Origin of the sequence: Burkholderia sp. LFS061 (assembly GCF_047978125.1) — a bacterium.
Classification (GTDB): Bacteria; Pseudomonadota; Gammaproteobacteria; order Burkholderiales; family Burkholderiaceae; genus Burkholderia; species Burkholderia pyrrocinia_C.
Map to the genome: position 1 here is coordinate 1 of NZ_JBFPFS010000035.1, position 56401 is coordinate 56401.

At 67.1% G+C, this 56401-nt stretch carries 47 protein-coding genes and 1 pseudogene; 25 read left to right on the forward strand and 23 right to left on the reverse strand.

What is annotated here, in order from left to right; genetic code table 11:
- Positions 1-95: 95 nt before the first annotated feature.
- Both ACNQQL_RS25815 and ACNQQL_RS25820 read right to left on the reverse strand, forming a co-directional pair.
- Complete coding sequence (locus ACNQQL_RS25815; protein WP_416392717.1) at positions 96-536, reverse strand: glutathione S-transferase family protein; 441 nt, start codon at positions 534-536, stop codon at positions 96-98.
- Between the two features lie 160 nt (positions 537-696).
- Entirely contained in the window at positions 697-1449 is a 753-nt protein-coding gene (locus tag ACNQQL_RS25820) for an SDR family oxidoreductase (protein ID WP_347066647.1), read from the reverse strand.
- A gap of 143 nt (positions 1450-1592) precedes the next feature.
- Between ACNQQL_RS25820 and ACNQQL_RS25825 the strand changes: the two genes are divergently transcribed.
- Positions 1593-2480, forward strand: coding sequence for a LysR family transcriptional regulator (locus tag ACNQQL_RS25825; protein WP_347066731.1), 888 nt, complete (start codon positions 1593-1595; stop codon positions 2478-2480).
- A gap of 19 nt (positions 2481-2499) precedes the next feature.
- Here ACNQQL_RS25825 and ACNQQL_RS25830 read toward each other — a convergent pair whose 3' ends face one another.
- Positions 2500-2853 (reverse strand): hypothetical protein, encoded by a 354-nt coding sequence (locus ACNQQL_RS25830; protein ID WP_347066649.1) that lies wholly within the window; start codon positions 2851-2853, stop codon positions 2500-2502.
- A gap of 176 nt (positions 2854-3029) precedes the next feature.
- Between ACNQQL_RS25830 and ACNQQL_RS25835 the strand changes: the two genes are divergently transcribed.
- From ACNQQL_RS25835 to ACNQQL_RS25845, 3 genes are all read left to right on the forward strand, one after another.
- Positions 3030-4220: a M20 aminoacylase family protein gene (locus ACNQQL_RS25835; protein WP_347066651.1), complete on the forward strand. Its 1191-nt coding sequence runs from the start codon at positions 3030-3032 to the stop codon at positions 4218-4220.
- Between the two features lie 54 nt (positions 4221-4274).
- On the forward strand, positions 4275-5597 hold the full coding sequence (locus ACNQQL_RS25840) for an MFS transporter (protein WP_347066733.1): 1323 nt from the start codon (positions 4275-4277) through the stop codon (positions 5595-5597).
- A gap of 207 nt (positions 5598-5804) precedes the next feature.
- Positions 5805-6920: a succinylglutamate desuccinylase/aspartoacylase family protein gene (locus ACNQQL_RS25845; protein WP_347066653.1), complete on the forward strand. Its 1116-nt coding sequence runs from the start codon at positions 5805-5807 to the stop codon at positions 6918-6920.
- A 220-nt stretch (positions 6921-7140) separates the two neighbouring features.
- Here the strand turns inward: ACNQQL_RS25845 and ACNQQL_RS25850 are convergent, their stop codons facing one another.
- Positions 7141-7926, reverse strand: a complete 786-nt coding sequence (locus tag ACNQQL_RS25850) for an IclR family transcriptional regulator (protein WP_204422004.1) — start codon at positions 7924-7926, stop codon at positions 7141-7143.
- A 353-nt stretch (positions 7927-8279) separates the two neighbouring features.
- Here ACNQQL_RS25850 and pcaF point away from each other — a divergent pair, with 353 nt between their 5' ends.
- Positions 8280-9482: a 3-oxoadipyl-CoA thiolase gene (gene pcaF, locus ACNQQL_RS25855; protein WP_204422003.1), complete on the forward strand. Its 1203-nt coding sequence runs from the start codon at positions 8280-8282 to the stop codon at positions 9480-9482.
- 92 nt (positions 9483-9574) lie between these two features.
- Here pcaF and ACNQQL_RS25860 read toward each other — a convergent pair whose 3' ends face one another.
- From ACNQQL_RS25860 to ACNQQL_RS25870, 3 genes and pseudogenes are all read right to left on the reverse strand, one after another.
- On the reverse strand, positions 9575-10102 hold the full coding sequence (locus ACNQQL_RS25860) for a DUF523 domain-containing protein (RefSeq protein WP_347066655.1): 528 nt from the start codon (positions 10100-10102) through the stop codon (positions 9575-9577).
- 74 nt (positions 10103-10176) lie between these two features.
- A complete protein-coding gene (locus ACNQQL_RS25865; RefSeq protein WP_072445223.1) occupies positions 10177-10737 on the reverse strand; it encodes a GNAT family N-acetyltransferase in 561 nt (186 codons plus the stop codon).
- A gap of 14 nt (positions 10738-10751) precedes the next feature.
- Positions 10752-11099 (reverse strand): annotated as a pseudogene (locus ACNQQL_RS25870) (SAM-dependent methyltransferase); the annotation flags it as partial.
- Between the two features lie 312 nt (positions 11100-11411).
- On the opposite strand from ACNQQL_RS25870, the gene ACNQQL_RS25875 reads away from it, so the two are divergent.
- Complete coding sequence (locus tag ACNQQL_RS25875; RefSeq protein WP_072467057.1) at positions 11412-12956, forward strand: PAS domain-containing methyl-accepting chemotaxis protein; 1545 nt, start codon at positions 11412-11414, stop codon at positions 12954-12956.
- 413 nt (positions 12957-13369) lie between these two features.
- Positions 13370-14914, forward strand: a complete 1545-nt coding sequence (locus ACNQQL_RS25880) for a methyl-accepting chemotaxis protein (RefSeq protein ID WP_347066658.1) — start codon at positions 13370-13372, stop codon at positions 14912-14914.
- Between the two features lie 115 nt (positions 14915-15029).
- Here ACNQQL_RS25880 and gabD read toward each other — a convergent pair whose 3' ends face one another.
- Both gabD and ACNQQL_RS25890 read right to left on the reverse strand, forming a co-directional pair.
- Positions 15030-16499, reverse strand: coding sequence for an NADP-dependent succinate-semialdehyde dehydrogenase (gabD, locus tag ACNQQL_RS25885; RefSeq protein ID WP_347066660.1), 1470 nt, complete (start codon positions 16497-16499; stop codon positions 15030-15032).
- Between the two features lie 85 nt (positions 16500-16584).
- The gene (locus tag ACNQQL_RS25890; RefSeq protein ID WP_105391109.1) at positions 16585-17868 is read right to left on the reverse strand and encodes a 4-aminobutyrate--2-oxoglutarate transaminase; all 1284 of its coding nucleotides are present in this window, start codon (positions 17866-17868) and stop codon (positions 16585-16587) included.
- Positions 17869-17994: 126 nt separating this feature from the next.
- On the opposite strand from ACNQQL_RS25890, the gene ACNQQL_RS25895 reads away from it, so the two are divergent.
- A complete protein-coding gene (locus ACNQQL_RS25895) occupies positions 17995-19503 on the forward strand; it encodes a PLP-dependent aminotransferase family protein (RefSeq protein ID WP_072444541.1) in 1509 nt (502 codons plus the stop codon).
- 117 nt (positions 19504-19620) lie between these two features.
- Here ACNQQL_RS25895 and ACNQQL_RS25900 read toward each other — a convergent pair whose 3' ends face one another.
- Positions 19621-20457, reverse strand: coding sequence for a DMT family transporter (locus tag ACNQQL_RS25900; protein ID WP_175960094.1), 837 nt, complete (start codon positions 20455-20457; stop codon positions 19621-19623).
- Positions 20458-20562: 105 nt separating this feature from the next.
- Between ACNQQL_RS25900 and selD the strand changes: the two genes are divergently transcribed.
- The 3 genes from selD to ACNQQL_RS25915 all read left to right on the forward strand — a co-directional run bounded on the left by selD (position 20563) and on the right by ACNQQL_RS25915 (position 23657).
- Positions 20563-21627 (forward strand): selenide, water dikinase SelD, encoded by a 1065-nt coding sequence (selD, locus tag ACNQQL_RS25905; RefSeq protein WP_083534240.1) that lies wholly within the window; start codon positions 20563-20565, stop codon positions 21625-21627.
- A gap of 70 nt (positions 21628-21697) precedes the next feature.
- Positions 21698-22288, forward strand: a complete 591-nt coding sequence (locus ACNQQL_RS25910; protein ID WP_347066665.1) for a LysE family translocator — start codon at positions 21698-21700, stop codon at positions 22286-22288.
- A gap of 289 nt (positions 22289-22577) precedes the next feature.
- Positions 22578-23657 (forward strand): purine-nucleoside phosphorylase, encoded by a 1080-nt coding sequence (locus ACNQQL_RS25915; protein ID WP_034181744.1) that lies wholly within the window; start codon positions 22578-22580, stop codon positions 23655-23657.
- 218 nt (positions 23658-23875) lie between these two features.
- Here the strand turns inward: ACNQQL_RS25915 and ACNQQL_RS25920 are convergent, their stop codons facing one another.
- On the reverse strand, positions 23876-24169 hold the full coding sequence (locus ACNQQL_RS25920) for a DUF4148 domain-containing protein (protein WP_072444545.1): 294 nt from the start codon (positions 24167-24169) through the stop codon (positions 23876-23878).
- 364 nt (positions 24170-24533) lie between these two features.
- Positions 24534-25538: a putative multidrug efflux transcriptional regulator CeoR gene (ceoR, locus tag ACNQQL_RS25925; RefSeq protein ID WP_072444546.1), complete on the reverse strand. Its 1005-nt coding sequence runs from the start codon at positions 25536-25538 to the stop codon at positions 24534-24536.
- 174 nt (positions 25539-25712) lie between these two features.
- Here ceoR and ACNQQL_RS25930 point away from each other — a divergent pair, with 174 nt between their 5' ends.
- Genes ACNQQL_RS25930 through opcM form a run of 4 tightly spaced genes read left to right on the forward strand, consistent with a single transcriptional unit; the run spans position 25713 to position 32630 of the window.
- Complete coding sequence (locus tag ACNQQL_RS25930; RefSeq protein ID WP_027781544.1) at positions 25713-26573, forward strand: alpha/beta hydrolase; 861 nt, start codon at positions 25713-25715, stop codon at positions 26571-26573.
- Positions 26574-26605: 32 nt separating this feature from the next.
- Complete coding sequence (gene ceoA / locus ACNQQL_RS25935; RefSeq protein WP_347066669.1) at positions 26606-27823, forward strand: multidrug efflux RND transporter periplasmic adaptor subunit CeoA; 1218 nt, start codon at positions 26606-26608, stop codon at positions 27821-27823.
- A gap of 45 nt (positions 27824-27868) precedes the next feature.
- Entirely contained in the window at positions 27869-31084 is a 3216-nt protein-coding gene (gene ceoB, locus ACNQQL_RS25940) for a multidrug efflux RND transporter permease subunit CeoB (RefSeq protein WP_347066671.1), read from the forward strand.
- 10 nt (positions 31085-31094) lie between these two features.
- Positions 31095-32630 carry a multidrug efflux transporter outer membrane subunit OpcM gene (opcM, locus tag ACNQQL_RS25945; protein ID WP_347066673.1) on the forward strand — a complete coding sequence of 512 codons (1536 nt, stop codon included), beginning with the start codon at positions 31095-31097 and terminating at the stop codon, positions 32628-32630.
- Between the two features lie 253 nt (positions 32631-32883).
- Here the strand turns inward: opcM and ACNQQL_RS25950 are convergent, their stop codons facing one another.
- Positions 32884-33774, reverse strand: a complete 891-nt coding sequence (locus tag ACNQQL_RS25950; RefSeq protein ID WP_347066675.1) for a LysR family transcriptional regulator — start codon at positions 33772-33774, stop codon at positions 32884-32886.
- Positions 33775-33872: 98 nt separating this feature from the next.
- Between ACNQQL_RS25950 and ACNQQL_RS25955 the strand changes: the two genes are divergently transcribed.
- Positions 33873-34313, forward strand: coding sequence for a PACE efflux transporter (locus ACNQQL_RS25955; RefSeq protein WP_347066677.1), 441 nt, complete (start codon positions 33873-33875; stop codon positions 34311-34313).
- A gap of 86 nt (positions 34314-34399) precedes the next feature.
- Here ACNQQL_RS25955 and ACNQQL_RS25960 read toward each other — a convergent pair whose 3' ends face one another.
- From ACNQQL_RS25960 to ACNQQL_RS25980, 5 genes are all read right to left on the reverse strand, one after another.
- Positions 34400-35251, reverse strand: coding sequence for an alpha/beta fold hydrolase (locus tag ACNQQL_RS25960; protein ID WP_204421981.1), 852 nt, complete (start codon positions 35249-35251; stop codon positions 34400-34402).
- Positions 35252-35498: 247 nt separating this feature from the next.
- Positions 35499-35840, reverse strand: a complete 342-nt coding sequence (locus ACNQQL_RS25965; protein ID WP_347066680.1) for a DUF3579 domain-containing protein — start codon at positions 35838-35840, stop codon at positions 35499-35501.
- A 25-nt stretch (positions 35841-35865) separates the two neighbouring features.
- On the reverse strand, positions 35866-37227 hold the full coding sequence (locus tag ACNQQL_RS25970) for a sigma-54 dependent transcriptional regulator (protein ID WP_347066682.1): 1362 nt from the start codon (positions 37225-37227) through the stop codon (positions 35866-35868).
- Complete coding sequence (locus ACNQQL_RS25975) at positions 37217-39100, reverse strand: sensor histidine kinase (RefSeq protein WP_347066684.1); 1884 nt, start codon at positions 39098-39100, stop codon at positions 37217-37219. Before ACNQQL_RS25975 ends, ACNQQL_RS25970 begins: the two co-directional genes overlap by 11 nt.
- 131 nt (positions 39101-39231) lie before the next feature.
- Entirely contained in the window at positions 39232-40596 is a 1365-nt protein-coding gene (locus ACNQQL_RS25980; RefSeq protein WP_347066686.1) for a 2-hydroxycarboxylate transporter family protein, read from the reverse strand.
- A gap of 432 nt (positions 40597-41028) precedes the next feature.
- Between ACNQQL_RS25980 and ACNQQL_RS25985 the strand changes: the two genes are divergently transcribed.
- The 6 genes from ACNQQL_RS25985 to ACNQQL_RS26010 are packed head-to-tail and all read left to right on the forward strand — an operon-like array spanning position 41029 to position 47264.
- The gene (locus ACNQQL_RS25985) at positions 41029-41880 is read left to right on the forward strand and encodes a MetQ/NlpA family ABC transporter substrate-binding protein (RefSeq protein ID WP_175960113.1); all 852 of its coding nucleotides are present in this window, start codon (positions 41029-41031) and stop codon (positions 41878-41880) included.
- Between the two features lie 11 nt (positions 41881-41891).
- On the forward strand, positions 41892-43304 hold the full coding sequence (locus ACNQQL_RS25990) for an LLM class flavin-dependent oxidoreductase (protein ID WP_347066688.1): 1413 nt from the start codon (positions 41892-41894) through the stop codon (positions 43302-43304).
- 18 nt (positions 43305-43322) lie between these two features.
- Positions 43323-44501, forward strand: a complete 1179-nt coding sequence (locus ACNQQL_RS25995) for a methionine ABC transporter ATP-binding protein (protein ID WP_347066690.1) — start codon at positions 43323-43325, stop codon at positions 44499-44501.
- The gene (locus tag ACNQQL_RS26000) at positions 44494-45150 is read left to right on the forward strand and encodes a methionine ABC transporter permease (protein ID WP_027781522.1); all 657 of its coding nucleotides are present in this window, start codon (positions 44494-44496) and stop codon (positions 45148-45150) included. The genes ACNQQL_RS25995 and ACNQQL_RS26000 overlap by 8 nt, the downstream gene beginning before the upstream one ends.
- Before the next feature lie 54 nt (positions 45151-45204).
- Positions 45205-46056, forward strand: coding sequence for a hypothetical protein (locus ACNQQL_RS26005; RefSeq protein ID WP_347066693.1), 852 nt, complete (start codon positions 45205-45207; stop codon positions 46054-46056).
- Positions 46053-47264, forward strand: coding sequence for an acyl-CoA dehydrogenase family protein (locus ACNQQL_RS26010; RefSeq protein ID WP_347066695.1), 1212 nt, complete (start codon positions 46053-46055; stop codon positions 47262-47264). The genes ACNQQL_RS26005 and ACNQQL_RS26010 overlap by 4 nt, the downstream gene beginning before the upstream one ends.
- Positions 47265-47375: 111 nt before the next feature.
- On the opposite strand, the gene ACNQQL_RS26015 is transcribed toward ACNQQL_RS26010, so the two are convergent.
- The gene (locus ACNQQL_RS26015; protein WP_347066734.1) at positions 47376-49103 is read right to left on the reverse strand and encodes a YadA family autotransporter adhesin; all 1728 of its coding nucleotides are present in this window, start codon (positions 49101-49103) and stop codon (positions 47376-47378) included.
- 420 nt (positions 49104-49523) lie between these two features.
- Positions 49524-50369, reverse strand: a complete 846-nt coding sequence (locus tag ACNQQL_RS26020) for a helix-turn-helix transcriptional regulator (RefSeq protein WP_347066697.1) — start codon at positions 50367-50369, stop codon at positions 49524-49526.
- 203 nt (positions 50370-50572) lie between these two features.
- Here ACNQQL_RS26020 and ACNQQL_RS26025 point away from each other — a divergent pair, with 203 nt between their 5' ends.
- Together ACNQQL_RS26025 and ACNQQL_RS26030 are read left to right on the forward strand one after the other, a co-directional pair.
- Positions 50573-51526, forward strand: coding sequence for a DUF2167 domain-containing protein (locus tag ACNQQL_RS26025; protein WP_347066736.1), 954 nt, complete (start codon positions 50573-50575; stop codon positions 51524-51526).
- The gene (locus ACNQQL_RS26030; protein WP_072444600.1) at positions 51523-52248 is read left to right on the forward strand and encodes a site-2 protease family protein; all 726 of its coding nucleotides are present in this window, start codon (positions 51523-51525) and stop codon (positions 52246-52248) included. Before ACNQQL_RS26025 ends, ACNQQL_RS26030 begins: the two co-directional genes overlap by 4 nt.
- Before the next feature lie 74 nt (positions 52249-52322).
- Here the strand turns inward: ACNQQL_RS26030 and ACNQQL_RS26035 are convergent, their stop codons facing one another.
- Positions 52323-53699, reverse strand: coding sequence for an MFS transporter (locus ACNQQL_RS26035; RefSeq protein ID WP_347066699.1), 1377 nt, complete (start codon positions 53697-53699; stop codon positions 52323-52325).
- 252 nt (positions 53700-53951) lie between these two features.
- On the opposite strand from ACNQQL_RS26035, the gene ACNQQL_RS26040 reads away from it, so the two are divergent.
- Positions 53952-55529 (forward strand): aldehyde dehydrogenase (NADP(+)), encoded by a 1578-nt coding sequence (locus ACNQQL_RS26040; protein ID WP_347066701.1) that lies wholly within the window; start codon positions 53952-53954, stop codon positions 55527-55529.
- Positions 55530-55662: 133 nt separating this feature from the next.
- On the opposite strand, the gene ACNQQL_RS26045 is transcribed toward ACNQQL_RS26040, so the two are convergent.
- Positions 55663-56034: a type II toxin-antitoxin system VapC family toxin gene (locus ACNQQL_RS26045; protein WP_175917054.1), complete on the reverse strand. Its 372-nt coding sequence runs from the start codon at positions 56032-56034 to the stop codon at positions 55663-55665.
- The gene (locus ACNQQL_RS26050) at positions 56031-56228 is read right to left on the reverse strand and encodes a type II toxin-antitoxin system VapB family antitoxin (RefSeq protein ID WP_072444647.1); all 198 of its coding nucleotides are present in this window, start codon (positions 56226-56228) and stop codon (positions 56031-56033) included. Before ACNQQL_RS26050 ends, ACNQQL_RS26045 begins: the two co-directional genes overlap by 4 nt.
- Positions 56229-56401: the final 173 nt, after the last annotated feature.

Genomic DNA, 56401 nt, shown 5'->3' on the forward strand with positions numbered 1-56401 from the left:
AGCGGTCCAGCTTCGACGATCCGTCGCCAACTCAGCAGCCAATCGCATACGAAATCCTTTTGCGCAGCGACCTCGTGATCAAGACGAGGCGTTTTTCAACAGCCTGCTAGGACGTTTTCGAGTTGGACCAGCCGTTCTTTGAACGACGTGGCTTTTACTTCGGCGCTGGCATGGTCCTTGGCGTTCAAGTACCCCCACGCCTCGCCCAGGGTCGCTGAGCCAAATTCAATCCAGGCTCGATGCTTGGCGCGTGCCAATGGATTGGCCGGGTAGAGATGTGGGCCGGGTTGCGTTTCGTCCAGATATTCGCAAATCGCCATACTTTCAAACAAGATCTCTTCTTCGCCGTCGGGCTGCTGGATTTGGAGCAAAGGGACCTTGGCAGTCGGTGACAGTGCCAAAAACCAAGCCGGCTTGGCGTTGAGATCCACGTTGATACGCTCGAACGCAACTTGCTTTTCAAGCAAAACGATGGCGGCCCGCTGGACGAACGGGCACAGAGGGTGACTGATCAGAGTAAGCGAGGGCATTGTCATGTAAGGCTCGAATGGTCTGTATGCAGCGGCAGTGCACCAGGATGTTTTCCGTGTCTCTGCTCTTTTTGCTTCGCGGGAGGGGAAAGCGTGATGCCGAACGCAGCACCTGCCACTCGTGCGCGAACAGAAGACGCTTTCCCCGGGCTCCGGCGTTGCTCGATCAGCGATTGAGCATGCGACCGCCATCCACGACGATTTCCGATCCGACCGTCCAACGGGACTCGTCGGAGGCCAGGTACAGCACGGCTTTGGCCACCTCCTCCGGAGTACCGAAGCGGCCGAGTGGGATGGTGGCGGCAATATCCCTGTTGACTTGTTCGCGGTAGGCGTCGGGGATGCCGAGCTTGTCGTACAGCGGCGTGTCGACCGGGCCGGGGCTGACCGCATTGACGCGGACGCCGCGTCCAAGCAGTTCCGCCGAAAGCGTCTTCGACATATTCAGCACCGCAGCCTTGGTGGCCGCATAAACGGAGGAGCGCTCTGCGCCAACATGCGCACTGACGGACGTGTTGAGCACGACCGACGCCGGGCGAGCGAACACCGGCAGCAACGCCTGGAGCAAGAAGTACGGTCCCTTGACATTGACATCGAACGAGCGATCGAACATCTCTTCCGTCCATTCCTCGATCGGCAACCAGACGGATACACCAGCATTGAGAAAGGCAACGTCTAATTGGCCATAGTGATCCTTGATGGCTCGTGCCAGTTCCTTTTGGGCAGCGACGCTGGCCGAGTCGGCCCGTAGAACCGGAACCTCGGGTCCAAGTTCGGCTTGCGCCTTGGCGATCGAATCGGGATTGACTCCCGTGACGACGACGCGGGCGCCCTCGGCCAAAAACTGCTTCGCGGTTTCCAGACCGATGCCGCTGGTGCCGCCGGTGATAAGGGTGCGTTTACCTTGCAAGCGCGACATTGACTTCTCCTGTAAGTAACAACCAACCGTGGTCGACAGGGAGAAATGTGCACCTATGCCGATGTGGCGATAAGATGTCTGCTTTGAATATATTTCATGCTTCTGTTGCATGAATTGGGGGCCGCGTGGACCGATTTCTCTTGATGACGTGCTTCGCACGGGCCGTCGAGACGGGGAGTTTTTCTGCTGCAGGGCGAGATTTGGGATTGGGCCAACCCAACGTCAGCCGCTATGTAGCCGCGCTGGAGGACCATCTCCAAACGCGGCTGCTGCACCGATCCACACGAAAGCTTGCCCTGACGCCCGAGGGTGAACGCTACTATGCAGATATCCGCCGGATTCTTGACGCGGTGGACGAATCTGAATCGTCTTTCAGGAACAGTGTCGATCCATCGGGACTCTTGCGCGTGGCCTGTCCCACGGCGTTAGCGCATGCATATGTGTTGCCTCAGGTCCCGGTCTTTCTGGAGCGGTATCCCAGATTGACGCTGGATCTTCAGATTAGCGATCGCTACGTGAACCTTGTAGACGAGGGAGTCGAGCTCGCGATTCGCATTGGACATCTGGAGGACAGTGCGCTACGCGCCAGGCGCATAGGAATGTACGAGCGTGTGGTCGTGGCCAGCAAGGACTATCTGGCGAAACGCGGAGTTCCGGACACACCTGATGACCTGCGCGAACATGATTGCGTGGTCTACACTTTGCTGTCGTCCGGTGCGACATGGCGCTTTCGTGACGCCGATATTCCGGTCTCTGGGAGATTGCGGGTCAACTCACCCGAGGCCGTTCGAGCAGCGGTCACAGCAGGGTTAGGGGTCGGGCATGGGCCGGAATGGCTGTTCGAGGAAGGGTTAAAAAGCGGTCGTTTGCAGTTAATTCTGACCGGGTACTTTGCTCCAGCCGTCCCTGTTCAGATTGTCTATGTTGCAAACAGGTTGCTTCCAACACGGGCCATAGTGTTTATTGAATTCATTTCCGACGTATTTTCAAGGATTTCGGCTTTCAACAAAATCGCATTTCCGAAGCCTTAGGGGATTGATTGCGGCCAATCTAGGAGCATCCAGCAGAACCGAAGCCCGCGAAGCTGCGTCCAGCATCTGGCTCACCGCTCAGGATTTCTTCGGCCAACAGGCCAGACATGCCGACGAGCATTTTCCAGTTCGCAGGTAGCTCGGGAACCGCAAACCCATGTTTCAACGCCACCTTGTGCATCTCCTCGGGGCAGGTGCGGGGACGGAACTGGCCGAGCCACGCGCACTCCTCGGAATTGCCACTCTCGTTTTTCCACACGACTGCGTCGCCAGCGCCGCCGAAGCGCTCGTAGAGCAACTTGTGGCCCGCTTCGTGGTATGCGGTGTTTCGGAGTTCTCTGGCAGCTATCTGCTCTTCCGTGTAATCGATCATCTAATCGAAGACTACACATACACGATCGCCCCCGTACTAACCCTGATTAATAAATCTTATCGCGGTGAAAAATTCCGTATCTTATTGAACCGATATCGGCTCGATATAGTGGCTCGCTTTCCCGCACGCACCGTCCGCGTGCGGCTGACACGCTGACAATCAGCAGGAGCCGCTTGATGACCACCGACGTCCGCTTCACCGAAATCGAGGATCTGATGCCCGCCGCCGGCGGGTTGCGCGAGATCCGTCACCACATCCATCACCATCCCGAACTTGCGTACGAAGAGCACGACACGGCCGCGCTCGTCGCGGACAAGCTCGAGCAATGGGGCTGGCAGGTGACGCGCGGGGTCGGCAAGACGGGCGTCGTCGGCACGCTGCACGTGGGCGAGGGCACGCGCAGCATCGGCATTCGCGCCGACATGGATGCGCTGCCGATCGTCGAGGCGACCGGCCTGCCGTATGCAAGCGGCACGCACGGCAAGATGCACGCGTGCGGCCACGACGGCCACACGACGATGCTGCTCGGCGCCGCGCAGCATCTCGCGAAGACACGCAATTTCTCCGGCACCGTGCACCTGTATTTCCAGCCGGCCGAAGAGCATGGCGTCGACAGCGGCGCGAAGAAGATGATCGACGACGGCCTGTTCGAGCGCTTCCCGTGCGATGCCGTGTTCGGCATGCACAACCATCCGGGCGCGGCGCCCGGCGTCTTCCTCACGCGGCGCGGCCCGTTCATGTCGGCCGGCGACAAGGCGATCATCACGATCGAGGGCGTCGGCGGCCACGCGGCGCGGCCGCACCTGACGGTCGACCCGGTCGTCGTCGCGGCGAGCATCGTGATGGCATTGCAGACGATCGTCGCGCGCAACGTCGACCCCGCACAGCCGGCGGTCGTCACGGTCGGCTCGATGCACGCGGGCACCGCGAACAACGTGATCCCGAACGGCGCGCGCCTCGAACTCAGCGTGCGCTCGTTCAGCCCCGACGTGCGGGCGCTGCTCAAGCGCCGCATCGTCGAACTGGCCGAAACGCAGGCCGCGAGCTACGGCGCGACCGCGAACGTCGAGTACATCGAAGGCTACCCGGTCGTCGTCAATACGGATGCCGAAACGGATTTCGCCGCGCAGGTCGCGCGCGAACTGGTCGGCGACGCGCACGTGGTCGAGCAGACCGACCTGCTGATGGGCAGCGAGGATTTCGCGTTCATGCTGCAGCAGCGGCCGGGCTCGTTCGTGCGGCTCGGCAATGGCGAAGGCGAGGACGGCTGCATGGTGCACAACCCGAAATACGACTTCAACGACCGCAACCTGCCGATCGGCGCGGCGTTCTGGACGCGTCTCGTGGAGCGTTACCTGGGGCAGTGATCGCGGTGGCGCGCGGCCGGCGCTTCCGGCCGTATTGAGAAGGAGACCGGAATGATGCAGAAAGACAATCTCGCACTGCACCCCGCACCGGCGGTGGCCGTCGAAGCCGGCGCACCCGCCGTCACGCGGCGCGGCGCGATCGCGGCGGCCGTGATCGGCAACTGGCTGGAATTCTTCGATTTCACCGTGTACGGCTTTTTCGCGGTGCTGATCGGCAAGCTGTTCTTCCCGTCGAGCGATCCGACCACGTCGCTGCTGCTGTCGGTCGCGACGTTCGCAGCCGGTTTCTTCACGCGGCCGCTGGGCAGCGTCGTGCTCGGCGTCTACGCGGACCGCAAGGGGCGCAAGGCCGCGCTGAACCTGACGATCATGCTGATGGCGCTCGGCACGGGCCTGATCGCGATCGCGCCGACGTATGCGCAGGCGGGCATGGCCGCGCCGCTGCTCGTCGTGTTCGCGCGGCTGATGCAGGGCTTCTCGCAGGGCGGCGAATTCGGCGCGGCGACCACCACGCTGCTCGAACAGGGCGGCACGTCGCGCCGCGCATTCCGCGCAAGCTGGCAGCTCGCGACGCAGGGCGGCGCCGCGCTGATGGGCTCGGGCTTCGCGGCGCTGCTGTCGAACACGATGACGAAGGAGGCGCTCGAAAGCTGGGGCTGGCGGCTGCCGTTTCTCGTCGGCGTGCTGATCGCGCCGGTCGGCATGTATTTGCGCCGCCGGCTCGCGGACGATGCGCCCGGCGACAGCCATCATGCGATCGAGCGCGGCGTGCTGCGCGAGCTGTTCTCGAAGCACACGCGCACGGTGCTGCTGCTGATGCTCACGGTGATGGGCGGCACGGTGTCGACCTACATCCTGACCTTCTACATGCCGACCTACGCGATCCATACGCTCGGCCTGCCGATGAAGCTGTCGATGTTCGTGGGCGTCGCGTCGGGCTGCGTGATGCTGGTCACGTGCCCGCTGTTCGGCTGGCTGTCGGACAGGATCGGCAGCCGGCGCCTGCCGATCTTCGTCGGCCGCGGCGTGCTGGTCGTACTGCTGTTCCCGGCGTTCTGGCTGATGAACCATCATCCGACGCTGTCGGTGATCCTGCCGCTGACCGCACTGATGCTGCTGTTCTATTCGCTCGGCTCGGCGTCGGAGATGGCACTGATGTGCGAGTCGCTGCCGCGCCATGTGCGCGCGACGGGCATCTCGATCGCGTATGCGCTCGCGGTGACGATCTTCGGCGGCACCGCGCAATTCATCGCAACCTGGCTCGTGAAGACGACCGGCAGCAAGCTCGCGCCGGCCGGCTACGTGGCCGCGTGCGTGGTGCTGTCGCTGATCGCGGTCGCGATGCTGCGCGAGACGGCTCAGGAGTCGATGGACTGACGCGCGGAGTGACGGGCCGGCGGCGGCATGCGGCAGTCCGATACGGCGATCGAGGCGTCGATCGACGGCGCGATCGCGTCGATGCTGAAGGACGGCATCGTCCGACAGGATCGCGAAGAAGTATTTCGATTTCAACCCGTACGGCGACTGAGCGCCGCGCATGCCGATTTCCCCGATTCCCCCGTTTTAATCCGTTCGAGACCATCGATGCAGATTCGCACCACGCCGCTCCAGTCGCCGTCGATCGGCACGCAGCGCACGCTGACGAGCTTTCATTTCGGGCCGGCCGATGCCGGTCGCAAGATCTACCTGCAGGCCGCGCTGCACGCGGACGAGACGCCCGCGATGCTCGCGGCGTTCGTGCTGAAGCAGCGTCTCGCGCAGCTTGACGCCGCAGGCCGGCTCGCGGCTGGGATCGTGCTCGTGCCGGTCGCGAACCCGGTCGGCCTCAATCATCATCTGCTCGGGCAATTCATCGGCCGCTTCGACCTGGCGAGCGGCCGCAACTTCAATCGCGGCTTCCTGCCGCTCGCGGAAATCGCCGCGCGTGCGCGCGACCGGCTCGGCAACGACCCCGAACGCAATCGCGCGATCGTGCGCGAATGCGTCGGCGCGGCGCTCGACGATATCGCGCCGCGCACTGAATTCGACGCGCTGCAGCTCGCGCTGCTGAAGCTGTCGCATGACGCCGATGTCGTGATCGACCTGCATTGTTCGCTCGAAGCGGTGATGCACGTGTATACGAGCGACACCGCGTGGCCGGAGGTCGAGCCGCTGGCGCGCTATCTCGGCGCGGACGTGTCGCTGCTCGCCGATGATTCCGGCGGGCATGCGTTCGACGATGCGCATCACCTGCTGTGGTCGCAGCTGCGGCGGCACTTGCCGGACGGCACGCCGATGGCGGCCGGCACCGTGGCCGTGACGGTCGAGTGCCGCGGCCAGCGCGATGTGACGTATGAATATGCGGAACGCGATGCCGATGCGCTCGTCGACTATCTCGTGTGGTGCGGCGCGGTGCGGGGCGAACGTGCGCCGCTGCCGCCGCTTGCCGCGCCGGCCACGCCGCTCGCGGGCAGCGAGCAGTTCTACGCGCCGGTGAGCGGGATACTCGTGCACCGTGCGGCGATCGGCGCGACGATCCGCGCTGGCGATCCGCTGTTCGACATCGTCGATCCGCTGACGGATGCGATCACGACAATCTCGAGCGGGACCGACGGCGTGTTCTACATGCGGCGCGCGATCCGCTTCGTGACGGCCGGTGCGCCGCTCGGCCGCGTGACGGGCACGGTGCCGGTGCGCACGGGGATGTTGCTCGGCGCGTGAGGGGCGCGGCGGGCACGCTGTCCGATAGGCTCCGTGCAATTTCGTTCTCGTCAAATTGACCGGGCTTCCGCGCGTCACTAAATTGTGCAGCGCGGAGTTTGCTCCGTGTTCCGTGAGAAGAACGTTGCAAGAGGGTCAGAGTTGGCGGGCAGCTTGTGCTGCCCGTTTTTTTCAAGAGTGAATTGTCGTATCGCCGATACGGCAATCTCGAGCTGGACGCTCACCCTCGCCGCGCAACCAGCTCCGACACCGTCTGCGAGGCCTGCTGCAGCGGCCCGAGAAACTCCTTCACCATCTGCTTCGCGGTATGCCGCTGCGCGTTGCCGCTGATGTTCATCGCCGCGATGATCTGCCCGCGCCGGTTGCGGATCGGCGCGGAGATCGACATCAGGCCCACTTCGAGTTCCTGGTCGACCACGGCCCAGCCTTGCTGGCGCACCTGTGCGATCGTCGCCTTCAGTTCGCCGAGGTCCGTGATCGTGCGCGGCGTGTGCGCGCGGATGTTGCTCTGCGCGAGCGTTTCGTCGAGCGCCGCGTCGTCGAGCGCGGACAGTAGCACGCGGCCCATCGACGTGCAGTACGCGGGCAGCCTGCTGCCGATCGACAGGTTGATCGTCATGATCTTGTGCGTCGGCACGCGCAGCACGTAGACGATCTCGGTGCGGTCGAGCACCGCGGCCGAGCAGCTTTCGTGGATCTGCGCGGACAACTGCTCCATCACGGGATCGGCGAGATTCCAGAACGGCATCGACGTCAGGTACGCGAAGCCGAGCTCGAGGATCTTCGGCGTGAGCCGGAACAGCCGGCCGTCGGCCTCGACGTAGCCGAGCGTCTGCAGCGTGAGCAGGATCCGGCGTGCGCCCGCGCGCGTCAGGCCGGTAGCCGACGCGACCTCGGTGAGCGTCTGCTCCGGACGCGCCGCGTCGAACGCGCGGATCACCGCGAGGCCGCGCGCGAACGACTGTACATAAGAGTCGCCGGGTTTCTGAGTGTCTTCGGTTGTCATGAGCGGGTGGAATATCGTGCAGCCGAGAAGATAGCGCATGGGGCCTGACACGCCAACCGCGCGGCGGACCAGGCGCTTGACAGGTCGTCCCCGCACTCCCTATGATGCGTTGAACGTTCGATACACGATCTTATGTTCGTATATAGAACATTTAAGCGCATCCCGGCGGGTTATGCAAGGGGCGCGCCCCGTTCATTTCCCAGCCTTGCATGTGGCCGGAGCCAGCGCTAGCGCGCCCACTCTGATCGACCGCCGTGGGGCTGGAGTAAGCGCTAAAGCGCCAACTCCAGCCAACCACGCCATGGGATCGGACTAAGCGCTAAAGCGCCAAGTCCGATCGACAGGAGACACTGATGACCGAAGCTTTTTTGTGTGATGCGATCCGTACCCCTATCGGCCGTTACGGCGGCGCGCTGTCCGGCGTGCGCGCCGACGACCTGGGCGCGGTGCCGCTCAAGGCGCTCGTCGAGCGCAACCGCGACGTCGACTGGACGGCGATCGACGACGTGATCTACGGCTGCGCGAACCAGGCCGGCGAGGACAACCGCAACGTCGCGCGCATGTCGCTGCTGCTCGCGGGCCTGCCGCAGGGCGTGCCGGGTTCGACGATCAACCGGCTGTGCGGCTCCGGGATGGATGCGGTCGGCGTGGCCGCCCGTGCGATCAAGTCGGGCGAGGCCGCGTTGATGGTCGCGGGCGGCGTCGAGAGCATGACGCGCGCGCCGTTCGTGATGGGCAAGGCCGCGAGCGCGTTCGCGCGCCAGGCCGACATCTACGATACGACAATCGGCTGGCGCTTCGTCAATCCGCTGATGAAACAGCTTCACGGCGTCGATTCGATGCCGGAGACGGCCGAGAACGTCGCGGTCGACTACAATATCAGCCGCGCCGACCAGGACCTGTTCGCGCTGCGCAGCCAGCAAAAGGCCGCGCGTGCGCAGCAGGACGGCACGCTCGCCGAGGAAATCGTTGCAGTCACGATTGCGCAGAAGAAGGGCGATCCGGTGGTCGTGTCGCGCGACGAGCATCCGCGCGAGACGTCGCTCGAAACCCTCGCGAAGCTGAAGGGCGTCGTGCGCCCGGACGGCTCGGTGACGGCCGGCAACGCGTCGGGCGTCAACGACGGCGCCGCTGCGCTGCTGCTCGCGAACGAGGAAACCGCGAAGCGCTTCGGTCTCACGCCGCGCGCACGCGTGCTGGGCATCGCGACGGCCGGCGTTGCGCCGCGCGTGATGGGCATCGGCCCCGCGCCGGCCACGCAGAAGCTGCTCGCGCGGCTCGGGATGACGATCGACCAGTTCGACGTGATCGAGCTGAACGAGGCGTTCGCGTCGCAGGGCCTCGCGGTGCTGCGCATGCTCGGCGTCGCCGACGACGATCCGCGCGTGAACCCGAACGGCGGCGCGATCGCGCTGGGCCATCCGCTCGGCGCATCGGGCGCGCGCCTCGTGACGACCGCGATGTACCAGCTTCATCGCACGAACGGTCGCTTTGCGCTGTGCACGATGTGCATCGGCGTCGGCCAGGGCATCGCGATCGCGATCGAACGCGTCTGACCCGCGTTACGCGGCGAAGCGGCCGGACATGAGCCGCTTCGCTGTTCCCCGAACGATGCGCGGCACGACAATCGTCGTGCCGCGCATCGTCGTTAACCGGCCTGCGATATCTGCCTGAGGCGTGCGTCGAGCGCGTCGATCTCGCTGTCCGCGAACACCTCGATGCCGTGCTGGCGAAGCAATGCCGCCGTGACGCCGGCCTCCGCGTGCCGCCGGTTCGCGAAACTCCCGTCATAAATGAAGGTGCTGCCGCACGACGGACTGCCGTCGGCCAGGATCGCGAAGCGGCAATCGTGCGCGCGTGCGAGTGCCAGCGCGGTTTGCGCGCCGGAGACGAACGGCGCCGTGACGTCGGTTCCGTTCACGTCGACGATGCGTGCGGCGCCCGACAGAACCCGCTGCCCCGATTCACCATCCGCGATTTCGGCGGGCGGGCGCGGCACGCTGAAGCCGCCCGCCAGCTCGGGGCAGACGGGAACGAGACGCCCTTCGCGCTGCCACCGTTCGAGCGCCTCGTGCGCGGCGGTTTTGGCCGAGCCGTTGTAACGCACCGGATGGCCGACCACGCACATGCTGACGAGGATTTTCGGCATGGCCTGCGGCTGCGGTTCGTTCTGCAATTTCGCTCTCCGTGTCGGCCGATGGCGGCTGTGGCAAAGCGGGAAATTCTACGCGTCACCCGCATGCCGGTGCGTCAGGCCATCGGCCCTTCCAGATGAATGTCTTCCGGCTCGAGCGCGTACAGCGCCGGGTCGGGCGACGCGCTGACCGTGAAGCCGAGCCGCAGGTAGAAGTCGATCGTGCGCTGCGACGGCGTCGCCGACACATACAGGCGTTCGGCGCCCATCGCGCGCGCCTGCGCGTGGGCCGCGCGGTAGAGCTGCTCGCCGAGCCCGCAGCCGCGCCAGTCGCGGCTCACATGCAGGAACTTCAGTTGCAGCATGTCGTGACACGGGCCGACCGGCCGGCTGTCGACGACGACCGCCGCGACCAGCCGCGCGCCGTCGAACATGCCGCGGAACCAGCCGCCGCGATCGTGGCAGTCGAGCAGGATCGGCGTGTAGTGATCGGCTTCGCCGGCGGGCCAGCCGCCGACATCGTAGAACTCGGGAACGAGATGCAGCGCGCCGTCGCGCAGCACATACAGGTGGTCGATGATCTCGCGCCGGTCGATGGTCCACACAAGCGGCACCTCGTCGCGTGCGAGCGTGCGTGCGCAAAGCGCGTCGCGTTCGGCGATGGTACGGCGTGTCATGCGGCCGCCCAGTGCGCGGTGATCCAGCGCGCCCGTGCGTTCTGGCCCGGCAGCCAGCAGATCGCACCGTGTGACGTGGACACGCGCTCGAAGCGCTCGCCGCGCGCAGCGGCGACGGGCATCCGGTCGAGCACGTCGGCGCGTTCGAACCGCGCGGGCAGTTGCCGCGCGAAGCCGATCGCTTCGTCGGCGATGTCGACGCCCGTCGCGTCCGCGCTGTCGCCGAGCAGTTCGCGTTGTTCCGGAAACAGTGTCGAGCCGCCATGGCGGAAAAAGTCGGCCTGATCGCCTTTATGGCTGTTATGCGCGACCGTCGCCGTATTCCATGGCAGCCGATTCAGTTCGTGCAATGCCTTTTTCATCGAATTCGAATGCTGGTTGAATTGAACAGACTAGACCAAATTGTTTCGCCGTTCGCAACGGATGCCGGTATTGCCACGCCGTGCGGCGAGTCGTGACATGCGGATCGGCGTGCGTGGCGATTATCGCCGGATTATTTGATCGAAATCATGGTGTAGGCCGAATTGCATATTTTATGTGAGGAAGGGGTAAGGTTTTCCACCGGATTGCCGACAGTAAAAATGAAGACCGTCGTAAAGCGATAAACCGTTTTTCGGCTACTGAGCGCGATTTCAGCGCGACGCGGACGACAGATCCGCCTTTCGGAGCCTTGCATGCGCAACAACCAGCCCGTTACCCAACAAGAATTCGATTTTCCCGACGACGTCACGCTGATGTCGACGACCGATGCCGACGGCACCATCACGTACGCGAACACGACGTTCGCGCAGGTGAGCGGCTTCTCGAACGAGGAGCTCGTCGGCCAGCCGCACAACGCGGTGCGCCACCCGGACATGCCAAAGGAGGCGTTCGCCGACATGTGGGCGACGCTCCGGCGCGGCGAGCCGTGGACCGCGCTCGTGAAGAACCGCCGCAAGAACGGCGATCATTACTGGGTGCGTGCGAACGCGATCCCGGTGATGCGCAACGGCGAGCCGCAGGGCTACATGTCGGTGCGCACGAGGGCGCCGCGCGACGAGACCGAGTCCGCCGATGCGCTGTATCGCGCGTTTCGTCAAGGCAAGGCCGGCCAGCGCCGGTTCCACAAGGGGCTGGTCATCCGCACCGGGCTGCTGCGCATTGCGTCGCTGTCGCAGACGATGTCGGTGCGTGCGCGCGTTCATTCGGCGCTATGCGTACTGGCGCCGGCTGTCATCGGCGCGGGCTGGGCATGCGGGCTGGCCGGCGCCGGGCTCGCGGCGTTTGCCGGCGCGACAGTCGGCGTGGCGGCGGCGGCCGGGCTGTGGCTCGACGCGCAGATCGTGCGGCCGCTGCAGCAGCTGCACGACCAGGCGCTGAACGTCGCGACCGGCGAGAGCCGGCGCGGCGTGCGGATGAACCGCGTCGACGAGATCGGGATGACGCTGCGCACGCTCAACCAGCTCGGGCTGATGTTCCGCTGGCTCGTCGACGACGTCAGCGAGCAGGTGCACAACGTACAGCGCGCGAGCAACGAGATCGCGCAGGGCAACAACGACCTGAGCGCGCGCACCGAACAGGCGGCGTCGAGCGTGCAGGAAACGGCCGCGTCGATGGCCGAGATGACGGCGACCGTGTCGAGCAACGCGGAGACGGCGCTGCAGGCGAATCAGTTGTCGGTGTCGGCCAGTGAAGCGGCCGGGCGCGGCGGGCAGGCGGTGAGCGAGGTCGTCGCGACGATGAACGACATCACCGACAGCTCGCGCAAGATCGCGGACATCATCGGCGTGATCGACGGGATCGCGTTCCAGACCAACATCCTCGCGTTGAACGCCGCAGTCGAGGCCGCGCGTGCGGGTGAACAGGGGCGCGGCTTCGCGGTGGTCGCGGGCGAGGTGCGGGCGCTCGCGCAGCGCAGCGCGAACGCGGCGAAGGAGATCAAGACGCTGATCGGCGCGAGCGTCGAGCGGGTCGAATCGGGCGCGCGGATCGTCGACGGCGCGGGCAAGACGATGGAGGACATCGTCACGCAGGTGAAGCGCGTGTCGGACCTGATCGCGGAGATCAGCTCGTCGACGGCCGAGCAAAGCACGGGGGTTGCGCAGGTCGATCAGGCGGTCGTGCACCTGGACAACATCACGCAGCAGAACGCGGCGCTCGTCGAGCAGAGCACGGCGGCGTCGGAAAGCCTGAAACAGCAGGCGACGCGGCTGGTCGATGCGGTGAACGTGTTCAGGTGATCGTCGGGGGCGCGCGCGACGTGCGTGCCCGATCAATGAATTGCGGCCATCGCCCGCAATGCGCGTTCAGGTTTTCCGATTCAATCGAAATACGCCAAACGAGAAATATTCGTATTTCATATTTTGCGTTTATGCATTGAATCGAGCCGAAGGGATAGCGCGAAATGATCAGACGAATACCCGTCAAACCGTTGCCTGGCCTGGGGTTTAATTTCATCAATAAACAAATTATTTGGTGAAAACCAGTTGATGCACATTTAATGCATATTTTTCCGAATACGGCATAATGTTTTCGCCGAATTTGCCGAAAGTGCAGGAGCATGACTCACGCGCTTGCGGATCAACCGCAATGCGCGGGGTCGCGAATCAATCGACAAGCGGGCGCAAGATCCGCTACCCGGAGCTCCACAACCATGCACAATAACCAGCCCGTCACGCAACGCGAATTCGATTTCCTCGACGATGCGACGCTGATGTCGACAACCGATGCCGACAGCCATATCACGTACGCGAACGCGGCATTCATCCAGGTCAGCGGATTTTCTCCCGACGAGATCGAAGGTCAGCCGCACAACGTGGTGCGCCACCCGGACATGCCGAAGGAGGCATTCGCCGACATGTGGGCGACGCTCAAGGGCGGCGAGCCGTGGACCGCGCTCGTGAAGAACCGCCGCAAGAACGGGGACCATTACTGGGTGCGCGCGAACGCGGTGCCGGTGATGCGCAGCGGGCAGCCGAAGGGCTATATGTCGGTGCGCACGAAAGCATCTCGCGACGAAATCGCCGCTGCCGAGGCGCTGTACAAGGAGTTCCGCGAAGGGCGCGCGGGCAACCGGCATTTTCACAAGGGGCTGATCGTCCGCAAAGGCATTGCGGGCTTCACGTCGCTGTTCCAGACGATGTCGGTGCGCGCGCGGCTTCATGCGTCGCTGTGCGTACTCGCGCCGGTGGTGGTGGCCGGCGGCTGGGCATGCGGGCTGGCCGGCGGCCCGCTTGCGGCGTTCGCGGCGGTAACGGCAGGCGCCGCCGTTGCCGCGGGCCTGTGGCTCGATGCGCAGATCGCGCGGCCGCTCATGCAGTTGCACGACGAGGCGTTGCGCGTCGCGACCGGCGAGAGCCGCAGCGGCGTGCGGATGAACCGCGTCGACGAGATCGGGATGACGTTGCGTACGATCAACCAGCTCGGGCTGATGTTCCGCTGGCTCGTTGACGACGTCAGCGAGCAGGTGCACAACGTACAGCGCGCGAGCAACGAGATCGCGCAGGGCAACAACGACCTGAGCGCGCGCACCGAGCAGGCGGCGTCGAGCGTGCAGGAAACGGCCGCGTCGATGGCCGAGATGACGGCGACCGTGTCGAGCAACGCGGAGACGGCGCTGCAGGCGAATCAGTTGTCGGTGTCGGCGAGTGAGGCGGCCGGGCGCGGCGGGCAGGCGGTGAGCGAGGTCGTCGCGACGATGAACGACATCACCGACAGCTCGCGCAAGATCGCGGACATCATCGGCGTGATCGACGGGATCGCGTTCCAGACCAACATCCTCGCGCTGAATGCGGCAGTCGAGGCCGCGCGTGCGGGTGATCAAGGACGCGGCTTCGCGGTGGTCGCGGGCGAGGTGCGGGCGCTCGCGCAGCGCAGCGCGAACGCGGCGAAGGAGATCAAGACGCTGATCGGCGCGAGCGTCGAGCGGGTCGAATCGGGCGCGCGGATCGTCGACGGCGCGGGCAAGACGATGGAGGACATCGTCACGCAGGTGAAGCGCGTGTCGGACCTGATCGCGGAGATCAGCTCGTCGACGGCCGAGCAAAGCACAGGGGTTGCGCAGGTCGATCAGGCGGTCGTGCACCTGGACAACATCACGCAGCAGAACGCGGCGCTCGTCGAGCAGAGCACGGCGGCGTCGGAGAGCCTGAAACAGCAGGCGAAGCGGCTCGTGGATGCGGTGAACGTGTTCCGCTGATCGCGGGGAGGAGAGGCGACGCGGGCGCGGCGGAGAGGGGCACCGGCCCGCGTCGGACCGCCCGGTTCCGGCCGGGCGGTCAGGGCCCGTCACCGAAGCGACAGGCCCTGAACCGTCACACGGCGAGGCAGAGGTACTTGATCACGACGTAGTCGTCGATGCCGTAGTGCGAGCCTTCGCGGCCGAGGCCCGACTGCTTGACGCCGCCGAACGGCGCGACTTCGTTCGAGATCAGGCCCGTGTTCACGCCGACCATCCCGTATTCGAGCGCTTCGGCGACCTTCCACACGCGGCCGATGTCGCGGCTGTAGAAATACGCGGCCAGACCGAACTCGGTGTCGTTCGCGAGGCGGATCACCTCGTCGTCGCTGCCGAACTTGAACAGCGGCGCGAGCGGCCCGAACGTCTCTTCCTTCGCGACCTTCATCGCCGGCGTGACACCCGTCAGCACGGTCGGCTCGAAGAAGCCGTGGCCGAGCGCGTGGCGCTTGCCGCCCGTCACGACGGTCGCGCCCTTCGCGAGCGCGTCCTCGATGTGTGCTTCGACCTTCAGCACGGCCGCTTCGTTGATCAGCGGGCCTTGCGTGACGCCCGGCTCGGTGCCGCGACCGACCTTCAGCTGGCCGACTGCCGCTGCGAGCTTCTGCGCGAACTGGTCGTACACGGCTTCATGCACGTAGAAGCGGTTCGTGCACACGCAGGTCTGGCCGCTGTTGCGGTATTTCGATGCGATCGCGCCCTGCACGGCCGCATCGAGATCGGCGTCGTCGAACACGACGAACGGCGCGTTGCCGCCGAGCTCCAGCGATACCTTCTTGACCGTCGCCGCGCATTGCGCCATCAGCAGGCGGCCGACCGGCGTCGAGCCGGTGAACGACAGCTTGCGCACGATCGGGTTCGACGTCAGTTCGCCGCCGATCGCCTTCGGGTCGCCCGTGACGACACTGAACACGCCGGCCGGCACGCCCGCGCGCTCGGCCAGCACGGCCATCGCGAGCGCGGAGAACGGCGTGGCCTCGGCCGGCTTCACGACGATCGGGCAGCCTGCGGCGAGCGCCGGGCCGACCTTGCGCGTGATCATCGCCGCCGGGAAGTTCCACGGCGTGATCGCCGCGCACACGCCGATCGCTTCCTTCGTCACGACGATGCGCTTGTCGCTCGCCGGCGTCGGGATCGTGTCGCCGTACACGCGCTTGCCTTCTTCCGCGAACCATTCGAGGAACGACGCCGCGTAGCCGATCTCGCCCTTCGCTTCGGCCAGCGACTTGCCCTGCTCGGTCGTCAGGATCAGCGCGAGGTCGTCGGCGTTTTCCATCATCAGGCCGTGCCACTTGCGCAGGACGACCGCGCGTTCCTTCGCGGTCTTCTTGCGCCACGCCGGCCATGCGGCGTTCGCGGCGTCGATCGCGTGACGCGTCTCGGCCGCGCCCATCGCCGGCACGGTGCCGAGCAGGCCGCCCGTCGCCGGGTTGCGGACTTCGAACGTCTCGCCGTTCGATGCGTTTTGCCATTCGCCGTTGACGTACGCCTGCTGGCGGAACAGCGACGGATCTTTCAGTGCCAGGGTTTCCTGAACCGTGCTCATGTGTATGTAGCCTGCGTTGAAGAGGAAGGACGAAACGGCCGCCGCCGTCCTGACGACGGCGGCGGCACATTCAGTTGACGGGAACTCAGGCCGGCACGCCGACCGTTTCCTTCAGCACTTCCTCGAGGATCACGAGCGCTTCGTCGAACACGGCCTGCGGGATCGTCAGCGGGAACAGGAAGCGCACGACGTTCGAGTACACGCCGCACACGAGCAGCAGCAGGCCGCGCTCGAGCGCACGCGCCTGCACGCGCTTCGTGAATTCCGCGTCCGGCTCGCCCGAGCCCGGCTTCAGGAACTCGACCGCGACCATCGCGCCCGGGCCGCGCACGTCGGCGATCTGCGGCACGTCGGCCTGCAGCGCGTTCAGCTTCGCCTTCAGCACGTCGCCGAGTTGCGTGGCGCGTTCGCACAGCTTCTCTTCGTCGATGATCTCGAGCACCGCGTGCGCCGACGCGACCGCCAGCGGGTTGCCCGCGTACGTGCCGCCGAGGCCGCCGGGCGCTGCCGCGTCCATCACGTCGGCACGGCCGACGACGCCCGACAGCGGCATGCCGCCCGCGAGGCTCTTCGCCATCGTGATCAGGTCGGCCAGCACGTCGTAGTGCTGCATCGCGAACAGCTTGCCGGTACGCGCGAAGCCGGTCTGGACTTCGTCGGCGATCAGCAGAATGCCGTGTTCGTTACAGATCTTGCGCAGCGCGCGCACGAATTCGGCCGGCGCCGGGTTGAAGCCGCCTTCGCCCTGGACCGGTTCGAAGATGATTGCGGCGACGCGCTTCGGATCGATGTCGGCCTTGAACAGCATCTCGATCGCCTTGATCGAGTCGGCCGTCGTCACGCCGTGCAGCGCGGTCGGGTACGGTGCGTGGAACACGTCGCCCGGGAACGGGCCGAAGTTCAGCTTGTACGGGGCGACCTTGCCGGTCAGCGCCATGCCCATCATCGTGCGGCCGTGGAAGCCGCCCGAGAACGCGATGACGCCCGGACGGCCGGTGGCGGCGCGCGCGATCTTGATCGCGTTCTCGACGGCTTCGGCGCCGGTCGTGAAGAACGCGGTCTTCTTCGGGAAGTCGCCCGGCGCGCGTGCGTTGATCTTCTCGGCCAGCTCGACGTACGACGCGTACGGGACGATCTGATAAGCGGTGTGCGTGAAGCTGTTCAGCTGATCCGAGATCGCCTTGACGATCTTCGGGTGGCGGTGGCCCGTGTTCAGCACCGCGATGCCGGCGGCGAAATCGATGAAGCGGCGGCCTTCGACATCCCACAGTTCCGCGTTCTCGGCGCGGGCTGCGTAGAAATCGCACATCACGCCGACGCCGCGCGGGGTAGCGGCGTTCTTGCGGGCCTGCAGGTCGGCATTCTTCACGGTCATCTCCTTGATGTTCTTTCCGGTGAGTAGAAAATCGGGCGCGTTGACAGCCCATGGAGGCGACTATAATCACATTTGGCTCTGGCAATCAGAGCCATTTCAATAAATATTCAGGAGCCAATCATGCGCGCGAGCGTGTTGTCGGACTGGCTGGCGCAGCGCCTCGTGCGCGGCGGCGAACAGCCGATCTACCGGCAGCTTCACCGGTTGCTGCAACAGGCGATCCTGTCGCGCGAACTGCCGGCCGGCACGCGCGTGCCGTCGTCGCGGCTGCTGGCCGCCGAGCTCGGGATCGCGCGCAACACGGTCACGCAGGTTTACGAACAGCTTGCGCTCGAAGGTTATGTGAACTCGGCGACGGGCCGCGGCACGTTCGTCGCCGACAGCGCGCCGGACGAGATCGTCGGTGCGCCGCCCGACGCGGCGGCCGGCCCGGCCGTCGTGGTGCCGTCCGCGCGGCGGCTGTCCGCACGCGGCACGCGGCTGGTCGAAGGGGCCGGCGTGTCGAAGCGCCAGGGCGGCGCGTTTATGCCGGGCGTGCCCGATGTGTCGCGATTTCCGGCGCGCGTGTGGACGCGGCTGCACAACAAGTACTGGCGGCGCCTGCGCCCCGACCTGCTGACCTATGCGCCGGGCGGCGGGCTCGCGCTGCTGCGCGAGGCGCTGGCCGACTACCTGCGCACGTCGCGCTCGGTGCGCTGCACGCCCGAGCAGATCGTGATCACGACCGGCATCCACCAGTCGATCGACCTCGCGGTGCGGCTGCTGACCGACCCGGGCGACGCGATCTGGACCGAGGACCCGTGCTACTGGGGTGTGCGCAGCGTGCTGAACGTGTCGGGGCTGACCACGCGGCCGATCCCGGTCGACGACGAAGGCATCGCGCCGTCGGCCGCCGATCTCGCCGAACCGCCGAAGCTGATGCTCGTCACGCCGTCGCACCAGTATCCGCTCGGGATGGTGATGAGCCTCGCGCGGCGGCGGATGCTGCTCGAATATGCGCGCCAGCACGGCTGCTGGATCATCGAGGACGATTACGACAGCGAATTCCGCTACGGCAGCCGGCCGCTCGCGTCGCTGCAGGGCCTCGATACGGCCGGGCAGGTGATCTACGTCGGCAGTTTCGGCAAGACGCTGTTCCCCGGGCTGCGGGTCGGCTATCTGGTCGCGCCGGAGCCGCTCGCGGAAAGCTTCGCGACCGCGAGCGCCGAGCTGTATCGCGAAGGGCAGTTGCTGCAGCAGGCCGTGCTCGCCGAATTCATCGCGGAAGGGCATTTCGTGTCGCATATCCGCAAGATGCGCACGCTGTACGGGCAACGCCGCGAGGTGCTGCTCGATGCGGTCGCGCGCCGCTACGGCGACACGCTGCAGGCGCTCGGCAGCGACGCGGGGCTGCATCTCGTCACGCAATTGCCGGAAGGTGTCGACGATCGCGCGGTCGCGCAGGCCGCGCTCGAACGCAATATCGTCGTGCGGCCGCTGTCCGGCTATTACGCGGAACGCGGGCGCGCGGCGTCGGGGCTGCTGCTCGGCTATGCATGCGTGCCGGAGGACGAGATCGCGCCGGCATTCGCGACGCTCGCCGAGGCGATCGACGAGCGGGCGTTCGGCGGGGCGGCGGTGGCTGCTTGATGGTCGATGGTGTCGCTGCGTCGCGGAGCAGTGCGAGTCGATCGCCACCGTCTCCCCGCGGCGCGGATGGAACGTACGGGCGGGCGGTGGTGCGACGAAGGTCGTCGGCCCGCGCGCCTACAACCGGATCAGCGCCGCCCCCGCCACGACCAGCGCGCATGCGGCGAGCCGCTGCGCGCCGGGCCGTTCGCGCATCACGAACCAGCCGATCGCGACCGCGAAGATCGAGCTCGTTTCGCGCAGCGCCGACACGGTCGCGACCGGCAGGTGCCGGTACGCGAGGATCACGATCGCATACGCGGCGAGCGAGATCGTGCCGGCGATCGCACCCTGCTTGAGCGCGGTGCGCGAGCCGAGCACCGCGCGCGGGCCGCCGCGCACTGCGCAGACGAGCACGAGCTGCGGGACGCTCCACAGCAGGTACACCCACGCGATGTAGCCGAGCGCGCTGCCGGATACGCGCGAGCCGATCCCGTCGCAGATCGAATACGCGGCGATGAACACGCCCGTGAGCAGCGCATACGGCACGCCTTCCCCGGAGAACCTGAAGCCGCGGCGCAGCGCGAGCGACATGATGCCGAACGACACGAGCGCGATGCCGGCGAAGCCGAACGGCGTCGGCCGCTCGTGCAGCACCGCGAACGCGAGCACCGACACGAGCAGCGGCGACATCCCGCGCGCAATCGGATAGATCTGCCCGAACTCGCCGCTGCGATATGCGCGCGCAAGCGTGAAGCAGTACGCGACCTCGAGCGCGGCCGATGCGACGACATACGGCCAGGCGGCGGGCACCGGCGCGGGCAGCAGCGCGGCGCCGGCGATGCCGAACGCGAGATACGGCAGCGACATCGTGCCGAGCTGCACGAGCCTGTCCTCGCTGACGTGCAGGAACGCGTTCCAGATGGCGTGCAGCAGCGCGGAGCACAGCACGAGGCCGATGAACAGGTGATCCATGAATGAAGGGGCGGACGAAGGCGGGCGCCGACAATTATGTGGGTATCGGGCGCGCTCGCGCGGAATTGTCGATAATGGAGCGTTGTTATTCACCGGATGCCGACGATGACCGAAGCCACCCAAGCCCAGCCTGCCGTTCCGCGCCTCACGAGCCTGTCGCACGGGGGCGGTTGCGGCTGCAAGATCGCACCGGGCGTGCTGTCCGAACTGCTGAAGCGCGCGACGCCACCCGCGCTGTTCCCGGACCTGCTGGTCGGCACCGAGACGTCCGACGATGCGGCCGTGTACCGCCTGAACGACGAGCAGGCGATCGTCGCGACCACCGACTTCTTCATGCCGATCGTCGACGATCCGTTCGACTTCGGCCGCATCGCGGCGACCAACGCGCTGTCCGACGTCTACGCGATGGGCGGCAAGCCGATCCTCGCGCTCGCGCTGGTCGGGATGCCGATCAACGTGTTGCCGCACGAGACGATCGCGGCCGTGCTGCGCGGCGGCGAATCGGTGTGTGCGGACGCCGGCATTCCGGTCGCGGGCGGCCATTCGATCGATTCGGTCGAGCCGATCTACGGGCTCGCGGCGATCGGCGTCGTGCATCCGTCGCGCGTGAAGCGCAACGCGGCCGCGCGCGCGGGCGACGTGCTCGTACTCGGCAAGCCGCTCGGCGTCGGCGTGCTGTCTGCCGCGCTGAAGAAGAACCAGCTCGACGCCGCGGGCTACGCGCAGATGGTCGCGACGACCACCAAGCTGAACCGGCCGGGTGCCGAGCTTGCCGCGCTGCCGGGCGTGCACGCGCTGACCGACGTCACGGGCTTCGGGCTGCTCGGCCATACGCTCGAACTGGCGCGCGGCGCGCATCTCACCGCGCGTGTGCACTACGCATCGCTGCCGTGGCTCACGGGTGTCGAGGCGTTCGTCGCCGACGGCGTGTTCACCGGCGCATCGGGCCGCAACTGGGCCGCGTACGGCACCGACGTGCGGCTCGCCGACGGCCTGCCGCCCGTCGCGCAGGCGCTGCTGACCGATCCGCAGACGTCGGGCGGCCTGCTCGTCGCGTGCGCGCCCGAGGCCGTCGACGAAGTCCTCGCGTGCTTCCGCGCCGACGGCTTCGACCGCGCGGCCGTGATCGGCGAGATGGTGGACGGGGCGGCGCGGGTCGAGGTAGCTTGATCACCGTTCTTCCTGCGGATATTTTGCTTCCGCTGGAATCGATGCCTTTCGTTGACGGCGTCGAGGATCGGTGAGCGATTTCCTGTTCGGGCTGACGATCGCGCTGTCGGTCGGGCCTGTCGCGCTGATGATTGCGAACTACGGGATGCGCGCCGGCACCGCGAGCGGCGTGCGCGCGGCAGTCGGTGTCGCGACGGCCGACGGCTGCTATGCGATCGTCGCGTTCACGATTGGCGCGATGCTCGCGGGCACGCTCGCGTCGCACCTGTTGCTGTTCCGTGTGGTCGGTGCGCTCGTGTTGCTCGCGATGGGCACATGGATGCTGTGGCAGGCGCTGCGAGACGGGCGCCGCACGCTCGACGGCGATGTCCTGACGCCGGGCAATCGCCCGTTCACGTCGATGTTCTTCGTCACGCTCGCGAATCCGCTGACCATCCTGCTGTTCTATGGCTATGCGACGGCTGCCGCCGGTGCGCATCGGCACTGGCTTTTCGGCGCCGCATGCGTGTTTGCCGGCAGCCTCGCGGGGCAACTCGTGTTCGCATTCGGCGGCAGTGCGATCGGGCGCTTCGTGAAGTCGCCGGGGTGGCTCGCGGCGAGCCATGTGGTTGCCGCGCTGGTCGTGCTCGGTTATGGCGTCGCGGGGCTCGTGCGCGTGTAGCGGTTCGGGAGCCGGCCGAAGGCGACGTCGACTTCGACGGGTGCGATGCTCAGCGATATGCCGGCGGCATGCGTTCCTGCCAACCGGATAGCATTCCTGATGGTTGTCGTGCACGGCGACGGTGGGAAACCAACGGCGCACGTCGCCATTGCGCAACACGCACACCGTTGCACGAAACACGGCTGGCCGTTTCGTAGCCGGGTTCCGCATCGCGCGGGCCCGTTCTATACTCCTTCGCGCAGTCTCCGAGAGCCGTTCTCACCCAACATCATCGAAACAAGGGACGCCGATGCTGACTCGCTCCATTCTTTCCGCCGCCGCATTCTCGCTCGCGGCCTGTGCGACTGCGCCGTCGATTGCACAGGACAACCAGGGCAACAACGCGGGCAACACTGCATTTGCCGAGACCGGTGCACAGGGCCGCCCGGTCAAGGTCATGATCATCACGATGTTCGGTCCGGAGGGCCAAGCCTGGCTCGACCGGATCGGCCCGTGGCGCGACATCGCCGTGCCGGGCTTGTCGCCCGACTATCCGGCCGTCCACTGCAACAAGCAGGACGTGTGCGTGGTGACGACCGGCATGGGCTATGCGAACGCGTCGGCGACGATCATGGCGCTCACGTTCTCGCAGCGCTTCGATCTGCGCCGCACGTATTTCCTGATCTCCGGCATCGCGGGCGTCGATCCCGCGCAAGGCACGGTCGGGTCCGCCGCGTGGTCGAAGTACCTCGTCGATTTCAGCCTGCAATGGGAACTCGATGCACGGGAGATTCCGTCCGGCTGGAACACGGGCTTTCTCGGCATCAACACGAAGAGCCCGAACGACAAGCCGCCGCTCGACTACCGCACCGAAGTGTTCCAGCTCAATCCGCAACTGACCGACGCCGCGTACGCGCTGTCGCGCAACGTCGTGCTCGCCGACAGCGCGCAGGCGCAGGCCGCGCGCGCGAAGTTCACGTATGCGCCGGCGAACCGGCCGCCGACGGTGATCCAGTGCGACACGTCATCGGGCAACACGTGGTTCTCGGGCACGCTGATCGGCGAGCGCGCGCGCCAGTGGACGAAGATCCTGACGGACGGCAAGGGCACTTACTGCATGACCGCGCAGGAAGACAACGCGACGTACGAAGCGCTCAAGCGCGCGGCGAGCGTGAAGCGGGTCGACCTGTCGCGCGTCGCGGTGCTGCGCACGGGGTCCGATTTCGACCGGCCGTATGCGGGGCAGACGAGCGCCGACAACTTGCTGAACTACGCGGACCAGGGCGGCTTCGCGCCAGCGACCGAAAACCTGTACCGCGCGGGCAATCCGCTCGTGCAGGACATCGTGACGCACTGGGGCGAATGGCGCGACGGCGTGCCGCGCCGGTAACGAGCAGACGTGGCCGGACGATGACTCAGCCGGCGGTCAATGCGAGTGCGGGGCCGAACGGAACGGCGTCCAGACCGGCGTGGTGTCGTCCCAGTGATCGAGCGGCGAAGGAAGTTGGTCGTTCATCATGTGCTCCTGCAACTAACTGACTCAGCGAGTCGTCGATGGGTGTTTCGCGACGCCGCGCACGGGGTGACCCGCTGCGCGGCGTCGCGCGTTTACCGGCCTCCGCCGGCGAGCTGGTTGCTTTCCGGCATCGAGCGATACGGGCCCTGTGCGAGTTCGAGCCCTTGCGGATACGAAGTCGCCTTGCGCAGGTACGCGAGCGTGCCGTCGCGGCGCGCCTGCTCGACTTCCGCGCTTACTTCGGCGCGCGTGCGCGGGCCGTTGTGCTGCGAGTACCACGACGTGTTGCCGTAGTCGCCGGCGTGCGGCGTGCCCGAATCGGCGAAGGCCGGGGCGGACACGGCGAGTGCGAGGGCCAGGGCGGAGAGAAGGTGGCGGCGGTTCATGGCGTAACTCCTGTCGGTCCCATCAAGCGGGATCTGTTCGATGCGCAACGAGGTGCGCGACAGGGTTTACTCTAGGTATCTGTTCGGTCGCGATAAATGCGGCAGACGCGAATTGATTTGTCGTTGCAAAGGAACAATCGTCATCCGCACGGCCTGCAGGGTTATGCGGAAATCGCCGGCAGCCCCATGCAGCGGGGCTCACACGGATGCGGCGACGACGCGCGACGACGCACGTGGACGATTGCCGCGCTCGGCACAAAGGATTGCTGCGGATTCGGGAAAGATGGCGGGCACCGCGCGGGAACGCGGCGCGAAGGCGGGACAGCACGCGGGCCTCGCAGCCCGCGCGCGTTGGTTCAGACGATTACGCGACCCACTCGTTGATGACCGGCGTGTCGAGCGCCGGCGCGCGTTCGGCTTCCTCGAACGTACGCTTGCTGCACGTCGCGTCGAGGCTGCCCTTGCCGCTCAGCAGCGGGCAGCGGTCGAACACTTCGGCGATCCAGTCGACGAACACGCGCACTTTCGGCGACAGATGGCGGCTGTGCGGATACACGACAGAGATCGGCATCGGCAGCGGCTTGATGCCGGGCAGCACTTCCTTGAGCCGGCCTTCGCGCAGGTGCGGCAGCACCATGAAGAGCGGCGGCTGGATCAGCCCGAAGCCTTCGATCCCGCAGGTCACGTACGCATCCGCGTCGTTCACCGACACGATGCTTTCCATCTTGATCTCGGTTTCCTTGCCGTCGATCAGGAACGACCAGTCGATCGTGCGGCCCGTGCGGCTCGAGAAATAGTTGACGGCCTTGTGCTGGCTCAGGTCCTCGATCGTCTTCGGCTCGCCGAAGTGCTCGAGATACGCGGGCGCGGCGACCGTCACGCCTTCGAACAGGCCGACCCGGCGCGCGACGAGCGACGAGTCCTGCAGCGCGCCGACGCGGATCACGCAGTCGACGCCTTCCTGCAGCAGGTCGACCGGGCGGTCGGACAGGCCGAGCTGCAGGTCGATGTCCGGATAGCGCGTGTGGAATTCGCACAGCGACGGAATCACGAGCAGCCGCCCGATCGAACCCGGCATGTCAATACGCAACTTTCCGTGCGGCTTCCGGTTGTTGGCCTGGAAGCTCGCTTCGGTTTCCTCGACGTCCGCGAGGATCCGCACGCATCTTTCGTAGTACGCGGCGCCGTCCGGCGTCAGCGACAGCCGGCGCGTGGTCCGGTGCATCAGCCGCACGCCGAGGAACGCTTCGAGATTCTGGATGATCGTCGTGACGGACGCCCGCGGCAAGCCGAGCGTTTCTGCCGCCTTGGTGAAGCTGCTTGTATCGACGACGCGAGTAAACACCTGCATGGCCTGAAGCCGGTCCATCACAACCTCCGCAATCTAATTTGCCGCCGGAACAAGAAGGCTGCGCTACCTCGTGGGTGAACGCAGCCTCGGATTGTTCGGGGTCGTTGAATTGTGTTGCCGGATTATAGGCATTTATCCCAATGTCTGCCGGACCCAGAATTCGTTCCATCTCGAAATGGACGCTGCATCGTCATGGACGCTTCTGAATTCAGCAAATTCCTGAAAGCCGCGCTGCCCGCTCAAGCCTTGGCGGGAGCGGCGCTGACGGTTGCCGAAGTGGAAATTCCCGGCTACGCGCAGGACATCGTGCTGCGCCTCTACCGCCGCCCGGACAAGACCGGGCTGCCAGTAGTGCTTTATTTCCACGGCGGCGGTTTCGTCCGCGGTTCGCTCGAAGACGCCGATTTCGCCGCGCGTTTTTTAGCAGAACGCTTACCAGCTCTCGTAGTGTCGGTCGATTATTCGCTCGCACCGGCCTTTCCTTTTCCGGCCGCGCCGGAGGATGCGTATCGCGCGGCCGTGTGGGCCGCGACGCGTGCCCGCGCGTTCGGCGGCAATCCGAAGAAGATCGGTGTCGCGGGCCACGACGCGGGCGGGCAACTCGCGAACTGTCTGGCATTCATCGCACGCGACCGCGGCGAAGTGTCGATCGCCGCGCAGGCGCTGTTCGGGCCGATGCTCGACCCGAGCATGACGCGCATCGGCGACGCCGAGCGTCTCGCGTCGGACATCACCGCGCGCGAATGCGCGGCCTGTTATCGCGCGTATCTGCCGCAGGCCGCGCAGCGCATGCACCCGTACGCGGCGCCGATCGAATCGGTGCGCCTCGCGGGGTTGCCGCCGACGCTCGTCGTCACCGCGCAGAACGACGTGCTGCACGTCGAAGCTGAGAAATATGCGGGCTGCCTGATTTCGTCGGGCGTGCTCACGCAGGTGATCCGCTATCCGGACATCACGCACGCCGCGCTCGCGACGCACGAAGCCGCATTCGAGGAAGCCGTGCGCTTCTTCCAGTGCCGCTTCCAGGCGCGCCAGCCGAACCGTTCCGAATAACCAGAACCAATCCACGTTTATTGGAGATCCACATGGCCATCCTACGCACCTCCCGTTCCCGAATCGCGACAGCGGCGATCGTGACGCTCGCCGTCGTCGGCCTCGGAACGTTCGGCGCAATGCGCGTGAACGCGAACGCGCCCGAAAAAGCAGCCGCGCCGCTGCCCGAAGTCGACGTCGCGACCGTCGTGCCGCAGACCGTGACCGACTGGCAAGGTTATTCGGGCCGCCTCGAAGCGATCGAGAAGGTCGACGTACGCCCGCAGGTGTCGGGCACGATCGTCGCGGTGAATTTCAAGGACGGCGCGCTCGTGAAGAAGGGCGACGTGCTGTTCGTGATCGACCCGCGCCCGTACCAGGCCGAAGTCGACCGCGCGGCCGCGCAGCTCGCGGCTGCCCAGGCCCGCAACGGCTATGCGCAGACCGACTGGCAGCGCGCGCAGCGGCTGATCGGCGACAACGCGATCGCGAAGCGCGATTACGACGAGAAGCAGAACGCGGCCCGCGAGGCGGCGGCGAACGTGAAGGCGGCCGATGCCGCGCTGGAAACGGCGCGCATCAACCTCGGCTATACGCGGATCACCGCGCCGGTGTCGGGCCGCGTGTCGCGCGCGGAGATCACGGTCGGCAACGTCGTGTCGGCCGGTGCGTCGGCCGCGCCGCTGACGACGCTCGTGTCGGTGTCGCCGATCTATGCGGCGTTCGATGCGGACGAACAGACCTACCTGCAATACATCAACGGCGCGCGCGACGGCCGCAAGGTGCCGGTCGAGCTCGGCCTCGCGAACGAAGCCGGCTACTCGCGCAGCGGCGTGATCGATTCGGTCGACAACCGGCTCGACACGTCGTCGGGCACGATCCGCGTGCGCGCGCGCTTCGACAATGCCGACGGCGCGCTCGTCCCGGGCCTCTACGCGCGCGTGAAGGTGGGCGGCAGCGCGCCGCACCAGGCGCTGCTGGTCGACGACGCGGCGATCAACACCGACCAGGACAAGAAGTTCGTGTTCGTCGTCGACCAGCAGGGCCGCGTGTCGTACCGCGAAGTGCAGCAGGGGATGCAGCACGGCAACCGGCGCGTGATCGTGAGCGGGCTTTCCGCGGGCGACCGCGTGATCGTGAACGGCACGCAGCGCGTGCGGCCCGGCGAGCAGGTGAAGCCGCACATGGTCCCGATGACGGGCGGCGATGCGCCGTCCGCGCCGCTCGCGAGCACCGCGAAGCCGGCCGCACCGGCGAAGGCGGATTCGTAAGCGGCACGCCGCTTCGCATCCGCGTTCAACCAGACAGAGCCAGAAATGAACATATCCAAATTCTTTATCGACCGGCCGATCTTTGCAGGAGTCCTATCGGTGATCATCCTGCTCGGCGGGGTGATCGCGATGTTCCTGCTGCCGATTTCGGAATATCCGGAAGTCGTGCCGCCTTCGGTGATCGTGAAGGCACAGTACCCGGGCGCGAACCCGAAAGTGATCGCCGAGACGGTCGCGTCGCCGCTCGAAGAGCAGATCAACGGCGTCGAGGACATGCTCTACATGCAGTCGCAGGCGAACAGCGACGGCAACATGACGATCACCGTCACGTTCAAGCTCGGCACCGATCCGGACAAGGCCACGCAGCTCGTGCAGAACCGCGTGAACCAGGCGCTGCCGCGCCTGCCGGAAGACGTGCAGCGGCTCGGCATCACCACGGTGAAGAGCTCGCCGACGCTGACGATGGTCGTGCACCTGATCTCGCCGGACAACCGCTACGACATGACCTACCTGCGCAACTACGCGCTGATCAACGTGAAGGATCGCCTGTCGCGGATCCAGGGCGTCGGCCAGGTGCAGTTGTGGGGTTCGGGCGACTACGCGATGCGCGTGTGGCTCGATCCGCAGAAGGTCGCGCAGCGCGGGCTGTCCGCCGAGGACGTCGTGCAGGCGATCCGCGAGCAGAACGTGCAGGTCGCGGCCGGCGTGATCGGCGCGTCGCCGTCGCTGCCCGGCACGCCGCTGCAGTTGTCGGTGAACGCGCGCGGCCGTCTGCAGACGGAAGACGAGTTCGGCGACATCGTCGTGAAGACGACGCCGGACGGCGGCGTCACGCGCCTGCGCGACATCGCGCGAATCGAACTCGATGCGTCCGAATACGGGCTGCGCTCGCTGCTCGACAACAAGCCGGCAGTCGCGATGGCGATCAACCAGTCGCCGGGCGCGAACTCGCTGCAGATCTCGGACGAAGTGCGCAAGACGATGGCCGAGCTGAAGCAGGACATGCCGGCGGGCGTCGACTACAAGATCGTCTATGACCCGACGCAGTTCGTGCGTTCGTCGATCAAGGCCGTCGTGCACACGCTGCTCGAAGCGATCGCGCTGGTCGTGATCGTCGTGATCGTGTTCCTGCAGACCTGGCGCGCGTCGCTGATTCCGCTGATCGCGGTGCCGGTGTCGATCATCGGCACGTTCTCGCTGCTGCTCGCGTTCGGGTATTCGATCAACGCGTTGTCGCTGTTCGGGATGGTGCTCGCGATCGGGATCGTGGTCGACGATGCGATCGTCGTCGTCGAGAACGTCGAGCGCAACATCGAGAGCGGGATGAACGCGCGGCAGGCGACCTACAAGGCGATGCAGGAAGTGAGCGGGCCGATCATCGCGATCGCGCTGACGCTCGTCGCCGTGTTCGTGCCGCTCGCGTTCATGTCGGGCCTGACCGGCCAGTTCTACAAGCAGTTCGCGATGACGATCGCGATCTCGACGGTGATCTCGGCGTTCAACTCGCTGACGCTGTCGCCGGCGCTGTCCGCGATCCTGCTGAAGGGCCATGGCGACAAGGAAGACTGGCTCACGCGCGTGATGAACCGCGTGCTCGGCGGCTTCTTCCGCGGCTTCAACAAGGTGTTCCATCGCGGCGCGGAGAACTACGGCCGCGGCGTGCGCGGCGTGCTGTCGCGCAAGACGCTGATGCTGGGCGTGTACCTCGTGCTGGTGGGCGCGACCGTGCTGGTGTCGAAGGTCGTGCCGGGCGGCTTCGTGCCCGCGCAGGACAAGGAATACCTGATCGCGTTCGCGCAACTGCCGAACGGTGCATCGCTCGACCGCACCGAGAAGGTGATCCGCGACATGGGCTCGATCGCGCTGAAGCAGCCGGGCGTCGAGAGCGCGGTGGCGTTCCCGGGGCTGTCGGTGAACGGCTTCACGAACAGCTCGAGCGCGGGCATCGTGTTCGTCACGCTGAAGCCGTTCTCCGAACGGCACGGCAAGGCGCTGTCGGCCGGTGCGATCGCCGGCGCGCTGAACCAGCAGTACGGCGCGATCAAGGATTCGTTCGTCGCGGTGTTCCCGCCGCCGCCGGTGCTCGGCCTCGGTACGCTCGGCGGTTTCAAGATGCAGATCGAGGATCGCGGCGCGGTCGGTTATGCGCGGCTCGCGGATGCGACCAACGACTTCATCAAGCGCGCGCAGCAGGCGCCGGAGCTCGGGCCCCTGTTTACGAGCTACCAGATCAACGTGCCGCAGCTCAACGTCGATCTCGACCGCGTGAAGGCGAAGCAGCTCGGCGTGCCGGTCACCGACGTGTTCAACACGATGCAGGTGTATCTCGGCTCGCTGTACGTGAACGACTTCAACCGCTTCGGGCGTGTGTACCAGGTGCGCGTGCAGGCCGATGCGCCATTCCGCCAGCGCGCGGACGACATCCTGCAGTTGAAGACGCGCAACGACAAGGGCGAGATGGTGCCGCTGTCGTCGCTCGTCACGGTGACGCCGACGTTCGGCCCTGAAATGGTGGTGCGCTACAACGGCTACACCGCGGCCGACATCAACGGCGGCCCGGCGCCGGGCTTCTCGTCGGGGCAGGCGCAGGCCGCGGTCGAACGGATCGCGCACGAGACGCTGCCGCGCGGCGTGCGGTTCGAGTGGACCGACCTCACGTACCAGCAGATCCTCGCGGGCGATTCAGCGATGTATGTGTTCCCGATCAGCGTGCTGCTCGTGTTCCTGGTGCTCGCCGCGTTGTATGAAAGCCTGACGCTGCCGCTCGCGGTGATCCTGATCGTGCCGATGAGCATTCTGTCGGCGCTGACGGGCGTGTGGCTCACGCAGGGCGACAACAACATCTTCACGCAGATCGGCTTGATGGTGCTGGTGGGGCTGTCGGCGAAGAACGCGATCCTGATCGTCGAATTCGCGCGCGAACTCGAACACGACGGCCGAACGCCGCTCGAGGCCGCGATCGAGGCGAGCCGGCTGCGGCTGCGCCCGATCCTGATGACGTCGATCGCGTTCATCATGGGCGTCGTGCCGCTCGTCACGTCGACCGGTGCGGGTTCGGAAATGCGCCATGCGATGGGTATCGCAGTGTTCTTCGGGATGCTCGGCGTGACGCTGTTCGGGCTGATGCTGACGCCGGTGTTCTACGTCGTGCTGCGTACGCTCGCGGGCGGCAAGATCCACGTCGCGGGCAAGGACTCGGCCGGTTACGGCGTGACGGCCCCGGGCGTACCGGCTCCGGGCGTGCCGGCTTCGGATGCTTGAGGATAAGAAGATGGACAACATGCACAACACGAATGGCCTGATGCGCTTCGCGAAGGTGGCGGCCGCGAGCACCCTGCTCGCGACGCTGCTCGCCGCGTGCGCGGTGGGCCCCGACTACAAGCGCCCGGATGCGCCGACGCCCGCCGCGTTCAAGGAAGCGCCGACGCTCGCCGCGGGCGAACAGGCCGGCACGTGGAAGACGGCCGAGCCGTCGGACGGCGCGCACCGCGGCGAATGGTGGACGGTGTTCGGCGACCCGGTGCTCGATTCGCTCGAGACGCAGGCGCTCGCCGCGAACCAGAACCTGAAGGCCGCGGCCGCTCGTGTCGAGGAAGCGCGCGCGGCGACGCGTTCGGCACGCTCGCAATGGTTCCCGCAGGTCGGCGCCGGCTTCGGGCCGACGCGCGAAGGGCTGTCGTCGGCGTCGCAGCTCCAGCCGCAAGGCACGGGCCCGACCAACGCGACGCTGTGGCGCGCGCAGGGCACGGTGTCCTACGAGGCCGACCTGTTCGGCCGCGTCGGCCGCAACGTCGAGGCGTCGCGCGCCGACCAGGCGCAGAGCGAAGCGCTGTTCCGTTCGGTGCAGCTCGCGCTGCAGGCGGACGTCGCGCAGAACTACTTCGAACTGCGCCAGCTCGACTCGGACCAGGACCTGTACCGCCGCACGGTGGAGTTGCGCGATCAGGCGCTGAAGCTCGTGCAGCGCCGCTTCAACGAAGGCGACATCAGCGAGCTCGACGTGTCGCGCGCGAAGAACGAGCTGGCCAGCGCACAGGCCGATGCGGTCGGCGTCGCGCGCCGGCGCGCGGCTTCCGAGCATGCGCTTGCGATCCTGCTCGGCAAGGCGCCCGCGGATTTCGCGTTCAAGGAAACGCCGATCGTGCCGGTCGGCGTGAAGATTCCGGCGGGCCTGCCGTCCGCGCTGCTCGAACGCCGTCCGGACGTGTCGGCGGCCGAGCGCGCGATGGCGGCAGCGAACGCGCGGATCGGCCTCGCGAAGTCGGCGTACTTCCCGAAGCTCGACATCACGGGGGCGTTCGGCTATGAGGCGTCGACGCTCGGCAACCTGTTCCTGTGGTCGAGCCGCACGTTCCTGCTCGGGCCGTTCGCCGGCACCGCGCTGACGCTGCCGCTGTTCGACGGCGGGCGCCGTGCGGCCGGCGTGCAGCAGGCGCGCGCGCAATACGACGAGCAGGTCGCGAACTACCGGCAGCAGGTGCTCGTCGCGTTCCGCGAAGTGGAGGACAATCTCGCCGATCTGCGCCTGCTCGACGACCAGATCCGCGCGCAAGATGCGGCCGTCAATGCGTCGCGCCGCGCGGCGACGCTGTCGCGCACGCAGTATCAGGAGGGCCAGGTCGCGTATCTCGACGTGATCGACAGCGAGCGCTCGGTGCTGCAGTCGCAGTTGCAGTCGAACCAGTTGACCGGCGCGCAGGCCGTGTCGACCGTGAACCTGATCCGTGCGTTGGGCGGCGGGTGGGGTAATGCGCCGACGGCGGTCGGCGATGCGGCGTCGGGCAAGCAGGAAGTTGCCGTGCGTTGAGGTATAGGCTTGCGACGGGCCACCGTAGCAAGTGGTCGATCGAAGAACCCCGATCCGTGACGACGCGGATCGGTTTTTTTTATTGGGCTTTTATCGGCCGTCTGCTATGCCTGCTGCTCCGGATACACGTCCGTGCGTTCCGCGATCACCACCGCGTACCGGCCGAGCGCATCGGCGATGCGTAGTAACTGCAACTAACGGTCAATCGATCATGTGTAGACCGACGGTGCGGCGGCGATCGCCACCGCACCGGTTACGTGGTTTCGCCGGCAGCCCGCAGCGCCCGCACGAGTTCGCTCGCCGCCTTGCCGAGCCCCGTATGTTTCGGCCGCCGCAAGTACACTGGTAATAGCAGCCCGTTGCGGATGTTCGCGAACACGAGCGGCGCGAGTTCGCCGTCGGCGACGTATCGGCCGATCATCGATGCGGGCAGGTTCGCCCAGCCGTGACCGGCTGTTACGAGCGCGATCGCCGTGGCCATGTCGGTCACCTTCCACGTGCGGTTGCCGATGACGGGCCGCACGTCGGTCAGCGGCCGCCCCGGATCGACGATCACGATCTGCCGGAAACCCGACAGCCGCTCGATCGCTTCAGGATGCGCTGCTTCGGCGATCAGCGGATGGCTCGGCGCGGCGACTGCAATGAGCGTTTCCGTCCACAGCGCGTGGATCTGTTCCTGCGGATGCAGGTCGAGTCCGCCGTATGCGATGCACAGATCGACGGCGCCACGATGCAGCGCGTCGACGATCGCGTCCTGCGGCGCCGTGACGACGCTGATCGCGAGCGCCGGATATTTCGCGGCGACGGCCGTCAGCGCGCGGGCGACGGGGGCGCCGTCGAGTTCCGCCGCGAGCCCGAGCCGCAGCGTGTCCTCGACGCCTTCCGACAGGTGCTGCGCATGCGCGCGCAGCGCGTGCAGCCGTTCGGCGATCGACCGCGCGTCGGGCAACAGCGCGGCCATTGCAGCGGTCGGCGTCGGTTCCCGCGTGCCGCGGTCGAACAGCACGAGGTCGAGTTCGGCCTCGAGATTCGCGATCGCCATGCTGACCGCCGACGGCGTGCGGCCGAGTGCGCGCGCGGCTGCTGAAAACGAGCCTTTGTCGATGACGGTCAGCAGCATGTCGATGTGGTCGCTGGTCAGCACGCGATACCTCCTGTCAGAAAAATTGAAAGGACCTGACTTTTGCGCACAGGGTACGTGCTGCTAGTCTCGCCACCTTGTTCGATTCGAAGGGGATGTTCATGCAAGGCTGGAAGCGACGCATAGTCTACGTCGTGATGTTCGAGGTGCTCGGCATCCTGATCGCGTCGACGGTGCTCGGCATGCTGAGCGGCGCGAGCGTCGAAACGAGCGGCCTGCTGGGCGTGATGATCTCGACGACGGGCGTCACCGTCAATTTCCTGTACAACCTCGCGTTCGAGGCGTGGGAGCGGCGGCGCGCGGCGACGACGCGCACCGTGGGGCGGCGCGTGCTGCACGCGGTCGGTTTCCAGGTCGCGCTCGTGACGTTCCTGATCCCGCTGATCGCGTGGTGGCTCGACGTGTCGCTGGTGCAGGCGTTCCTGTTCGACGCGGTGCTGATCGTGTTCTTCCCGATCTTCACGTTCGTGTACAACTGGTCGTTCGACAGCGTGTTCGGGCTGCCGGATGCGGTGACGCGGAAGGCGGAGCCGGTGGCGTAACCGGGCGCCCTCGATGCGGACGGGCGCCCGCATCGTCCGGGGAATGGAGCGGTGAAGATCGGGCGGAACGAACGCCGCCCGGGAAATTACGCGGCGACGAACTCGTGCACGTAACGGTTGAACACCGCCGGGCTCGCCGCATTCATCCCGTGCGACGCGCCGGCGACGGTCTGCCGTTGCGCATCGCCGATCCACTGCGACAGCGTGTCGACGTTGTTGCGGAACATCTTCGGGCTGCGCTGGCCGTCGATCAGCAGCGTGCGGCATGCGATATCGCCGGCCGTGTGCTGCGAATACGCGGGCAGCGGGTCGCGCAACTGCTTCGGCAGCGTGCTCGCGTTGTCGATCGCCATCGTGCGGAAGCGCGACGTGCTCTTTTTCCATGCGCCGGGCAGGCTCACCGAATCGACGAACATCTCGAGACCGGATTCGACGTCGCCTTGGCCGATCAGGCTCACGGCCTTCGTGCGCAGCGCGATCGCGGCGGCCGGCAGCGCGGCTTCGCGCACGCCCTGCTGTTGCAGCGGGCCGCCCGGATCGGCGAGCGTCAGCGTGTCGACGAGGTGCGGATGCTGGCGCGCGACGTTGAACGCGACGCTGCCGCCACGCGAATGGCCGACCAGGTGCACGGGGCCGAGATCGAGTGCGTCGATGAATTCGGCGAGCTCGTCGACGTGGTTCTGCCAGCTGAACTCGTCCTGGATGCCCGCTTCGACGGCCGGCCAGTAATGGCTGAGGCTCGGCGCGATGCAGCGGTAGTGGGCCGACAGCGACGCAAGCTGCGGATCCCAGTAGCGGTAGTCGCACAGCGAGCCGTGCACGAACACCATCGGCGCGCCGCTGCCCCGCTCGACATACGGCAGGCTGATGCCTGACGAAAGCGTCGCAAATTGCAGGTCGGGGTTCGCGAGCACGGACGGCTCGATTCGCATGTTCATGACTGAAAGACTCAAAGGTGCGTCAACACGACGCAACTATGCATCACGGCGACCTGCAAGGAAAACGCATAATTTTCATCGTGACGATCAATTTTATTGATGGCTGCGCCGCAAACCCCTGTCGGAGCGTGGCCATATGTCGAAGCCTTCAATCATCTGACGATTGATTTCGGCGGAGAAAGGGCGTGCGGCGGCCTGCGCACACGCGCAAACGCACCGGAAAGAGAGGGAGGCAGGGCGCTACGCGTCAGCGCACAGTCAACGCGGGCGCGGCCCGAAGCTCGACGGGGAGGTCGTTGTCGGCCGCGAACTGCATCGCGAAGTCGAACGCGTCGGCGCACACGTCGCGCAATTCGTCCGACACGAACAGGCATTTGACGCCGCCGTCGACGACCGGCATCGCGAGCCGCGACAGCGCGCACGGATAGCCGGGCCGCCGTTCGCCGACGAACAGCGTGATGACGCCCGCGAGGCGCTCGGGCCAGTCGCTCGGGCGGAAGGTCTTCCGCGCGCGCGTGACGCCGCGGATCAGGTGGCCGTGGGTTTGGCCGATGAGGCGGCCGTGTTCGGTGACTTCGATGCGATCCATGCCGTGGTGCGTGTCCTTGTCCGCGTCATTCGCCGCCGTCGGCCGCCGCGTCGCCGCGCGCGGGAATCCGCAGGTTGCGCAGCTTGTGATAGAGCGTCTTCTTCGGCATGCCGAGCGCGACGCTTGCGTCCGCGACGTTGCCGTGGTGACGCTGCAGCATGTCCTCGATCAGCATCCGTTCGAAATACGCGAGCTGTTCCGCGAGCGTGCCGCCCACGGCGGGCGCGTCGCCCGACGACAGCAGGCTGTCGCCGGTCAGCCCGAGCACGAAGCGGTCGGCCACGTTCTGCAGCTCGCGCACGTTGCCGGGCCACGCGTGCGTCATCAGTTCGGATACCTGCGCAGCCGTGACGACCGGCGCCGGCTGCCCGAAGCGCCGCGCGGCCGCGAGCACGAAATGCTCGAACAGCAGCGGCACGTCCTCGCGCCGCTCGCGCAGCGGCGGCAGCTCGATCTGCGCGACGTTGAGGCGATACAGAAGATCCGCGCGAAAACGCCCGTCGGCCGCGAGTTCGGCGAGATCGGCCTTCGACGCGGCAACCACGCGGCAGTCGACCGGAATCAGCTCGTTCGCGCCGAGCCGCTCGACCACGCGCTCCTGCAGCACGCGCAGTATCTTGATCTGCAGCGAAATCGGCATCGTCTCGATCTCGTCGAGGAACAGCGTGCCGCCGTGAGCCCATTCGATCTTGCCGATGCGCTTCTTGATCGCGCCGGTGAACGCGCCGGCTTCGTGGCCGAACAGTTCGCTCTCGAAGATCTGCTCGGGCAGGCCGCCGCAGTTCAGCGCGACGAAATGCGCGTCGCGCCGGCCGCCGAAGTCGTGCAGGCTGCGCGCGATCAGTTCCTTGCCGGTGCCGGTTTCGCCGGTGATCAGTACCGACACCGACGTATCGGCGAGGCGCAGGATTTTCTTGCGCACGTCGGCCATCGCGGGCGACTTGCCGAGCACGTACGCCTCGATGCCCTGCCAGTTGTCGAGCGCCGCGCGCAGCCCCTGCACCTCGAGCGTCAGGCGGCGCTTCTCGACCGCGCGCGCGACGCGGCCGGCGATCACGTCCGACGAGAACGGTTTCTCGATGAAGTCGTACGCACCGACCTGCATCGCGCCGACGGCCGTCGAGATATCCGCGTGGCCGCTGATCAGCACGACCGGGATCTGCGCATCGACGGCCATCACGCGATCGAGCAGCTGCAGCCCGTCGATGCCCGGCATCCGCACGTCGGACACGATCACCACCGGTGCGCCGGGTGCGACGTGCGCGAGCGCGTCGGCGGCCGACGCGAACGCGTCGACCGGGAACCCGGCGAGCGCGACGGCCTGCTCGACGCCGATCCGGACGTTTTCATCGTCCTCGACGACCAGCACCCGAATCTCATCTTCCATGCTCTGTCCTTTGCAGCGTCGCCGCCGCGAATTCGATACTGAACTGCGCGCCGCCTTCGTCGCGGTTCGTCGCGGCGATCTTCGCGCCGAACGCCTCGACGATGCGCGACGTGATCGCGAGGCCGAGCCCGAGGCCCTGGCCGCGCGGCTTGGTCGTGACGAACGGCTCGAACAGGTGCGGCAGCACGTCGGGCGCGATGCCGGCGCCGCTGTCGGCGATCGTGAAGCGCACGCGGCCGGCTTCGTCCGGCTCGGCCGCCTCGATGACGATGCGGCGCACGGGCGCGTCGTGCACCGCGTCGAGCGCGTTGCCGAGCAGGTTCACGATCACCTGCTGCAACTGGCTCGATTCAGCGGACACCGCCGTGCCGGGCGCGATGTTCACGTCGAGCCGCACGCCTTCGTCGCGGATTCGCGCGTCGTAGATGAGCCGCGCATGCGCGACGGCCTCGTTCAGCGACACCGCGACGCGCTCGACGTCGGGCTTGCGCGCGAAGGTTTTCAGCTCGCCGGTGAGCACGGCCATGCTGTCGACGAGCTTGCCGATCCGTTCGAGATTGGCATCCGCCTGCGCCGGCTGGCCGCGCGCGAAGAACGTGCGCGCGTTGTCGCACAGCGTGCGGATCGCGACGAGCGGCTGGTTCAGCTCGTGCGTGAGGCCGGCGGCCATCTGCCCGAGCACCGCGAGCTTGCCCGCGTGCACGACTTCCTGCTGCGAATCGCGCAGCCGCTGCTCGGTGCGCTCGCGCTCGTCGATCTCGCGCTGCATCCGCTCGTTCGCGGCCGTCAGCGCGGCCGTGCGCTGCGCGACGGTCAGTTCGAGCCGGTCGTTCGCGCGGCGCAGCGCATCCTGTGCGCTCAGCCGCGCGACGATTGCCCGGCGGCGCTGGATCGCGTAGCCGGCCAGCAGCGCGGCGATCAGGAACGCGCCCGTGACGAACACGAACGCCGTCTGCTGCTGGCGCCGCGCGCCCGCGACGTCGAGCAGCACCATCAGCGAATCGCCGGCCTGCGGCGCGGGCCGCGACATCACCAGATAGCGCGTGCTGCGACCGGCGCGGCGCGGATCGGGGAACGCGCCGAGCCACGCGGCCGCGCTGCGGTCGCCGATGTGGCGGTACGGCAGCGCGTCGACGGTACGGCCCGCGTATTGGCGCGAGGCCTGGATGTCGTGCTGCTGCTGCGCGGTGATCGGGCGCAGCGCGGTGAATTTCCATGCGGGTTCGGTCGAAATCACGACCACGCCGTTGCTGTCGACGACCATCGCGGCGACACCCGGCGCGCGCCATGCCGATTCGAGCGAATCGACGCTGATCTTCACGGCGGCCACGCCGATCGGCACGCCGTCGTCGCGCACCGCGCTGGCGAAGTAGACGCCCGGCACGCCCGTGTTGGTGCCGATGCCGAAGAAGCGGCCGCTGCCGCGCGCGAGCGCGTCCTTGAAGTACGGCCGGTACGACACGTTGGTGCCGACGAAGCTGATCGTCTCGTTCCAGTTGCTGGCGGCGATCACTTCGCCCTGCAGGTCGATCACGTCGACCGCGCCGCTGCCCGCGTCGCGGTTCACGGCTTCGAGGTACGTGTTCACCTTGTGCACGAGGTCGGGCGCGTCGTGCGGCGCGGCCTTCAGCATCGCGCGCACGCCGTCCTGCCGCGCGACCAGGCCGGGCAGGATCTCGAAGCGGCCGAGCTCGCTCTTCAGGCTCGACGCATACAGGTCGAGCCGGTGCGCGCCGGTTTCCTCGAGCGCGTCGATCGCGCGTTCCCATGCGAAATCGACGGCCGCGGCGGCCACGCCGACATACAGCACGGCGGTCAACGCCCAACCCCACCACGGGATTCCCTTGAAGCTTTTCTGCACGTTCGCCCTCATCGAAACCCGCAACCGGCTGCCCGCAACTGGCCGTCCGCAACCGGTCGTCCGGAACGACGCGCGCCGCGCGCCGGCAAGGCCGGCGGCGGCGCGTGCGAAGCAGCCGGCGCGACGAGGCGCGCGGCGGCGCGTCACCCGAAGTGCGCGACCAGGATCAGCGTCACCGTGACGACGATCGCGCCGCCGATGCGCGTCGCGATCTGCGCGAACGGCATCAGCTGCATCCGGTTCGCGGCGGTCAGGATCGCGACGTCGCCGGTGCCGCCTTGCCCGCTATGGCACGCGTTCACGATTGCGGTGTCGATAGGGTACATCTTCATCAGGCGGCCGACCACGAAACCGGTGCCCATCAGCGTCGCGACGGTCGACACGATCGTCACGACGTTGACGATCGTGAACGCGGCGGTCAGCTTGTCCCACGGCGTCATCGCGACGCCGATCGCGAACAGCAGCGGATACGTGACGGCGGTCGAAAAGAACTTGTAGACGACGAACGCGCCTTCCTGCAGCGGCGGCGACACCGCGCGCGCGAGCTTCACGAGCACCGCGAGGAACAGCATCGCGACCGGCGCGGGCAGGCCGAACAGCTTGTGCGCCATCAGGCCGACGAGGTACAGCGTGATCGCCGTGATGCCGGCGCCCGCGATGTGCGTGACGTCGACGTGGCCGCGGATTTCTTCGTTTTCCGGCGTCATGTCGCCGGTTTCGCCGACCTGCAGGCGGCCGTTGCCCGTCAGGTGCGGCAGGCGCTTGCCGAGCATGTCGAGCGCGCCCGACAGGATGATCGCGGTCAGGCTGCCGAGCATCACCGACGGCAGCACCATCGCGAACATCTCGCCTTGCGGCAGGTGCATCAGTTCCGAATAGCCGATCGACAGCGGAATCGCGCCTTCGCCGACGCCGCCGGCCATGATCGGCACGACGATGTACAGCAGCGTGTGGCGCGCGCCGAGGCCGAGCGCGGTGCCCACCGCCGTGCCGACGATCGCCGCGGCGACCGAGCCGACGGCGAGCGGGATGAAGATCTTCAAGAAGCCCTGGATCAGCACGCGGCGGTCCATGCTCAGGATGCTGCCGACGATGATCGACGCAATGAACAGGTACAGGAAGTTGGTCGACTTCGTGAATTCGACCGTCAGGTTCAGCACCGGCTTCGGCAGCACGTGGTAGTACGTGAGCGCCGACGGCACGAAGGTCGCGAAAATCGCGGCCGCGCCGATGTTGCGCAGCAGCGGCAGGCGCTTGCCGAGTTCGGCGCACGTGAAGCCGAAGAACGCGAGCACGGCGATCGCCATCGAGATTTCGCCGGGCACCTTGCCCGTCACCGCGAAGCCGACGATCAACCCGAACAGGATCACGTAGACCGGCAGCGGGATGATGCCGATGCGGATTTCCATCAGCTTCCACCAGCCTTCCGGCCAGAAGCGTGCGCGCGTGGCGGGGCCGGCTTCGGCAATCGGCTCGGGATGGGACGGGGTATGGATAGAGGTCTGCAAGACGTGTCTCCTGATGTTGGAATGCCTGCTTTGCTTCGCGGCATCGTGTGCCGACTATTACGCAACCTCCGTGCCAAGGCGCCGGCCTTTCGGATTGTTTGCAGATCTTTGATTCATAAGGGATTTATATCGTCTGCGGAAAGGGTGGCGTGAAGGCCGTTCCGAGATTTCGGAATTCGCGCGGCGGGCAGGCCGAGATTTCGGCCGGATGGCCGGCCGGGCACCCGGCCGCGCCCCCGGCCGCCCCGCTCGCCCGCCATATCGCCGCGCGCGATTTTCTTCGCACAATCGCTTCGTAGACCGCCCCATCGCCGCTCTCTATCATCGGCTGATCCTTTTCCGATGCGACGACGACTGTCCGGAGAACGCCCGCGCGTTCGCCGCGGCGTCGCTCATCCGTCGATACCGTCTTTGGACAGGAGAGTGGTTTCCATGCTGCATGCCGTTTTTTCCGCCCGCTTTTCCTCCGGCCGCTTCGCGCGGCCGGCCCGCCTGCTGGCGGCCGTGCTGCTCGCCGGGTTGTTCGGCGTCGGGCTGCCGAACGGCGCACGCGCCGACACCGCGCCGCTGAAGGTCGGCATCTCGACCAGCCCGCAGATCGAAGCGCTGAAGATCGCCGCGAAGGAGGCGAAGGCGCAGGGGCTCGACGTGAAGATCGTCGAGTTCACCGACTGGAATACGCCGAACGCGGCGCTCGCGAACAAGGACATCGACGTCAACTACTTCCAGCACATCCCGTTTCTCGAGAACGCGAACAAACAGGGCGGCTACAACTTCGTGTCGATCGCGCCCGGCACGATCATGAAGATCGGCCTCTATTCGAAGAAGGTGAAAAGCTTTGCCGAGCTGAAGGACGGCGCGCGCGTCGCGATCGCGAACGATCCGGTGAACGGCGGGCGCGGGCTGTTGCTGCTGCAGCGCGCGGGGCTGATCACGCTGAAGCCGGGCGCCGACTACCGCGCGACGACGCACGACATCGTGTCCAACCCGAAGCACCTGAAGATCATTCCGCTCGAAGCATCGCAGCTCGCGCGTTCGCTCGACGACGTGGATCTCGCGCAGGGCTATCCGAGCTTCATCAAGCTTGCCGGCACGACCGACCCGAACAGCGCGCTGCTGTTCGACGGCACCGAGAACAAGATCTTCGCGATCCAGTGGGTCGTGCGGCCCGACAGCGTGAACGACCCGCGCATCCGCAAGTTCATCGCGATCTACCAGCACTCGCCGGCCGTGCGCCGTGCGCTCGACAACGCGTTCGGCTCGCTGTACGCGATCGCGTGGTGACGGAGGCTGACATGACGACGGCGAACCGGAAGAAGATCCTGCTCAACGCATTCAACATGAACTGCGTCGGGCACATCAATCACGGGTTGTGGACGCATCCGCGCGACCGCTCCGCGCACTACACCGATCTCGACTACTGGGCCGATCTCGCGAAGACGCTCGAACGCGGCAAGTTCGACGGGATCTTTCTCGCGGACATCGTCGGCGTGTACGACGTGTTCGGCGGCGGCCCCGACGCCGCGCTGCGCGAATCGGTGCAGGTGCCCGTCAACGATCCGCTGCTGCTCGTGCCCGCGATGGCGCAGGTCACGCGGCATCTCGGCTTCGGCGTGACCGCGAACCTGACCTACGAGCCGCCTTACCTGTTCGCGCGCCGCATGTCGACGCTCGACCACCTGACGAAGGGGCGCGTCGGCTGGAACATCGTCACGGGTTATCTCGACAGCGCCGCGCGCGGGATGGGCCTCGCGCAGCAGATCGGCCACGACGACCGCTACGAGCGCGCGGACGACTACATGGACGTCGTCTACAAGCTGTGGGAACAGAGCTGGGACGACGACGCGGTGATCCGCGATGCACAGGCACGCGTGTTCGCGCAGCCGGGCAAGGTGCGGCGCGTGAAGCACGACGGGCCGTTCTATTCGGTCGACGCGATCCACCTGAGCGAGCCGTCGCTGCAGCGCACGCCGGTGCTGTACCAGGCCGGTTCGTCCGCGCGCGGCGTCGAGTTCGCGGGCCGGCACGCGGAATGCGTGTTCGTGAACGGGCAGAGCAAGGCCGCCGCGCGAGCGGCGGCGCTCGACATCCGCGCGGCCGCCGCGCGGCAGGGGCGCGACCCGGCGTCGATCCGGATCTTCGCGGGCGTGAGCGTCGTGACGGCCGAGACCGAGCGGCTCGCGCGCGAGAAATTCGACGAATACCGGCGCTACGCGAGCCCCGAAGCCGGCCTCGCGCATTTCGCGAGCTCGACCGGCATCGACTTCGCGAAGTACGGCCTCGACGAACCGATCTCGTACGTGAAGACCGATTCGATCCAGTCGGCCGTCGACGCGATCTCGCGCAAGAGCACGACCGGCACGTGGACCGTGCGCCGGATGCTCGAACAGATGTCGCTCGGCGGACGTTATGCGCCGATCGTCGGTTCGCCGTCGCAGGTCGCGGACGAGCTGCAGTCCTGGATCGACGAGACCGGCATCGACGGCTTCAACCTGACGCGCACCGTGATGCCCGAGTCGTTCGAGGATTTCGTCGACTGGGTCGTGCCCGAGCTGCAGAACCGCGGCGTCTACAAGGAAGACTACGATCCCGCGCCGACGCTGCGCGAGAAGCTGTTCGGCGCGGGCGCACGCCTGCCTGCATGGCACACCGGCGCGCAGCATCGGCCGGCCGCCGCGCCCGAACCCGCGCATCCCGCGCACGCCTGAACGTGACGGAGCGAAGCGATGACGCAATTGTTCGATACGCTGGGTTTCGTCGACGCATCGGCCGCGCGCGCAGGCGCCGCAGCAACGGTGCATGAGACAACGGCCGCGGCGGCCGATGGTGCGGCCGTGTCGCTGGAGCAGGTCGGCAAGGTGTTCGCGACGCCGCGCGGCCAGGCCGCCGCGCTGCGCGACGTGACGCTCGACGTGCGGCGCGGCGAGGTGTTCGGGATCATCGGCCGCAGCGGCGCCGGGAAGTCGACGCTGCTGCGGCTCCTGAACGGCCTCGAACGGCCGAGCTCGGGCCGCGTGCGCGTGCAGGGCGTCGACGTCGGCGCGCTCGACGAGGACGGGCTCGTCGCATTGCGCCGCCGCACCGGCATGGTGTTCCAGCATTTCAACCTGCTGTCCGCGAAGACGGTATTCGAGAACGTCGCGCTGCCGCTGAAGATCGCCGGCGTGCCGAAGGCCGAGCGCGTGCGCAAGGTCGACGCGCTGCTCGAACTCGTCGGGCTGACCGCGAAGCGCGACGCGTATCCGGCGAGCCTGTCGGGCGGACAGAAGCAGCGCGTCGGAATCGCGCGCGCGCTCGTACACGATCCCGAGGTGCTGTTGTGCGACGAGGCGACGTCGGCGCTCGACCCCGAGACGACGCAGTCGATCCTCGCGCTGCTCGCCGACATCAACCGCCGCCTCGGGTTGACGATCGTGCTGATCACGCACGAGATGGAGGTGATCCGCGCGGTGTGCGACACGGTCGCGGTGATCGAACAGGGCGAAGTCGTCGAAACGGGCCCGGTGTGGCGCGTGTTCGGCGATCCACACCACGGCGCGACGCGCGCGCTGCTCAGCACGCTGGTGCACGACCTGCCGGCCGAACTGGCCGCGCGCGTGCAGCCGTTGCCCGAGCAGGCCGCGTTGCCGGACGGCGCGCAGGTCGTGCTCGACGTTCGTTATACGGGCGAGAGCGGCGGCGAGCCGGACGTCGGCGCGCTCGCGGCGGCGCTCGGCGGCTCGGTGCGTTTCCTGCACGGCGGGATCGAGCGCATCCAGGGGCATGCGCAGGGGCGGCTCGTGATCGCGGCCGCGCCGCGGGCGGATGACGCCGGCCTGCCGTCGGCACGCGGCGGCGCGGTTGCCGCGCTGCTCGAACGCGCGCGCCGCCATGCGAATCACGCGGAGGTGCTCGGCTATGTTTGAGCTCTGGTGGCCCGAACTGCTCGACGCGATCCGCGACACGCTGTCGATGGTCGCCGCGTCGGCCGCGATCGCGGCGCTGATCGGCATCCCGCTTGCGGTGATCCTCGTGACGACCGCGCCCGGCGGCATCTATGCGCGGCGCGGCGTGAACGCGGTGCTCGGCGCGCTCGTCAACGTGTTCCGCTCGACGCCGTTCATCATCCTGCTCGTCGCGCTGCTGCCGTTCACGCGCGTGCTGATCGGCACGACGATCGGCGTATGGGCGGCCGTCGTGCCGCTGTCGATCGCCGCGATCCCGTTCTTCGCGCGGATCGCCGAAGTGAGCCTGCGCGAGGTCGATCGCGGGCTGATCGAAGCCGCGCTCGCGATGGGCGCGAAGCGCCGCCACATCGTGTGGCACGTGCTGCTGCCCGAGGCGCTGCCCGGCATGCTCGGCGGCTTCACGATCACCGTCGTCGCGCTGATCGGCTCGACCGCGATGGCGGGCGCCGTCGGTGCGGGCGGGCTCGGCGATCTCGCGATCCGCTACGGCTACCAGCGTTTCGACACCACCGTCATGGCGACCGTGATCGTGATCCTGATCGCGCTCGTCTCGGCCGTGCAAATCACGGGCGACCGCCTGGTCCGACGTGTGACCCGGCGCACCTGAGCGACGCCACAAGCGTCCGCTCGTTTCATTCATGATCCTGAGAGAACAATACCTATGACCTTGCCCATCGGCGCGCCGCGCGAATGGAACGGAGAATTCGAGGAAGCGCTGTTTCTCGACGTGGCGCGACGCCATCGTCCCGGCTTCCCGGCCAAGCTGGCCACGCCGCCGCGCGAACCGCGCAACGCGGACGAACTGGCCGCCGTCGCCGACTACTACACGAAGATGGCGTCGCACGACCTGTTCATCGTGCAGGTCGTCGCGAAGGCGATCGACACGCTGTTCCGCGACGATCCGCATTTCCAGCTGATCCTGTCGCGCCAGCTCGGCGACGACGGCGCGCATGCGGTGATCGGCCGCGAGCGCGTGACTGAACTGACGGGGCGCGATCCGCTGCCGGAAGTCGACCGGCTCGTCGCCGCGCACTGGGCGCGCATCGGCGATATCGCGGTGCGCGACGTCGCGGGCTTTCTCGCGTTCGAATGGCATTACGAGCTGCACATCCTCGCGAAGCTGTGGATCCAGCGCAAGACCGGCCGCATCGGCGACGGCGCGATGCGCGAGCACGGCGAGAACCGGATCCGGCCGGACGAGGAGTGGCATCGCGTGCAGATCGTCCAGTGGTGGTTCGACAAGCTCGCCGCGCTGCCGGCGGCGGAGCGCGACGCACTGATCGATCGCGTGATCGCGGCCGACGAGGAAACGCAGGCGCGGCTCGACGGCTATCTGCACGACGAGTATGCGCATACCGCGCACGTGTTCGGCGCGGATATCGCCGACTACCGCGCGATCTACGACGACTGGCGGCGCGAGATCCTGTCGCGGTTGACCGGCAGGCGCGAACTCGGGAAACTCGTGCCGTTGTCGAACGCTGTCTCGACCCAGGAACAGGAAGCCGTCGCATGAACGATCCACGCGGCCCGGCGACGCTCGCCGCGGCAACGGATGTCTCGGCAATCGATCCGGCCGCACTTGCGCGCGCGATCGACGCACTGCGTGCAACCGCCGCCGCACGTGACCGTGCGGGCGGTCACGCGGCGCAGGAGAAACAGTGGCTCGCCGACGCGGGCCTGCTGACGCTCGCGGTGCCGCGCGAGTTCGGTGGGCAGGAAGCCGCGTGGCCCGCGATCTACGACGCGATCCGGCAGATCGCGCGCGTCGACAGTGCGCTTGCGCATCTCGTCGGGTTCCAGTGCCTGCAGGTGGTGAGCGTCGACGTGTGGGGCAGCGCCGCGCAGCGCGAACGTTATCTGCGCGGCACGGTCGAGCAGCGCTGGTGGTGGGGCAATGCGGTCAATCCGCTCGACACGCGGCTGGTGGCCACCGCGACGCCGGACGGCGGCTACCGGCTCGACGGCGTGAAGGGCTTCTGTTCGGGCACGCGCGGCTCGCAGCGGATGACGGTGTCCGCGCACGATCCGGAAACCGGCCGCACCGTGTTCGGCGTGGTGCCGACCGATCGCCCGGGTATCACGGTCAACGACGACTGGGACCCGATCGGCCAGCGCCAGACCGACAGCGGCAGCGTGCGCTTCGACGGCGTGACGCTCGCGCCGGACGAGGTGCTGCACCGTTCCGAGACGCCGCCGACGCCGCGCGCGACGCTGCGCACGCTCGTGTCGCAGCTCGTGCTGACGAACCTGTTCGTCGGGCTCGCGGAAGGCGCGCTGGTCGAGGCACGCGATTATGTGCTGAAGCATGGCCGGCCGTGGATTCACTCGGACGCCGCGCAGGCGAGCGACGATCCGTACACGCTGCAGCGCTTCGGCGACATGCGCGTGCGGGCCGTTGCCGCGGCGGCGCTGGCCGATCGCGCGGCCGGCGCGTTGCAGCACGCGTGGGCGCGGCACGATGCGCTGACGGCGGACGAGCGCGCCGAAGTGGCGCTCGCGGTATCGGACGCGAAGATCGTCGCGCAGCGCGCGGCGCTCGACAACGGCGAGGCGCTGTTCGACGCATGCGGCGCGCGTGCGACGGCTGCGTCGCTCGGCCTCGACCGCTTCTGGCGGAATGCGCGCACGCATACGCTGCACGATCCGCTCGACTATCGGCTGCGCGATGTCGGCCGGTTCGCGCTGACGGGAGAATTGCCGCCGGCGTCGTTGTATACGTGACATGACGGCGGGCCGCACGGGCCGCGCCGTCATGTCGTCGGCGCATGGGCGCCGATGGCCGGCCTGCGGGCGTCGGGAAACAGCTCCCGACGCGTTGCCGCTGCAGCTGGATTACCAGCGGTAGCCGACGCCGGCGCCCGCGCCGAACGAGCCATGGCCCGACACGGCCGTCGTCACCGAGCCTTTGACCAGCCATTTCGCCGTGGCGACGGAAAGGCCGACCGCCATTGCGCTTTGGCCGCCATACGTGCCGCCGCCGAGGGCGACCACCTTCTCGCCGGGCAGCACGGCTTGCGGCATGTTCGCCATCGCGATCGCGCTTGCCGTGCCGGCATTCGCGTCTTTGCGATACTTCGACATTTCTTCGCGAACCGAATTGATTGCGCCGTTCAACTGACGCACGTTGACGCCGTCCGTCGGCGCCGTGCCGTCGGCCATGTTGGTGAGCTGACGTTCGGCACCGGGCGAACCGATCGATACCGTGTTGTCCCGGTCGGCGACCGAGTTCGCTCCCAACGCGACCGAATTGCTGGCGGTCGCGCGGCTGTTCGTGCCGATCGCGGTAGAGTCCTTGCCGGAGACATTCGACCCTGCGCCGATCGCCGTTCCGTTCGGCGCGGTAACTTTCGAATTCGTGCCGATGGCGGTTCCGTTCGTCGCCGTGACGGTGGAATTGACGCCGATGCCCGTACCGTTATCGCCCGAGACATTGGAGCCGTCGCCGATCGCGGTCCCGTTCGGCACGCTGACCCGCGTATTTTTGCCGATTGCGGTGTCTGTATCGTCCGTCACCGTGCCGCTCGGGACGCTCGACGAAATTTTGCCGACGGTCGTCGTGAGCGTTGCCAGATCCGCCGTCAACGTGGAAACCTGGTTTGCGATCGAGAAGAGCTGCGAGCCGTTGACTGCATCCGTGCTGGTCGCGCTGATCGCGCCGGCCGCGACGTTCACGATCTGACGCTCGGCGCCCGCGCTGCCGACGCTGACCACACCCACGGGCGTGCCCGCGAAGCCACCGTAGCTGACGCCGTTGAGCGTCACGCTGTTGACGGTCGTGAAAGCGCGCGTAGACGCGTTCGAGCCCAGTGCGACGGAATTCGCATCGGCGGCGTTCGCGCCTTCGCCGATCGCGACCGCATTCACTGCGGATGCCGTCGCACGCGCAATGGCGATGCTCCCGACAGCAGAGGCCGAACTGTCGACGCCGAGCGCTACCGCATCGTTCGCGCCGGCGTTTGCCTGAAAGCCGAGCGACGTACCGCCGGCCGCAATGCTGCCCTTGCCCACGGCCGTGGAGAATGTCGTGGTGGCGCTGGCGCTTTGCCCGACCGCCGTCGACTGGTCGACGGCGAACGCGCCCTGGCCGAAGGCGGATGCCGTCGTGCCGTTCGCGATGGCTCCGTTGCCGACTGCCGTCGCCTGGGTTCCGACCGCGCTTGCGGCCGTGCCCATCGCCGTCGCCTGGTCGCCGGTTGCCACGGCATTTCCGCCGACGGCCGTTGCAAACGTACCGGTCGCGGCCGCCATGCGGCCGATCGCGACGGTTTCGCTATAGGCTCCGGTCGACGAGCCCGAATTCGCTACTGCCGCAGTGCCGATCGCCACGTTGTCGCAGCCCGTTGCAGCGGCCGGATACGTGCCGCTTCCCGAGATGGCGATGTTGCCGACACAGCCGGCCGACGTTTCGGTCGACGTCCCGTTCTGCACATAGTCGGCGCGCGCGGGTGCGGAAGCCGCGAATGCGACAACCGCTGCGCTCACGGCGATGGCCAGCGCTGCTTTCGACTTCGCCGGCGCGCGCAGTGCCGGATTCCCCAACCCTCGATGCATCTTGCTCATGTTTTTCCTAGGCTCGATATGAAAATTGTGTTGTGGCTTGCTTGTCGTTCTCACGATTTCCCGATCGCAGTGCATTCGCGATCTTTTTTGCCGAAGCCCTTGTTCGAATACAGTCCGATTGAAAAGATGTACTAAACAAATTTGACATTCGGCGGAGTGAGTCCAGGGGGAAATGGCACGGGTGCCGCTACATTTGACGTTTTCCGTAACGCGGACGCGTCCCGGATCTGCAGCATTGAGATGCGACGACGCATTTTGATCGGACTCGCCAGCGCCCATGTTTGCCATGGCGCCCGATCTCTATGCTTTGGGGAAAGTTCGTCGTCTTGATGGTTGCGCCGACCGCCGGCATACCGGTCCTGGGCGTGGAAGCGGGCGTTCGGGCGTCGGCTTCCGTCAATCTCCGCTGCGCGCTTGGTACTACGCCGCCACCGCGTCCGCCAGCTTTCGCATCGCGTTCACCGTTTCCGGATTCGCCGGAAAGAACGCCTCGATCGCGAGTTCCGACAGCGTCACGTCGACCGGCGTGCCGAACACTGTCGTCGTACTGAAGAACGTCAGCTCGCCGCCCGCGGTGCGCAGCCGCAGCGGCACGGCAATATCCGCGAAGTCGGTGTGCGCGTGCGCGTCGTCGGGCTGGCCGGCCGGCGCCGGATACGCGGCGAGCTCGTCGCGCAGCGCATGCAGCGTGCGGTCGCCGCTCGCATCGATCTGCCGCTGCAGCCGATGCAGGATGTGCGCGCGCCATTCATGCCAGTTGACGATCTGCGACGCGAGGCCGTCAGGATGCAGGCTCAGCCGCAGCACGTTGACGGGCGGCTGCAGCAGCGACGGATCGGCCTGCGCGACCAGCGCGCCGAGCATCCGGTTCGCGGCGAGCAGCGTCCAGTGGCGGTCGACCGCGAGCGCCGGGTACGGCTCATGGCCGCGCAGCACGGCTTCGACCGCATGGCGTGCGGCGTCCAGCTGCGGATCCGAGAACGGCCGCTCGCGAAAGAGCGGTGCAAAGCCGGCCGCAACCAGCAGCGCATTGCGCTCACGCAGCGGCACGTCGAGCCGTTCCGCGAGATGCAGCACCATCTTGCGGCTTGGCTGCGCGCGACCCGATTCGACGAAGCTCAGGTGGCGCGCCGAGACTTCCGCGTCGACCGCGAGCGCCATCTGGCTCAGGCGCCGGCGCTGGCGCCACGTGCGCAGCAGCGGGCCGATGCCGGACGCGCGGCCGGCGGACGGGGAGGGCGAATGGAGGGCGGCGGTCGGGTTCATGCAGCAGATGATAGGCAATCCCGCGCGCGTTGGGCATTACCTGCGACGTAAGCATCGCGCCGTTCCCCCGGGGGCGCCCCCGGCGCTGCGTTACCATAGCTTCCGTGCCACCTGAGAGGCGATTCCGGACCCGCGACGACAATGCATGGGCCGGTTCCGCGCACGTTTACAACAAGGCATTCCAGGGGAATCCAACAATGAAAATGAAAACGCTTGCCGTGCGGCTCGCCTGCGTGGCGACGCTCGCACTCGCCGCGACCAGCGGCCATGCGCAGACCGAAGCTGCGCAGGTGGAAATGAGGGCCGCCGCCGCGGCCGCCAACGAGGCCGTCGTCAAAGGGCCGACCGACATCGACGTGAAGCACGAAGCCGTGCTGAAGCTGAAGGCCGGCGAGTCGTTCGTGCCGGCCGCCGAAGCCGGCCGCTACCTGCGTTCGATGGGCAACTCGATCGACGAATCGAAGCTGGTCGGCCTCGTGCTGCCCGACGATCCCGACGCCGACTGGATTTCGGTCGTGTCGTTCGAGCCGAGCGGCTACATCCGCGACGACGACGCGAAGGACTGGAAGCCCGACGAACTGCTGAAGAACCTGCAGGCCGGCACCGAGGAAAACAACCCGGCACGCAAGGAACGCGGCCTGCCCGAAACCGAGGTGGTCGGCTGGGCAAAAGCGCCCGCATACGACGCGGCCACGCACCGGCTCGTGTGGTCCGCGATCATCCGTGACAAGGGTGCGGCCCCGAACGCCGCGAACGACGGCGTGAACTACCGGACGCTCGTGCTCGGCCGCGACGGCTACCTGTCGCTGACGATGGCGTCGACGCTGGCCGATCTGCCGAAGTACAAGGCGTCGGCCGACGGCCTGCTGTCGAACATCAGCTTCAACGACGGCAAGCGCTATGCCGATTTCAACAAGTCGACCGACCATGTCGCGGAGTACGGCCTCGCGGCGCTGATCGTCGGCGTCGGCGCGAAGAAGCTCGGCCTGCTCGCGCTGATCGGCGCATTCGCGGTGAAGTTCTTCAAGATCGGCGCGGTCGGGCTGCTGGCCGGCGGCGCCGCGCTGAAGCGCTTCTTCGGGCGCAAGCCGAAGGCGGCCGCGGTGCCGGCCGTCGCCGATGCGTCCGACGCAACCGGCACGGAGCGCAAGGAATGACGAAGCTGTTGCTGCTGATCTTCGGCGGCCTCAAGCTCGGCAAGGTGCTCGTTTCGGCGGGCACCATGCTGGCGTCGATCGCGGTCTACGCGCTGTTCTACGGCTGGCGGTTCGCGGCCGGTTTCGTCGCGCTGCTGCTGGTGCACGAGGCCGGCCACTACCTGGCCGCGCAGCGGCGCGGGCTCGACGTCGGGCTGCCGACGTTCATCCCGTTCGTCGGCGCATGGATCCAGCTGAAGGAGATGCCGCACGACGCGGAAACCGAAGCGTACGTCGGGCTCGCCGGGCCGTTCGTCGGCACGCTCGGCGCGCTGGCCTGCTACGCGGCTGCACGCCACTACGACAGCAACCTGCTGCTCGCGCTGTCGTACACGGGCTTCTTCCTGAACCTGTTCAACATGATTCCGCTGTCGCCGTTCGATGGCGGGCGGATCACCGCGGTGCTGTCGCCGCGCATCTGGTTCGCGGGCGTGCCGGTGCTGATCGCGCTGTTCGTGTATCGCCCGAGCCCGCTGCTGATCGTGATGGCGATCCTCGCGCTGCCGCAACTGAAGCGCGCGTGGCGCTACGATCCCGACGCGCCGGAGAACCGCGTGTACTACGCGACGTCGATCGAGACGAAGACGACGTACGCGCTCTGCTACGTCGGCCTGCTCGCGTTCCTCGCGCTGATGACATCCGGCGTGCACGACATGCTGCGCGTCGTGCATTCCGCGACCTGACGCAAGAACGGCGGCTGCTTTTACGCGGCCGCCGTCGTCTTCCATCCTTTTGCGCCGAAATTTTCCGCCGAAGCTCAAGCGTCGCGATGACGCAGCTCGACGCGCCTGATGTCCTTCACGATCACGAGATAGCTGAACACCGTGACGAGCGCGTTCATCCCGACGAACACGAGCGCGCCGTTGAACGAGCCGCTTGCGCCGACGAGGTAGCCGATCGCGATCGGCGCGACGATGCCGGCCGTGTTGCCGAACATGTTGAACAGGCTGCCCGACAGGCCGATCGCTTCCTTCGGCGCGGTATCCGCGACGACGGCCCAGCCGAGCGAGCCGATCCCCTTGCCGAAGAACGATACGGCCATCAGCGCGATCACGAGCGCTTCGCTGTCGACGTAATTGCAGCCGATGATGACCATCGACAGCAACATCCCGCCGACGATCGGAATCTTGCGCGCGAGCGTCAGCGACACGCCGCGGCGGATCAGCGCGTCCGACAGCATCCCGCCGAGCACGCCGCCGAGGAACCCGCAGATCGCGGGCAGCGACGTCATGAAACCGGCCTTCAGCAGCGACATGCCGCGCGCCTGCACGAGGTAGATCGGGAACCACGTGAGGAAGAAGTACGTGAGCACGTTCACGCAGTATTGGCCGAGATAGACGCCGATCAGCATCCGGTTCGACAGCAGTTGGCGCACGTAGTACCAGCCGGCGACGCGGCTGCCTTCGGACGCCGGACCGGTGCCGCGCGACTTCGACCGCACGAGGCCGCCGCCCTGCTCGATATGGTCGAGCTCCGCGCGGTTCACGGCCGGATGGTCGGCCGGATCCTTCATCACGCGCAGCCACAGGAACGCAAGCGCAATGCCAGCGAGGCCGAGCCACAGGTACACGTGGTGCCAGCCGTACGCATGCGTGAGCCACGCCATCAGCGGCGAGAACACCACGGCCGCGAAATACTGCGCGGCGTTGAAGATCGCCGACGCCGTGCCGCGCTCGGCGGTCGGGAACCAGCTCGCGACGACTTTCGCGTTGGCGGGGAACGCGGGCGCCTCGGCGATGCCGACCGCGAAGCGCATCGCGAACAGCGCGGCGACCGCGAACGCGGCGCTGCCGCCGAGGCCGATCGTGCTCTGCAGCAGCGTGAACGCCGACCACAGGAAGATGCTCGCCGCATACACGCGCCGCGCGCCGAAGCGGTCGAGCAGCCAGCCGCTCGGCAGTTGCGCGAGCACGTACGCCCAACTGAATGCCGAGAAGATATAGCCCATCGTCACCGGATCGATGCCGAACGCCTTGCGGATCGGTGTACCGGTGATCGACAAAGTCGCGCGATCCGCGTAGTTGAGCGTCGTGACGACGAACAGCATCGCCAGGATCCAGTAGCGCACGGCGGTCCGGCGCGCGCTGCCGGCGAGTTCGATCGGAAGATCGCGGGGAGAGGTGTGGTCGTTCACTTTAAATGTACGTCGTCGTATGACATGGCTGAAAGTTTATTGAGAAAGCCCGAATTCAGAAACTTCGGGTTTTCCCTCGAGGATCGTCATCACAATGTGGGAAAGGCGCGCTTATGCTGACTGCACAAGGCTTTCCGGTGTATCGTCGACGCCATCGCAGGCGGTGAGAATGCTGCCATGCTGTCGGCAGACATCGTATCTGTTGAGATACAATTGACGGACTATTCCCGAACGAACCACGGAGCACACCCCATGCAACTGACTGGAGAGATGCTGATCGGCGCCGAAGCGGTGGCCGGGTCGGCCGGACCCTTGCACGCGTTCGATCCGACGAAGGGCGCACCGATCGATGCGCCGGCGTTCGGTGTCGCGACGCAGGCCGACGTCGACCGCGCGTGCGAACTCGCGCGCGACGCGTTCGATGCGTACCGCGCGCAGCCGCTCGCGGCCCGCGCGGCGTTTCTCGACGCGATCGCGGATGAAATCGTCGCGCTCGGCGACGCGCTGATCGAGCGCGCGCACGCCGAAACGGGCCTGCCCGTCGCGCGGCTGCAGGGCGAGCGCGGCCGCACCGTCGGCCAGCTCCGGCTGTTCGCGCGCGTCGTGCGCGACGGGCGCTTCCTCGCCGCATCGATCGATCCCGCGCAGCCCGCGCGCACGCCGCTGCCGCGCGCGGACCTGCGGCTGCAGAAGGTCGGGCTCGGGCCCGTCGCCGTGTTCGGCGCGAGCAACTTCCCGCTCGCGTTCTCGGTGGCCGGCGGCGATACGGCGTCGGCGCTCGCGGCCGGCTGCCCGGTAATCGTGAAGGCGCACGAAGCGCACCTCGGCACGTCCGAGCTGGTCGGCCGCGCGATCCGCGCCGCGGTTGCGAAATGCGGGATGCCGGCCGGCGTGTTCTCGCTGCTGATCGGCCCCGGCCGCGTGACCGGCGCGGCGCTCGTCAGCCATCCGGCGATCCAGGCCGTCGGCTTCACCGGTTCGCGGCAGGGCGGCATGGCGCTCGTGCAGCTCGCGAACGCGCGTCCGCAGCCGATTCCCGTCTACGCGGAAATGAGCAGCATCAATCCCGTCGTGCTGTTCCCGGCCGCGCTCGCCGCGCGCGGCGACGCGATCGCGACGGGCTTCGTCGATTCACTGACGCTCGGCGTCGGCCAGTTCTGTACGAACCCCGGCCTCGTGCTCGCGATCGACGGCCCCGACCTCGACCGCTTCGAGACCGTTGCTGCGCAGGCGCTCGCGAAGAAGCCGGCCGGCGTGATGCTCACGCGCGGCATCGCCGATGCGTATCGCAACGGCCGCGGCAAGCTGGCCGAACTGCCGGGCGTGCTCGAAATCGGCGCGGGCGAGGCCGCGCAGACCGAATGCCAGGCGGGCGGCGCGCTGTATGAAGTCGGCGCGCAGGCGTTCCTGGCCGAGCCGGCGTTCAGCCACGAGGTGTTCGGGCCGGCGTCGTTGATCGTGCGCTGCCGCGATCTCGACGAAGTCGCGCGTGTGCTCGACGCGCTCGAAGGCCAACTCACGGCCACGCTGCAGATGGACGCCGACGACAAGCCGCTCGCGCGCCGGCTGCTGCCGATCCTCGAACGCAAGGCCGGGCGCCTGCTCGTCAACGGTTACCCGACCGGCGTCGAGGTGTGCGATGCGATGGTGCACGGCGGGCCGTTCCCCGCGACGTCGAACCCCGCCGTCACGTCGGTCGGCGCGACGGCGATCGAGCGCTTCCTGCGGCCCGTGTGCTACCAGGACTTCCCGGACGACCTGCTGCCCGAAGGGCTGCAGGAAAGCAATCCGCTCGCGATTGCGCGTCTGCGGGACGGGAAGGCGGAGTGACGGGGCGGATCGATTGAGGGCACGATACCCGGTGGTTGGTGCGCCGGGGCAGAGAAACAGAAAGGCGGAAGTGGCCGGTGGGCCGCTTCCGCCTTTTTGCATGGCGGGCGTTCGTGCCGTCGATCTCGTCGGGTCAGTGGGCGGGGTGAGCGGCGAGCTGCAGGCGGTCGGCTGCGGCCAGCAGGCGCCGGTCGCGTGTCCACAGCTTGCTGCCGCTGGTCAGTCTGACTGAAGCGAGCAGGTGCGCGTCGACGTAACCGATGCCGAGTCCGTGAAGCGGCACGACATCGATCATGCGTTGAACCTCGTCGTCGGTTGCCGAGGTGGCAGCGGGGAGGTCGCGCAGCGCGTCCAGCACGGTCTGGCGATCGCGCAGGCTGCCGAGCGAAAGCTCGCCGACCACGAACGGATGGATCAATACCCGCTCGGCTTCGAGCAGCGTAGTGAGCGCCGCATCACCGGCTCGCAGGTGGTCGATCCAGACGGACGTGTCGACAAGAATCATGCTGGCTCCGACGGGCGGCGCGGCACGGGTTCGAGATCGGGTTCGGTGCCGCCGAGACGAGCCAGCCGTCGTGCGCTTTCGCGGGCAATCAGCGCGCGCAGTGCTTCTCTTACCAGCGCCGACTTTTCGGTGACGCCAGTCAACTGCTGCGCTTTGGCGAGCAGGGCGTCGTCCAGGGATAAGGTGGTGCGCATGATCGGCTTCCGAAACGATAGGTGCATCAATTATGTCACCGATTGATGTCGATTGTGATGCCTCGCGCTGAGGGGGAGATGACCGGGGGCATGTTGGTGCAGCACGGTGGGTCGGGCGGGGTGAGCGGCGGCACCGGGGGCCAGGCTGTCGTCGATCTTGCCGTCTTCCGCGT

What these genes read in the sequence shown, in the direction of transcription:
- ACNQQL_RS25815 (WP_416392717.1), bottom strand. Translation starts at nt 536, where the DNA reads ATGACAATGCCCTCGCTTACTCTGATCAGTCACCCTCTGTGCCCGTTC.
- ACNQQL_RS25820 (WP_347066647.1), bottom strand. Translation starts at nt 1,449, where the DNA reads ATGTCGCGCTTGCAAGGTAAACGCACCCTTATCACCGGCGGCACCAGC.
- ACNQQL_RS25825 (WP_347066731.1), top strand. Translation starts at nt 1,593, where the DNA reads ATGACGTGCTTCGCACGGGCCGTCGAGACGGGGAGTTTTTCTGCTGCA.
- ACNQQL_RS25830 (WP_347066649.1), bottom strand. Translation starts at nt 2,853, where the DNA reads ATGATCGATTACACGGAAGAGCAGATAGCTGCCAGAGAACTCCGAAAC.
- ACNQQL_RS25835 (WP_347066651.1), top strand. Translation starts at nt 3,030, where the DNA reads ATGACCACCGACGTCCGCTTCACCGAAATCGAGGATCTGATGCCCGCC.
- ACNQQL_RS25840 (WP_347066733.1), top strand. Translation starts at nt 4,275, where the DNA reads ATGCAGAAAGACAATCTCGCACTGCACCCCGCACCGGCGGTGGCCGTC.
- ACNQQL_RS25845 (WP_347066653.1), top strand. Translation starts at nt 5,805, where the DNA reads ATGCAGATTCGCACCACGCCGCTCCAGTCGCCGTCGATCGGCACGCAG.
- ACNQQL_RS25850 (WP_204422004.1), bottom strand. Translation starts at nt 7,926, where the DNA reads ATGACAACCGAAGACACTCAGAAACCCGGCGACTCTTATGTACAGTCG.
- pcaF (WP_204422003.1), top strand. Translation starts at nt 8,280, where the DNA reads ATGACCGAAGCTTTTTTGTGTGATGCGATCCGTACCCCTATCGGCCGT.
- ACNQQL_RS25865 (WP_072445223.1), bottom strand. Translation starts at nt 10,737, where the DNA reads ATGACACGCCGTACCATCGCCGAACGCGACGCGCTTTGCGCACGCACG.
- ACNQQL_RS25875 (WP_072467057.1), top strand. Translation starts at nt 11,412, where the DNA reads ATGCGCAACAACCAGCCCGTTACCCAACAAGAATTCGATTTTCCCGAC.
- ACNQQL_RS25880 (WP_347066658.1), top strand. Translation starts at nt 13,370, where the DNA reads ATGCACAATAACCAGCCCGTCACGCAACGCGAATTCGATTTCCTCGAC.
- gabD (WP_347066660.1), bottom strand. Translation starts at nt 16,499, where the DNA reads ATGAGCACGGTTCAGGAAACCCTGGCACTGAAAGATCCGTCGCTGTTC.
- ACNQQL_RS25895 (WP_072444541.1), top strand. Translation starts at nt 17,995, where the DNA reads ATGCGCGCGAGCGTGTTGTCGGACTGGCTGGCGCAGCGCCTCGTGCGC.
- ACNQQL_RS25900 (WP_175960094.1), bottom strand. Translation starts at nt 20,457, where the DNA reads ATGGATCACCTGTTCATCGGCCTCGTGCTGTGCTCCGCGCTGCTGCAC.
- selD (WP_083534240.1), top strand. Translation starts at nt 20,563, where the DNA reads ATGACCGAAGCCACCCAAGCCCAGCCTGCCGTTCCGCGCCTCACGAGC.
- ACNQQL_RS25915 (WP_034181744.1), top strand. Translation starts at nt 22,578, where the DNA reads ATGCTGACTCGCTCCATTCTTTCCGCCGCCGCATTCTCGCTCGCGGCC.
- ACNQQL_RS25920 (WP_072444545.1), bottom strand. Translation starts at nt 24,169, where the DNA reads ATGAACCGCCGCCACCTTCTCTCCGCCCTGGCCCTCGCACTCGCCGTG.
- ceoR (WP_072444546.1), bottom strand. Translation starts at nt 25,538, where the DNA reads ATGGACCGGCTTCAGGCCATGCAGGTGTTTACTCGCGTCGTCGATACA.
- ACNQQL_RS25930 (WP_027781544.1), top strand. Translation starts at nt 25,713, where the DNA reads ATGGACGCTTCTGAATTCAGCAAATTCCTGAAAGCCGCGCTGCCCGCT.
- ceoA (WP_347066669.1), top strand. Translation starts at nt 26,606, where the DNA reads ATGGCCATCCTACGCACCTCCCGTTCCCGAATCGCGACAGCGGCGATC.
- ceoB (WP_347066671.1), top strand. Translation starts at nt 27,869, where the DNA reads ATGAACATATCCAAATTCTTTATCGACCGGCCGATCTTTGCAGGAGTC.
- opcM (WP_347066673.1), top strand. Translation starts at nt 31,095, where the DNA reads ATGGACAACATGCACAACACGAATGGCCTGATGCGCTTCGCGAAGGTG.
- ACNQQL_RS25955 (WP_347066677.1), top strand. Translation starts at nt 33,873, where the DNA reads ATGCAAGGCTGGAAGCGACGCATAGTCTACGTCGTGATGTTCGAGGTG.
- ACNQQL_RS25960 (WP_204421981.1), bottom strand. Translation starts at nt 35,251, where the DNA reads ATGAACATGCGAATCGAGCCGTCCGTGCTCGCGAACCCCGACCTGCAA.
- ACNQQL_RS25965 (WP_347066680.1), bottom strand. Translation starts at nt 35,840, where the DNA reads ATGGATCGCATCGAAGTCACCGAACACGGCCGCCTCATCGGCCAAACC.
- ACNQQL_RS25970 (WP_347066682.1), bottom strand. Translation starts at nt 37,227, where the DNA reads ATGGAAGATGAGATTCGGGTGCTGGTCGTCGAGGACGATGAAAACGTC.
- ACNQQL_RS25975 (WP_347066684.1), bottom strand. Translation starts at nt 39,100, where the DNA reads ATGAGGGCGAACGTGCAGAAAAGCTTCAAGGGAATCCCGTGGTGGGGT.
- ACNQQL_RS25985 (WP_175960113.1), top strand. Translation starts at nt 41,029, where the DNA reads ATGCTGCATGCCGTTTTTTCCGCCCGCTTTTCCTCCGGCCGCTTCGCG.
- ACNQQL_RS25990 (WP_347066688.1), top strand. Translation starts at nt 41,892, where the DNA reads ATGACGACGGCGAACCGGAAGAAGATCCTGCTCAACGCATTCAACATG.
- ACNQQL_RS25995 (WP_347066690.1), top strand. Translation starts at nt 43,323, where the DNA reads ATGACGCAATTGTTCGATACGCTGGGTTTCGTCGACGCATCGGCCGCG.
- ACNQQL_RS26000 (WP_027781522.1), top strand. Translation starts at nt 44,494, where the DNA reads ATGTTTGAGCTCTGGTGGCCCGAACTGCTCGACGCGATCCGCGACACG.
- ACNQQL_RS26005 (WP_347066693.1), top strand. Translation starts at nt 45,205, where the DNA reads ATGACCTTGCCCATCGGCGCGCCGCGCGAATGGAACGGAGAATTCGAG.
- ACNQQL_RS26010 (WP_347066695.1), top strand. Translation starts at nt 46,053, where the DNA reads ATGAACGATCCACGCGGCCCGGCGACGCTCGCCGCGGCAACGGATGTC.
- ACNQQL_RS26015 (WP_347066734.1), bottom strand. Translation starts at nt 49,103, where the DNA reads ATGAGCAAGATGCATCGAGGGTTGGGGAATCCGGCACTGCGCGCGCCG.
- ACNQQL_RS26020 (WP_347066697.1), bottom strand. Translation starts at nt 50,369, where the DNA reads ATGAACCCGACCGCCGCCCTCCATTCGCCCTCCCCGTCCGCCGGCCGC.
- ACNQQL_RS26025 (WP_347066736.1), top strand. Translation starts at nt 50,573, where the DNA reads ATGAAAACGCTTGCCGTGCGGCTCGCCTGCGTGGCGACGCTCGCACTC.
- ACNQQL_RS26030 (WP_072444600.1), top strand. Translation starts at nt 51,523, where the DNA reads ATGACGAAGCTGTTGCTGCTGATCTTCGGCGGCCTCAAGCTCGGCAAG.
- ACNQQL_RS26040 (WP_347066701.1), top strand. Translation starts at nt 53,952, where the DNA reads ATGCAACTGACTGGAGAGATGCTGATCGGCGCCGAAGCGGTGGCCGGG.
- ACNQQL_RS26045 (WP_175917054.1), bottom strand. Translation starts at nt 56,034, where the DNA reads ATGATTCTTGTCGACACGTCCGTCTGGATCGACCACCTGCGAGCCGGT.
- ACNQQL_RS26050 (WP_072444647.1), bottom strand. Translation starts at nt 56,228, where the DNA reads ATGCGCACCACCTTATCCCTGGACGACGCCCTGCTCGCCAAAGCGCAG.